Origin of the sequence: Bordetella sp. 02P26C-1, from assembly GCF_009763255.1 — a bacterium.
Taxonomy (GTDB): Bacteria; Pseudomonadota; Gammaproteobacteria; order Burkholderiales; family Burkholderiaceae_B; genus Bordetella_A.
In genome coordinates this window covers 57672-104038 of record NZ_WSJB01000016.1, presented here as the reverse complement: position 1 = coordinate 104038, position 46367 = coordinate 57672, and the positions used below count along the sequence as shown (strand labels likewise).

Here is a 46367-nt window from a genome sequence, read left to right as displayed (position 1 = left end):
CGGCCCCACCGCCTGAACCCGTAAATTCGTGTTCGAGCAGCGAAGGAACGAGACTATACACGAATTTTGAGGCCTGTGGCAAATCGGACGAAAAAACTTCAAAGTTTTTGCCATCGCGGCGATTGAGGGGCGTACGCGAGATATTTTGCAGCGTGTAGAGCCGCTATAGACATGGCAGTTTGCTGGATCGTTGCTCCCTGGGCTGCCTCTGCCTACAGGCCACTCGGCGCCCTCCTCTATATAAGCACTATATAAATAAGAGCCCGTTCGTCTCTTACCTCTCCCCTCTATATAGCGAGAGCCCACGATATAGAGAAGTCACGATAGGGGCCTGGCTACCCCCGTCGGTGATTACTTCTTTAGCCGGTCACTATATTGTTTGCGGAACTTTGCGACTTTCGGCGCGATGACGAATTGGCAGTAACCCTGTTCCGGGTGCAGCGCGAAGTAGTTGCGGTGGTAGTCCTCGGCCGGCCAGAACTTTTCGAGCGGGCGTAGTTGGGTGATGATGGGTTCGGGATAAAGCTGCTGTTCCTCCAGCTCCGCGATGATGGCTTGCGCGGTTTCACGCTGTGCTTGGTCTACCCAGAAGATGGTGGATTCGTACTGAGGGCCCACGTCATTGCCTTGGCGACCCGGGGTGGTGGGGTCGTGTGTGGCAAAGAATACGCGCAACAGATCGGCGTAGCTGAGCGTGGCGGGATCGAATTCCACTCTGGCCACTTCGACATGGCCGGTGTCTTTGCCGCACACCTGTTCATAGCTGGGATTAGCGACGTGGCCGCCGCTGTAGCCAGGCTCGACAGCGAGGACACCGCGCAGGTCGGTGAGCACGGCTTCGACGCACCAGAAGCAGCCGCCGCCGAGGATGGCGACCTGGGTCTGCGGCTGAGATTGGGATTCGGCCATATCGATGACTCCTTGCTTGCGACGGATTTCCGTCGGTCTGAATCTGACGGGTGTGATCTCGGACTAGCCGGACCGATGTCGGGCTAGACGGAGGTAATCTAATTACTCTAACTATATAGGGGTTCGGCGTAGCCGTGACGTCAGGGCCGCGAGGCTGGCAGAGTCAGGATCCATTGCGCGAGTTCGCGCGCCTCTTGTTCGCTGACCTGCCCCTGTGCCGGCATAGGCACGGCGCCCCAGACGCGTTGTCCGCCAGAGCGAATTTTGCCGGCCAGATATTGAACGGCGGCGTCTTTGTCATCGCCGGCGGCGTAGCGCTCGCCTATGCTGCGCAAAGGCGGGCCTACACGTTTAACGTCGACCTGATGACAACCCATGCAGGCCTTGCGCTGGGCCAGGGCCATGCCGGCGGCGGTTTGGTCTGCGTGAACAGCGGACGGGATAAGCGCTGCCGCCCCCCATGCGCACAGAATCGCAGCTTTCCACCAAGTCTTTACCAACATCCTACTACTCTCACCAAATTAAAAGGGTGCACATGTCATGCACCCTTGGACACGACAACCCAATCAGGGTTCAAATGCGTCGGTCACCGCTCCACGACTCGCACTGCTAGCCAGCTTGGCGAACTTTGCCAATACTCCCCGGGTGTAGCGCGGAGAGGGGGCCACCCAAGCCTGGCGACGCGCCTGCATCTCCTCATCGGAGATATTGAGCTGTAAGAGCAGCTTGTGCGCATCGATGGTAACCGAATCGCCTTCCCGTATCAGCGCGATGGGCCCGCCGACGAAGGCCTCCGGTGCGACGTGACCGACGACCATGCCCCAGGTGCCACCTGAAAATCGGCCATCGGTGATCAGACCGACGGTCTCGCCCAGGCCCTGCCCGACCAGCGCGGAGGTGGGCGCTAACATTTCGCGCATGCCGGGGCCGCCCTTGGGACCTTCGTAGCGGATCACGACGACGTCGCCATGTTGAATGCGGCGATCCATGATGGCGGCCATGGCTTCGTCCTCGGAATCGAAGACGCGGGCCGGACCGGTGATCACCGGGTTTCTCAAGCCAGTGATCTTCGCCACACAGCCTTCGGGGGAAAGGTTGCCTTTCAAGATAGCAAGGTGACCCTGGGCGTAGAGCGCGCGATCAATCGGCATGATGACGTCCTGGTCGGCGCGCGGCACGCTGGGCACATCCGCGAGCGTTTCCGCAATCGTCTTGCCGGTGATGGTCATGCAGTCCCCATGCAGCAGGCCCGCGTCGAGCAGGATCTTCATGACTTGGGGAATGCCGCCCGCGCGATGCAAGTCGGTGGCGACGTAGCGGCCGGAAGGCTTCAAGTCGCAGATGACGGGCACGCGGCGGCGAATGCGCTCGAAATCGTCGATGGTCCATTCGACTTCGGCGGCATGGGCGATGGCGAGAAAATGCAGAACGGCGTTGGTGGAGCCTCCGGTAGCCATGATGACTGACACAGCGTTTTCGATGGATTTGCGGGTAATAATGTCGCGCGGGCGCACGCCGCGACGCACGGCGTCGACAAGTACGCGGGCCGACTCGGCGGCGGAGGCGACTTTTTCGTCGTCCTCGTTGGCCATGGTGCTGGAATAAGGCAGGCTCATGCCCAGGGCCTCGAAGGCGGAGCTCATGGTGTTGGCGGTGTACATACCACCACAGGAACCCGAGCCCGGGATCGCGCATTTTTCGATTTGCTTGAATTCGTCTTCGTCCATGCGGCCCATGGTGTATTCGCCAACGGCCTCGAATACGGACACGATGGTCAGGTCTTTGCCCTTGTGGTGGCCCGGTTTGATGGTGCCGCCGTAGACGTAGATACCCGGCACGTTGCTGCGCGCCAGGGCGATCATTCCGCCGGGCATATTTTTGTCGCAGCCACCGATAACCAGCACGCCGTCCATCCATTGGCCCTGCGCGGCGGTCTCGATACAGTCGGCGATGACTTCGCGGGACACGAGCGAATACTTCATGCCTTCGGTGCCCATGGACATGCCATCGGAAATGGTGGGCGTGCCGAACACTTGCGGGTTGGCGCGTGACTCACGGATGGCTTGGATCGCGGCGTCGGCGAGGCGTTGAAGACCGCTATTGCAAGGCGTGATGGTGGAATGGCCGTTGGCCACGCCTATCATGGGATTGTTAAAGTCCGACTCCTGGTAGCCTAGCGCGTAATACATGGCGCGGTTGGGCGCGCGCGCGACGCCTTGGGTGATATGGCGTGAACGGTCGTTATCCGGCATTGTGTGTCTCCGTGTTGCGTATTGATATGAGCCCTGAATGGGCCGGCCTAACACCGGCCATGCCGGTTATTATCGACGCATTCTTTTCTAGCATGGCGGAATATGCTGCACCATCCTGAATTTGACCCAATTGCGCTGAGTATTGGCCCGGTCGCCATCCATTGGTACGGCCTGATGTATCTGGTGGGCTTTGCTCTGGTGTATGTGCTGGGCCGATGGCGTCTGACCCGAGGTCATACTAGCGCGCTCACGCCACGCGACCTGGAAGACTTGATCTTCTATAGTGTTTTAGGGGTAGTCCTAGGCGGGCGCCTGGGCTATGTCTTGTTTTATAAGCTGGATTATTTCCTCGCCCATCCCTTGCATGTCTTCTATCTGTGGGAAGGCGGCATGTCGTTTCACGGCGGACTGATCGGGGTGATCGTCGTCCTGATGCTGTTTGCGCGCAAAAAGGGGCTGTCGTTCTTTACGGTCAGCGATTTCCTGGCGCCCTTGATCCCGCTGGGGTTGGGCGCGGGACGTCTGGGTAACTTTATCAATGGCGAGCTGTGGGGCCGGCCCAGTGACGTGCCTTGGGCGATGGTGTTTCCGCAATCAGGCACGGATGTGGCGCGTCACCCGTCACAGCTGTACGAGCTGGGTCTGGAAGGGATTGTGCTGTTTGCCTTGCTGTGGTGGTTTTCCAGCAAACCCCGGCCGACCGGGCAAGTCAGCGCGCTGTTCTTGATCGGGTATGGCGCTTTTCGCTTTTTGGTGGAATACACACGCGAACCGGACGACTTTCTGGGATTGCTGGCGGCCGGCCTCTCCATGGGCCAGTGGCTATCGCTGCCCATGATCGCCGCCGGCATCGCGTTGTTCTGGTTTAGCGCAAAGAAACCTTCCCGCTGACGGACAACGATACCGTCACATCGTCAGCCTGCAGCGGCACATCGGGTGCGCTGTCCAGGCTGGCTTTGGCCATGGCCTGCATCGGACGCGGGCCTGGCATTGAAACACCGCCCCCACTGAGCTCAAGCTGCTGCAGTTGGTAGCTCTGATAGCCGAAGGCCTGAGCGGCCGCCTCGGCACGGGCCCGAAACGCATCGGCGGCTTGTTTGAGCAATTTCTCTTCGGCGGCTTCTCTGGCCTGACGCGACAAGGTAAAGGCGATCTGGGAGATAGCGACCTTGTCGGAGAGCTTGGAGGCTAGCGCCGAGGCGGCGGCGAAGTCCTGCGATTCGAGGGTGATTTCGCCACGCGCGCGCCAGTTCTGGATTTTGCCTTTGTCGTCGGTATAGGGCCAGACGTTGTAGCCGCCGGTATGGACCTGGACGCCATTGGCGCCGTCGGTGCGTTTGACGGCTTCATCCAGCACCGTACTCAAGGCACTGGTGGCCTGGGCCTGCGATTCGGCGTCGAATTCGGCTGCCAGGGTGATGCGCACGACGTCTTGGGACACTTCCATCGAGGCGGAGGCTTGCAGGCTTAGTTCGGGCGCGGCAGTGGTCCCGGCGGACTGCGCTACAGAGGACGCCTGAGGCGACTGGGCAAAAGCTGACGGCGCGACCGCCATGGAAAGCACCAAGCAGCACATAGCTGCGGCACGGTTCAATGAAGACACGCGAAGAGAGTGCATCATGATAAGCCTATGGGGGGAAGGAACTGAGGCCGGAGCGGACCTGAGCATTTTGCTCAGGTCCCCTGGCATAGATGCCCCGCGTGTGCCGTCTAGGCCGGCATCTCGAACCCTGAGGTTCAAGGTGGTCGCGATCCGTTGAGCTTCGGGTCAGTCTCGAAACTGCAAGACCATCACGCCCGCTCACCATTCACGCAACCGATATGCCGTAAGACATAGGTTCAGAGAATGTATGGCCAAGTCACGAGCACTGCAGGGACAAACTGGAAAATCTTAGACACCTTGCTGCTGGTCGGCCCTGTCGGGGCCGAGGCTACGACGCATGTCAGCCCTGTTGAGGCAGCGCTTCGTCGAGCAAGGAATTCATGTGTTCAATTCTACTCTTGAACTCACCGACCGCCAAACCACCCAGCGGACCGTCGGGCGCTTTCATGGAAAGCAGCTCGCCAGCCACATGCAGCGCGGCCATGACGGCGATGCGTTCGTTGCTGGTGACCTTGCCAGATCCCTGGATGCGCAGCATCAACTGGTCGACATGGCGCACGGCGGCAAGCAGCGCGGGTTTTTCTTCGGTGGAGCAAGCGAGTGAGTAATCGCGCCCCAGAATGGTGACATCAACACGTTCCATCACGGTTGCGCTCCATGGAGTTGTTCAGGCGCCGGCGCACCGGGCAGGCGCGCGAGCACCGAATCGATGCGTTCGCGTGCGGCCACGGTGGCCACGCGCAGACGCTGCAGCTCGGTGTCTTTTACGGTGATCGAACGCAGGAGTTCCGATTCGCGCGCTTGAGCGCGGGCTTCGATAGCTTGCTGTTCGGAGATGGCTCGGGCCAGTTGGGCACGCAGATCGATTTCTGCCTGCCGCGCCTCGGCCAGCAGGTCGTCGACCGCGCCATCATGTTCCTGCAGCTTTGTCTGCAGGGTCTGGATTTCTACCTCGTGCGCCTGACAACGCTGCTCGAGCGTGCGCTGAGCGGCTTGGCTCTGGTCGAGGCTGGTACGCAACATGTCACGCTCGGCCTGAAGGTGCCGGGTGAGTTGCACGAGTTGCCCGATACGGGCAGAGAGGTGATCTAGGTCTTGCAGCATGGGCGCTATCGTAAACCATCCGCGCCTCGATCGGGAGGCCGTACGCATGGTGAGAGAACCGGCAATATCCTGTAGAACTTTTGCCCGTGTAAGCGCCGCTCGTTAGTCGTGGCTCAAACTGGGATAACTGGGGCCAAGACGTTTCCGGAACCTTTCAGCGGCTTTCGCCTGTCTTTCTATTTACTTTCATTTTGCTTTCATTTTTTGGTGATGAGCGGATGAAGTTACAACTTGCAGGCCTTTTCTAGGGAAAACCCCATCGGCATCTCGGGCAAGTTGGGTTTGCATGGCCGGACCCCTTCGCTACCATGCGCGCTGCTTAAAAAAGCACTTCATACGAATCAACCGCAACACAGAAGTGCCGTTTTAGCGCCGTTTACGAAACGGCCTGGCTTTAACCCACATGCTGTAAATAGGAGTAGACCATGCAGCTACGCAATCGGCAGGATTTCTGGTCGGGGGTGATGTTCATCGCCCTTGGACTGGGAGCCTCCTGGCAAGCGACGAACTATCAGATGGGAACCGCGGCCCGCATGGGACCGGGATACTTCCCGTTCGCGCTGGGCATCGTTCTGGCCCTTCTGGGCGCGATCGTGCTTCTGGGGTCCTTGAGCAAGAAGGCCACGGAAACACATGTCGATAAGTTCGACTGGCGTATTACCTTTTTGGTGATCGGATCGGTGGTGCTTTACGCACTGATCTTGAAGCCGCTGGGCGTTTATCTCTCGGTCTTTGTGTTGGTGGTGGTCAGCAGCTTTGCCAGCCATGAGTTCAATCTCAAGGTGGCAGTGGCTAACGGTATCTTCCTGGTGGTGTTCTCGTACCTGGCCTTCATCAAGGGCTTGGGTCTGATTTTCCCGCTGTGGCCGTCGTTTCTGGGCATGAACTAAGGAGTCATCGGCCATGGAATTGTTTGATAATTTGATGCTAGGTTTCTCGGTTGCGTTTACGCCCGAAAACCTGCTGTACGCGCTGCTCGGTTGTATTCTGGGTACGCTGATTGGCGTATTGCCCGGTATCGGCCCCGTGCCGACGATCGCAATGCTGCTGCCGATCACGTACGTGCTGCCCCCGGTGGCCGGCCTGATCATGCTGGCGGGTATTTACTACGGTGCTCAGTACGGCGGCTCGACGACTGCGATCTTGGTGGCGTTGCCTGGGGAAACCTCCGCGGTGGTGACGGTGTTGGACGGTCACCAGATGGCGCGTAACGGCCGTGCGGGTGCCGCACTGGCAATCGCGGCGCTGGGTTCGTTCTTCGCCGGCTGCGTGGCCACGCTGTTGCTGGCTGGCTTTGCGCCTCCGCTGGCGGAAGTCGCCTTCAAGTTCGGTCCTGCTGAATACTTCTCGCTGATGACCCTGGGTCTGGTGGGTGCGGTGGTGCTGGCTTCGGGTTCGCTGCCCAAGGCTATCGCGATGATCATCCTGGGCCTGTTGCTGGGTATGGTGGGTACCGACGTGAACTCGGGTGTGGCCCGCTTTGACTTCGGCATTCCGGAACTGCAAGACGGTATCGACTTCGCTATCGTGGCCATGGGCGTGTTCGGCTTTGCCGAAATCATGACCAACCTGGAGCAGAAGGAAAACCGCGTCGACATTACCGACAAGATCGGCTCGCTTTATCCGAACAAGCAAGAGTTCCGTGAGGCTGCTCCCGCAGTGGTTCGTGGCACGGTGCTGGGTTCGATGCTGGGTATTCTGCCTGGCGGCGGCGCGGTGCTGTCGTCGTTTGCCTCCTACACGCTGGAAAAGAAGATCTCGAAGAACCCCGAGCGCTTTGGCAAGGGCCACCCCGCAGGTTTGGGCGGCCCCGAGTCGGCCAACAACGCCGCGGCACAAACGTCGTTTATCCCGCTGCTGACGCTGGGTATTCCGGGTAACGCCGTGATGGCGCTGATGGTGGGCGCGATGACGATCCACAACATTCAGCCGGGTCCGCAGGTGATGAGCAGCCACCCGGAACTGTTCTGGGGCCTGATCGCCTCGATGTGGATTGGTAACCTGATGCTGGTGGTGTTGAACCTGCCGCTGATTGGCCTGTGGGTCAAGCTGCTGAAGGTGCCCTACCGCATTCTGTTCCCGGCCATTCTGGTGTTCTGCACGATCGGTGTGTACTCGCTGAACTACAACACCTTCGATATCTTCACGACGGCGATCTTTGGTGTGATCGGCTATGTCTGGTCGAAGCTGAAGTGCGAAGGCGCCCCGCTGCTGCTGGGTCTGGTACTGGGACCCATGATGGAAGAAAACTTCCGTCGTGCCCTGCTGCTGTCGCGTGGTGATTTCATGACCTTCGTGGAACGTCCGCTGTCGGCATCGCTGCTGGCGGTTGCGGTCTTCATGGTGGTGCTGGTGGCTCTGCCGTCGATCCGCAAGAAGCGCGAAGAGACCTTCGTCGAAGAAGACTAAAGCGACTGTCATTCCGTCCCTGTGACGGAAGACGCATCCGGATGCCAGGCCCCGCGAGGTGCCTGGCATTTTTCTTTGGAGCGTCCAGAAAATCGGCGTTCGCCACTGCGCGATCGGCGCAGTTGCGGTAACGTTCACACTTTGACATTTGACCTGCACATCCGGAGACACTGTATGGCATCCATCGGCACCAAGGACTACGACAAAATCACCCCGAAAAAAGTCGCCTTTCTTGGCTTGGGCGTCATGGGCTACCCCATGGCCGGGCACCTGGCGAAAGCCGGACACGAGGTGACGGTTTATAACCGCACGGAAGCGAAGGCAAAGGCCTGGGCCGCCGAATTTGGTGGCTCCAGCGCCGCCACGCCGCGAGAGGCGGCGGTAGGCGCGGAAATCGTGTTTGCCTGCGTGGGCAACGACGACGATCTGCGCAGTGTGGTGTTGGGCGAGGACGGTGCGTTCGCGGGCATGTCCGCGGGCGCCGTGTTTGTCGACCACACGACGGCTTCCGCCGACGTGGCGCGCGAGCTGTACGCGAACGGCAAGGAACGTGGTTTGCAGTTCGTCGATGCGCCCGTGTCGGGCGGCCAGGCGGGCGCGGTCAACGGCGTGCTGACCATTATGTGCGGCGGCGAGCCGGCAACGTTTGATCTGGTCAAACCCGTCGCGCAGGCGTATGGCCGTGCGGTGACGCTGGTGGGCGAGCCGGGCGCGGGTCAGCTGGCGAAGATGGTGAATCAGGTCTGCATCGCGGGCATTGTGCAAGGGCTGTCTGAGGCCGTCGCGTTCGGGCAGGCGGCCAATCTGGATATGAAGCTCGTGCTGGATGTGATCAGCAAAGGGGCGGCGCAGAGCTGGCAGATGGAAAACCGGGGCGCCACGATGGTCGATGGCAAGTTCGATTTTGGCTTTGCAGTGGATTGGATGCGCAAGGATCTGAGTCTGGTGCTGGCCGAAGCACGCCATAACGGTGCGCGTTTGCCGCTAACGGCGCTGGTCGATCAGTTCTATGGGGATGTACAGAAAGCGGGTGGCGGACGCTGGGATACGTCGAGTCTGATCACCCGACTGCGCGACTGAGCGACTGAGCGGGCGCGGCCACATACCGCCCCGCCCTGCACTTAAGTCATGGAAGAAAAGTCCGAGCCGGGCAACGGCGTTTTCTGACCTGCCGTGGCGCCGGCGCCCACGCCGGTAGGTAGTGCCATGGGTAGCCAGAGCACGGCACACAGGCCGAGCCCGCCCTGCGCATTGGGCTCGCCATCACGCAGGACGATGTCGCCTGCGTTGCGGCGCGCGTAGGCGCGTGCAATGGCCAAGCCCAGTCCCGATCCCGAGGACACGGACGAGCGGCCTGAGCCCAGCCGGTCGAACCGGGCAAATGCGCGAATGCGAGCCGATACGTCGATGCCTGGGCCGTTGTCGGAGATGGCCACCTCGGCGCGATCACCCACCATCCTGCCGGATACGGTGATGCGCGCCCCCACTGGCGCGTAGTGAATCGCGTTGTGCAACAAGTTGGACAAGGCCTCGTGGATTTCCGCCTCGCTGCCGAAGACGGGCAGCGTGGGGCGGGTCTCCAGGGGTGCACGAGGGTCTCCCCCGCTCGAGGCGCCGATGGTTTGGTCCGCATCATCAGAGGAGCGCGGCGCGAGCAGGTGCAGTTCGTCAGCACTTGTCGTTTCGGCAGAAACCCACCCTAGGTCCTGACGTTTTTCGTGTGACAGCGGCAGATACTGCAGCACGACATTTCGCGCGACCTCATTGAGATCCAACAGCTCGCGTGGCTGCGCCTCCCCCTGGCTGGCATGCGCCAAGGATAAAAGCTGTTCGGTCAAACGGCGAGTGCGCCCCAGTTGCTCCACAATGGCTTGCAGGCCTTCCCGGGCGCGCTGGGGATCCGGTTCGCGCAGGGCGTATTGCGCTTGGGTCAGGATAATGGCAAGCGGGGTGCGCAGCTGATGCGAAGCGTCGGCGAGAAACTGTGCCTGCTCATCAAGGACGCGCCGGTGCCGTTCGATGTGGTAGTTAACGGCATCGACCAGCGGGATCACTTCGCTAGGTACGCGCGAAGCATCCAGGGGCGTCATGTCCGCCGGAGAACGGCTACGAATGTCATTACGCAGCCGATTCAGCGGCCGCAGCGACCAGGTCACGCCCCACCACACCAGAATGGCGACCAGGGCCAGCATTCGGGCATCGCGTAGCAGCTCTTGGCGCTGGGCCGTCTCTTCAGCGTGTAGACGCCGCCCGATGCTTTCGGCAACCAGGACGAGGACTTGACGATGCTGACCGCGATAGTAGAGATCGCGCAGGATAGCGACTACCCGCACAGGATCATCCCGATAGACGCTATTGAAAAACAAAGGCTCGCCGCGCGCCGATGGCCAGACGGGTGGGCGCGGCAGTTCGGGCATACCGGCCAAGGTGCGGCCCGAAGGGGGCACGACGTCGGACCCTTCAGGCTGGGGCGGGATCACTTCCTCGATGCGAAAGTATTTACGCAGCCCGGCCTTGGACTCGAGAATGACTTGGGCATAGACCGGCGTGGTCACGAGCAGTTGGCCATCAGGCGTGAATTCGATGCTGCTTTCGAGTACGCGGGCCGGCTCCAGCAGCGCGCTGTCGTACGCTTCGTTGGTGATGGCGGAAAGCGTGCGGTAATCGTTCCAGCTGTCAATGACGAGCAGCAGGATGATCCCCGGCAAGAGCAGAGTGATCAGCAGCGTGCGGATGCCCAGAGGCAGCCGGAATCGGTCACGCCCCGGCAGTTTCACTGCTGCTGCATTCCAGCATATAGCCTAAGCCGCGAACTGTGACGATGCGTACATCGCTGCCAGCGAGTTTCTTGCGCAGGCGGTGCAAGACGACTTCGATAGCGTCCACGCTGGACTCGCTGTCCTGGGTGAATACTTTCCCGAAAAGTTGGGCCTTGTCGACGGGGTAACCGTTGCGGGTCAACAGGACCACCAACGCGGCGTGCTCGCGCGGCGTCAAGAGCAACAATGCGCCGTCCAAGGTGAAGGCGCGGCTCTCGCCGTCGTAGGATAAGGACCCGCACTGCAGGCGCGGCTGTTGCCGGCCACGGCTGCGTCGAACGAGCGCGGCCACGCGCGCCTCGAGTTCTTCGAGGGCAAAGGGCTTGGTCAGAAAATCGTCCGCACCCAGGTTCAAGCCGCGTACGCGGTCCTGCAGCGCGCCTTGCGCGGTCAACAGCAAGACGGGCGTGCGATCGTCGCGCCCGCGCATGTCCCGCAGCACGACGAGACCATGCTTGTCGGGCAGCCGGAGATCCATGACGATCGCGTCGTATTCGTTGGCGGCCATCAAGGCCTCGGCGCTGCGGGCATCGGGCGCGTGGTCAGGCGTAAAGCCGCTTTGCGCCAATGCCCGAACCAGCCACGAGGCCATTTCGAGCTCGTCTTCAACCAGCAATATGCGCATGGCCGTCAGAGTCGGCAGAGACAGTCTCTGGCACGCGCGCCGGGCCGTGCACGCGCTGTCGCAGATAACGCGTCTCGTGCTGGCGGCGGAACAGAATGCCGGATAGCTCGTTCAGCGCCAGGGTGTAGACCTCGCGCTTGAACTCGATCACCGCGTCCAGCGGCACCCAATATTGGCTCCAACGCCAGGCGTCGAACTCTGGATGCTGCGTTGCACGCAGGCATACGTCGCAGTCGCGCCCGATCAGACGCAACAAGAACCAGATCTGCTTTTGACCTTTATAGTGCCCACGCCACTCCCGCCGGACAAAGTGGTCCGGCACGTTATAGCGCAGCCAATCGCGTGTACGCCCCAAAATACGGACATGTTCAGGCCGTAAGCCTATTTCTTCGTGGAGCTCACGATACATGGCCTGCACGGGGCTTTCCCCGTGCTTGATGCCACCCTGCGGAAACTGCCACGCGTGTTCCCGGATCCGCTTGCCCCAGAAGACCTCGTTTTTACCGTTAACGAGAATAATGCCGACATTGGGACGGTAGCCTTCACGATCAAGCATGGCCACCCCCACCGAATTCAATACAATTACAGTTGATTATACGTACCCGCAGCCACCTTTAACTATGCGCGCATCTACCTATCACATTAATACGCTGAAAGAAGCCCCCTCCGAAGCCGAAGTCGTCAGCCACCAGCTGATGACCCGCGCGGGTATGATCCGCAAACTTGCGGGGGGTATCTACACCTACATGCCGCTGGGCTTGCGGGTGATCCGGAAAATTGAAGCCATCGTGCGCGACGAGATGAACGCCGCTGGCGCCATCGAGCTGTTGATGCCCGTGGTGCAGCCGGCCGAGCTATGGCAGGAATCTGGCCGCTGGGTGCAGTACGGCCCGGAGCTGCTGCGCATGAAGGACCGCCATCAGCGCGATTTCGTCTTGCAGCCGACCTCGGAAGAGGTGATCACCGACATCGCGCGCAATGAAATTCATAGCTATCGTCAGCTGCCGCTGAATTTCTACCATATTCAGACCAAGTTCCGTGACGAGCGCCGCCCCCGATTCGGGCTGATGCGCGGGCGGGAATTCACGATGAAGGACGCCTATTCGTTCGATCGCGACGAGGCGAGCGCGCAGCAGAGCTACGACAAGATGTTCGACGCCTATATGCGGATTTTCGCCCGTCTGGGGCTGGAATTTCGCGCGGTGGCGGCCGACACGGGCTCGATTGGCGGCACGCGCAGCCACGAATTCCAGGTGATTGCCGATACGGGCGAAGATCTGTTGGTTTACAACCCCGAGACGCAATACGCCGCCAATATCGAATTGGCCGAGGCGCCCTGCCTGCTGGCCGAGCGCGCGGCGGCGTCCGAGGCGCTGACGCTCACCCCGACGCCCGGTGCGGCCAAGTGCGAAGACGTGGCCGAGATGCTGGGCCTGCCGCTGGAACGCACGGTGAAATCGCTGGTGTTGGCGACCGAACCGGAACCGGGCAAGGTTCAGATCTGGCTCTTGATGCTGCGCGGCGATCATGAACTGAACGAAGTTAAAGCGGGCAAGGTGCCGGGTCTGGACGGGTTCCGTTTTGCCTCGGAAACCGAGATCGTCGAGCATTTTGGCTGCAAGCCGGGCTATCTGGGCCCGGTCGCCACCGCTAAGCCGGTACGTGTCGTGGCCGACCTGACGGTTGCCAACATGTCCGATTTTGTCTGCGGCGCCAATCAAGAGGGTCACCACTACACCGGCGCCAACTGGGGCCGCGATATGCCGGAACCGGAATTGGTCGTGGATCTGCGCAATGTGGTCGCGGGCGACCGCTCGCCGGACGGCGTGGGGACGCTGGCCATTCAGCGCGGCATCGAGGTGGGCCACGTGTTTTTCCTCGGCACCAAGTATTCAGAAGCGCTCAAGGCCACGTTCCTGGACGAAACCGGCAAGCCGGCCACGCTGCAAATGGGCTGCTACGGTATTGGCATCACCCGTATCGCGGGCGCGGCCATCGAGCAGAACCATGATGGCCGTGGGATTGTGTGGCCACGGGCGATCGCGCCGTTCGAGGTCGTGATTTGCCCGGTGGGCTGGGGCAAAAGTGAAACCGTTCGCAACGAAGCCGTAAAACTCTATGACGAGCTGAAGGCCCGCGGCGTGGATGTGATTCTGGATGATCGTGACGCCCGTCCCGGTGTGATGTTCGCGGAATGGGAGCTGATCGGTGTGCCGCTACGTGTAACAGTTGGAGAACGCGGCCTGAAAGAGGGTGTGGTGGAATTGCAGGCCCGGCGTGAAAGCGAAGCGGCCAAGATTTCCGTCGAATCCGCCCTGACTCAGGTGCTGGACAAGCTGGAAACGCTGTAGACTGCCGGGCCGACTACCAGGCACGCCCAACCGAGCGACTTGTCATTGTGATTGAATCGAAGTCCAACGAGGCGACCCTCCAGATCCGTGTCTATTACGAGGACACAGATGCGGGTGGGGTCGTCTTTTACGCGAACTATCTGAAGTTCTTCGAGCGCGCGCGCACGGAGTGGTTGCGCGAGCTGGACGTGCAGCAATCCGCGCTCGTCGAAACTGAAGCACGCATGTTTGTCGTGCATTCGTTGGACATGTCGTACCGCAAGCCCGCGCGACTGGATGACCTGATCACCATACGCAGCCGTATCACGCAGCTTGGCCGCGCCTCGATCCATTTCGAGCAGCGCGCCGAACGCGATGGGGAACTGTTAGCGCATGGCAATATTCAAATCTGCTGTGTCGATGCGATGAATTTGCGTCCGAAAGCCCTGCCCGCTGTCGTACGCGAGAAACTGGAACCTATTCAGGAATAACTCATGCAAGTCTCCAACGACATGTCGTTGATTTCGCTGGTCACCCAGGCCAGCATCCCCGTCCAGCTCATCATGTTGCTGCTGCTGGGCATTTCCATCATGTCCTGGACATATATCTTCGCCAAGCGAATGGCGCTCAAGCGCGCGCATGCGCAGACGCGCCGTTTCGAAGATGATTTCTGGTCGGGTGGCGACCTGTCGATGTTGCAGCAGGCTGTCGCCAGCCGCCGCGACGAGCATGGGGCGCTGGCGCGTATCTTCGACGCGGGGATGACGGAGTTTCTGAAAGCGCGCCGCACGCAAGGCGGTGATGTCAATGCGATCCTGGACGGCCCGCGCCGCGCGATGCGCGCGGCCTACCAGCGTGAGATGGATGCGCTGGAATCGCACTTGAACTTCCTGGCTTCGGCAGGCTCGGTGAGCCCGTACATCGGCCTGTTGGGTACGGTGTGGGGCATCATGCACGCCTTTATCGGTCTGTCGAATATGCAGCAGGCAACGTTGGCGTCGGTGGCGCCGGGTATTGCCGAAGCGCTGATCGCCACGGCGATCGGCCTGTTCGCGGCCATCCCCGCTGTCGTAGCCTACAACCGCTATACGCACGATATCGACCGGCTGTCGATCCGGTTTGACAGCTTTGTCGATGAGTTTCTGAATATCCTTCAACGCCAGGTGCGCTAATGCCGTCATTACGCTCGCACGGCCGCGCGGGCCGCAATATGAAGGCCGACATCAACGTCGTGCCCTACATTGACGTGATGCTGGTGCTGCTGGTGATTTTTATGGTCACCGCGCCCTTGATCACCCCGGGCCTGATCAATCTACCCTCGGTGGGCCAGGCCTCGGAAGTGCCCGCTACGCCGCTCGAAGTCCAGATTTCGGAAGACGGCCAGGTGGCTTTGCGCATGCGTGAGGCCGGCGCCACTTTGCAGGACATTCCTCGCGACCAACTGATCAGCCAGGTGCGTCAGCGCATCACCGCGGAGACACCGGTGGTGATTGCCGCCGACGGCAAGGTGCCGTACGAAACCGTGGTCAAGGTAATGGACGAGCTGCGCAGCAATGGCGTCACGCGCCTGGGTCTGCTGGTCGATCAAAGCGGTGGCGCCAACCAGACGACGACCACGACCGCGCCTACTGCGACCAAGCCGGCCGGCGGGCGATAACGCGTCGCCACGCGCCGCTTTGCAACGTTTATGAGTCGACCAATTATTCAACATAACAGCGCCGCGCCAAGTTCGCCCGCTGCGCAAGACAACCGCAAAGCATTGGGCCTGGCTATTCTGGCCCATTTGCTGCTGCTGGTTGCTCTGATCTTCGGCGTCAGCTGGCACACGGAGAACCCGGGGCCGGTACAAGTCGAGCTTTGGGCCGATGGCGTCACACCCGATGCGCGCCCGCCCGAGGAGCAACCGGACGAGCCGGATACTAAACCCGAGCCGCAACCGGAGCCCGAACCCGAGGCCGAGCCTGAGCCGACGCCGCCACCTCCTCCGGCGCCGGAGCCTGAACCGCAACCAGAGCCACCGCCACAGGCTCCCCCTCCCCCTACCGCGCAACCCGAGCCCCAGCCCGATCCCGAGATCGCGCTGGCCGAGGCCCGTAAAAAGCGCGAGGAGGAAGAAAAAGCTCGTCTGGCCGCTGAAGCCGCCAAGGAGAAAGCGCGCTTGGAAGAAGCGCGCAAGCTGGCAGAGCTGAAGGAGAAACAACGCCTGGAACAAGAGCGCAAAGAGGCTGAAGCTGCCGCAGCGCGCAAGGCTGCGGCAGAGAAAGCGGCAGCCGAGAAGGCGGCTGCAGAAAAAGCCGCTGCCGAGAAAAAAGCGGCCGCTGAGAAGGCTGCGGCTGAAAAGGCGGCTGCCGAAAAAGCTGCTGCGGAAAAAGCCGCCGCCGAGAAGAAGGCCGCGGCAGAAAAAGCGGCTGCCGAGAAGGCCGCCGCTGAGAAGAAGGCCGCAGCAGAGAAGGCCGCTGCGGAAAAAGCAGCGGCAGAGAAGAAGGCGGCCGCGGAAAAGGCCGCTGCCGAGAAGAAAGCGGCTGCGGAGAAGGCTGCCGCCGCCAAGAAGGCTGCCGCCGACAAGGCCTTGCGCGACGCCATGCGCGGCGACGTGCTGGGCGCGGCCGGGATTCCCGGCGGCACGGCCGACCGCAATCAACAAGGCGGCGGGCGCGATAGCGGTTATGGCGCCAAGGTCCGCAGTTGCGTTCGACCCGGCGTGGTGTTTGATCCGCCACCCCGTTCGGGCAGTGCGAACCCAACGGCGCAATACCGGGTACAGTTGAGTTCAGATGGAAAGGTTACAGGACTGAATCTGACGGGATCGTCGGGTAATGCTGTCTTCGACCGCGCGGTTGAAAACGGTATCCGTCGCTGCAACCCGTTCCCCAAACCGTCGGCCGGCGCGTACCCGTCCGTAATTGACGTTATATATCGCATGTATGACTGACAGGAGATTGATGATAATGACACCCGCCTACAGCCGCCCCGCGCGATCGGGGCTAGTGCGTGCGTACTGCATGCTTTTCACTCTGCTGACGGCCATCGCCCTGCTGGTTTGGCAGCCTGCTCATGCGCAACTGCGCGTTGATATCTCGGGTACCGGAGCCACCCAGTACCCGGTCGCGATCGCGGATTTCGCAGGCGATGATGAACAGGGCCGCGCGCTGGCCGATGTCATCCGCGCCGATTTGACGCGCACGGGTCAATTCCGCCTGATTAACGCGGCAGGCGCCGGATTGAACGTGGACTCGCAGGTGAACTACGACGATTGGCGCAACCGTGGCGCCGACTTCCTGGCCTACGGCAGCATCACGCGTGGTCCTGATGGTCGTTACGACGTGCGCTATCGCCTGGGCGACACGATTAAGAAAGGCCAGCTCGATGGCGTGGCGTTCTCCGGCACCGAAAAAGAACTGCGCCGTATCGCGCACCAGATCGCTGATCGGATCTATGAAAAGATCACGGGCGTGCGTGGTGTGTTCTCTACCCGTATCGCCTACGTGCTCAAGCGCGGCAATACGTATGAGCTGCAAGTCGCCGACGCCGATGGTCAGAACCCGCAAGTCGCGCTGCGTTCGCGCGAACCGGTGATCTCGCCGTCCTGGTCGCCCGATGGCAGCAAGCTCGCGTACGTGAGCTTTGAATCCGGCAAACCTGTCGTGTATGTCCATACGTTAGCTACCAGCGCTCGCGTACCGGTTGCGAACTTCAAAGGCAATAACAGCGCACCGGCCTGGTCGCCTGATGGCAGCAAGCTCGCCGTGGCCCTGACGCGCGATGGACTGTCGCAAATTTACATCGTTAGCGCCGACGGAAGCTCAAATGCGCGCCGTTTAACGCGTTCCCCGGGCATTGATACAGAACCGGTATTTACGCCGGATGGCCGCAGTATTATCTTTACGTCTGACCGCAGCGGTGGACCACAGATTTATCAAACAAGCCTAGACGGAGGCGACGCCCGTCGCCTGACATTTAACGGTAGTTACAACATATCACCCCGAATTTCCCCCGACGGATCCACGCTGCTGTACGTTTCCAGACGCGACGGTGCGTTTCGCATCGCCTCACTTGATCTTGCCACGGGCAACGAAACTCTTCTGACTGATGGTCGCGACGATCAGTCACCAAGCTTTGCGCCCAACGGCAAACAAATCCTTTACGCCGCGGTCCAGAATGGCCGCAGTGTATTGGCCGGTGTATCCAGTGATGGTCGAGTGCGCCAAACGCTGTCCGTATTGAACGGCGAAATACGTGAACCCACGTGGGGACCTTTTACCCGCTAAAACGCGAATGACCCTTCTTTGCAAAGGAAACATCATGAAGATGCGCATTGCTAAAAGCTTTACCATCGCTGCTATGGCTGCCGCGTTGGCCGCTTGCAGCTCGGTTCCCCTGGATGACCAGTCGGCTGGCGCCGGCTCGTCGGGCTCCGGCATGGGCGGCTCGGCCTCTGGCGAGATCCTCGATCCGTTCAACCCCCAGAGCATCCTGGCGCAACAGCGCTCTGTGTATTTTGATTTCGACAGCTATTCGGTGCCTGAGCAGTACCGTGGCCTGGTGGAAACCCACGCCCGTTACCTCGCTTCGAACCCGCAACAGCGCGTCCAGATCCAAGGCAACACCGACGAACGCGGCGGTGCGGAATACAATCTGGCCTTGGGCCAACGTCGTGCTGACGCCGTGCGTCGCATGATGACGCTCTTGGGCGCCACCGACGCGCAGATCGAAACGATCAGCTTCGGTAAGGAAAAACCCCGTGCCACGGGTTCCTCCGAAGCCGATTTCGCGGAAAACCGCCGCGCTGATATCGAATATCAGCGTTAAGCGATTCGCGCATTAGCTCTGCCGCGCGTCGGGACGGTCCAAGCGGCCGTCCCGACGTTTTTGTTTTCTAACTCTGGAAATTTCTATGCGCGCTAATGTCCCGTCCTTGCGTATTCTGGTTGTCACCGCCGCCGTGCTTGCCGCGACGCTTACCGCGCCGGCACATGCTTTTTCCGACGATGAGGCCCGCCGAGCCATTCTGGATTTGCGCGAACAGCTCAAGCGACAGAGCGATTTGAACGCTCGCGCACGCCTGCAACTGGCTGACCAAATGCAAGCCTTGCAACAAGAAATTACCCAATTGCGCGAGCAATTGGAGCTGGTGTCGCGTCAGCAGCCCAGTGGGGCGGCCGCGCAAGGCGCATCGAATCCGCAGGGCGTGACGGCAAACGATCCGAGCGAGCAGGCTGCCTACGACGGTGCCATCGATCAGTTCCGTCAAGGCGAATACAAAGAGGCTTCGGAATCGTTGGCCGCGTTTTTGGCGCTGTATCCCAACAGCCCGCTGGCGCCGACCGCCCGCTTTTACCTGGGCAGCAGCCGTTACGCGATCAAGGACTATAAAGGCGCTATTGAAGAGTTGACCCGCCTGGTTCAGCAGACCCCGAACGATCCGCGCGCGCCTGACGCGTTGCTGGTGATGGCGGGCAGCCAGATCGAGTTGAACAACCGCGCTGGCGCCAAGGCGTCGCTGGAGCGCATCGTCAAGACTTACCCGAATAGTCAGGCAGCCGAGACGGCAAAGAATCGTCTGCAGCTGCTGCAGTAAGCGTTGGCCCAGGCGGGGGCTTGATGCTTTCCCGCCCTCGCCGCCCGGCGCACTTTAGCGCCCGGCGACCGCCACCAAGATCCCGACTCCAATGACAATCAGCGCGATGCCCAAGAGCTCGCGCCGACTCGACGTATGGGCGAAGATGCGACGCGACAGTATTTGAGCAAACAGCACTTCGACGAGCCCCAAGGTTCTTACATTGGCGGCAGCGGTCAGGGCGAAGCCCAGAAACCATCCTTGCGAAGCACACGCTCCCAGCAAGCCACCCCAGATCGACGCGCGCCATGCCGCCATACAAGCAATCAACAGCGCGCGGTTAAAGAGCAGCATCCATACGATCAGGATCAGACTCTGTATGCCCAAGGACCACACCAGGGTCCAGGTGGATTGAAGAAAGAATCCGCCGCCATCCAAGACCAGTATCGCGCCGCGAAAGCCGATCGCCGACAAGGCGAAGAAAGCGCCCGAGACCAACCCGAACAAAGCGGGACGCAGGCTGCCTTTTCCGGTGGCCGAAGCGCCCTTGCTGGACATCAGCACCACGCCTAGCGTCGCCAACACAATCGCCAAAACCCCCGTCAGTGACAATGGGTCGCCCAGCACGGCGAAGCCGAATATGGCGACCTGAATCGGCTCGGTTTTGGTCCAGGCGGTCACCACCACAAACGACCGCTCGCGCATGGCCGCCAGCATCAACGCCGTGGCGGCAATTTGCGCCACCGCACCGCCAATCACGAACGCGAGAAATTCGCTGTTGATGCCGGGCAGCGGACCACCGTCAATCGAATAGACCACAGCCAGAAACAGCAGCGCGAACGGAAAGCCGAACAGGAATCGAACCTGGGTGGCGCCCAGCGTGCCGAGCGTTTCGGTCAGACTCCGCTGAACGGCGTTGCGCCCGGCCTGCGCGGCAGCGGCGGCCAACGTGGCGGGAATCCACAGCCACGTCCAATCCATCGCGGCGCCGCTCACGTGGCGCTGCCCGGTTGCAACGCGATGTCGGCTACGGGCGCGTCGGTCATGGCCGCAAGCTGTTGCGGGCTAAGCCGAAAGACCGCATGCGGATGGCCGGCAGCCGCCCATAGCACGTCGTATTGGAATAAATCCTGATCCAGCAAGGTCACGGGCCGGGTGGCGTGACCGATGGGACACACCCCGCCGATGGCGAAGCCGGTTTTTTCGCGCACGAAACGAGCATCGGCTTTGCCCAGGTCGCCGACAATGGCGGCGACTTTGGTCTCATCGACGCGATTGACGCCGCTGGTCACGACCAAAACGGGCGCGCCATCGGAGAGTCGGCGAAAGATAATGGATTTAGTGATCTGACCGACCACGCATCCCAAGCCCTCCGCGGCCTGCGCCGAGGTGCGACCGCTTTGCGGCAAGATCACGATGGGATGCTCATGTCCCAGCGTCTCGAGAAGCTGGGCGATACGTTGAGCTGATTCGGGTAACGCTGCGAGAGACTCCGCTGACATGACAGGCAATTCCGATTGGTCGTACAAAGGGTCGTTCGTGGATCGATCAAGGAGTTCGAGTGTAGCAGCGACTGTGCGGGCCACGCAGCGCTAGAATCACAGGCTGTCGTTTCCTGATCCTTGACATGCGCGCCGAACCCAAGCTTTCCCTGCAAACCGCACACATTAACGATTACGCCATGACGTATGCCGAAGCCGGACAAGGCACGCCCTTGATTCTGGTGCATGGCTCGCTCTGTGACTGCCGGTATTGGAAGGCGCAACTCGGGGGTTTGGGAAAGCATTTCCGGGTGTTGGCCCCGAGTTTGCGTCATTATTGGCCACAGCAATGGGACGGTGGGACGTTCTCCATCGACCAACACGTGGATGATCTGCTCGAGTTCATCGACATCGTGGGAGAAGGCGCCGCGCATGTGGTGGGTCACTCGCGCGGGGCACGCATCGCACTGGAGGCGGCATTGCGCGAGCCGCGTCGCGTACGCACATTGACCTTGGCCGACCCGGGCCGTCTGGCACCCGTGCCCACCTCGGACGAGCGCGGGGGGTTCAGGCAACGTGCATTGAAGTTGGTTGACGAAGGCCGGGTCGATGATGGCCTGGCGCTATTTGTCGATACCGTCTCGGGACAAGATACCTGGCGCCGCATGGTGCCGTGGTTTCAGGAGATGGTGCGGGACAACGCTTCGACCTTGCGCGCGCAGGCGTCGGAAATGTTAAAGCCCCTGCCCCGGGAACGCGTGGAAAAACTGGCCATGCCGTTGCTCTTGATCGGCGGTGCACTGAGCCCGGAACCGTATCCGGAAGTCGTACAGATGCTGTCGCAATGGCTGCCTTCGGCCCAAAAGGAAATCATCGCCGGTTCCTCGCATGGCATGAACCTGGGCAATCCTCGGGCCTTCAACAGCGCGATCGAACGGTTTTTGCTCTAGGCGTCGCGGCGAGCCTGCTCACAGGCTCAGCCACGGCATTACGCCTTGCCTTAGCTGTTGTCTTCTTTGACGCGATAAACCAGCACGGCGCAGGTTGCCAGCGACAAGACCTTGGCCGTCACGCTTCCCAAGAGGAGACGAGACAGACCGCTGCGGCCGTGACTGCCAATGAAGATCAGGTCGCAGCCATTGTCGATCGCGGCTTGCACCACACCTTCGGCCACATTGAAATTCGATACGGCGCTCGATTCGGCCTTCACGCCCGCGGTATCGGCACGGTCCAAGACCTGCTTCAGATACTTTTCGGACTGCTCTGCCGCGGCCTGGTCGTAATCTTCGTCGGTGATGGCGTAAGCCGCAGCCATGCCGTCGAACCCGATCGTCGCGGAAAACGGCTGGGTGACGTGCAAAGCCACAACCTCTGCATCGATCGAACGCGCGAACGTGATACCCGCGTTGGCGGCCTGTGCCGACAGCGGCGAACCGTCGGTGGGAATCAGGATTTTCTTGAACATCTTGCCTGCTCCTGGTTGCATATTAGGAACAAGCATCCTACCGGAAAAACCCTGCGCCCACAGCGCGGGCGCAGGCGGTTTGTTAGAGGAAAATCAAAGAGATTTATTTCTTCGGTTTTTCTTCCTTGACGCGGTAGACCAATACCGCGCAAGTGGCGAGCGACAGGACTTTTGCCGTGACACTGCCCAGCAGCAACCGCGACAAGCCGCTGCGTCCGTGACTGCCGATAAAAATCAGATCGCAGCCATTCTCGCTGGCGGCCTGCACGATACCGTCGGCGACATTGAAATTGGACACGGCACGCGACTCGGCCTTGATGCCGGCTGTGTCGGCGCGCGCCATCACGTGCTTGAGATATTTCTCGGCCTGCTGCGCCGACGCCTTGTCGTAATCTTCGTCCGTGATGGCATAGGCGGCGGCCATGCCATCGAAGCCGATAGTCGCCGCAAAGGGCTGGGTCACGTGCAGTGCGACGACCTGTGCCTGAATAGACCGGGCAAAACAGATGCCCGCATTGGCAGCTTGCGCCGACAGCGGGGAGCCGTCGGTGGGGATCAGGATCTTTTTAAACATTTCCCGCCTCCTGTCTGCTAGATGGGAAATGCATGCTACCGGAAAAAACCGGCAGCAACAGTCAGGGCTTTCCGCAGTATCCCGCGCGATCAGGAGAGCTGCTGAGAGGCGACAAACAGGTTCGTGCAGCGCGTACCGGTGCGGCAATAGGCCAATACGGGAGCCGGCAAGGTCTGGAGCAGTTCAGCGAAACGCGCGACATCATCGGCGGTCATGGCGCTGCCGACCACGGGCTGATATTCGACGTGCAAGCCGGCCTCGCGGGCGGCCGCCGATACGTCGGCGGCGGTGGGCTGATCCGGGCCACCCTCGAAATCGGGACGGTTGATGATGACGCTCTTATAGCCGGCCGCGGCTACGGCGGGCATGTCGGCGGCCGAAAGCTGGGGTGCGACAGCGAATAGCTCGGTCAAGGGGCGAATCGGAAGGTCGGACATAACAGTTCCTCGAGATGAAATAGGACAATCAAAGCCGGTTATAGACAATAGTCAGTATAGACTTGCGGCACCCCGCCATGCAGTTGCGTCATTGAGCCAGTACCCGTTTCAACATGGTCCAGATGGCGGGCATATCGACCATCGCGACGGAAAAGCGCAGCATGCTGGAGGTGGCCTGGGAAGGTGAAAACAGGGTGCCGGGCGCGAGTAGCAGACCATGTGGCGCGGCAAGCCGGGCCAGCGCCTCGGAGTCGCGGCCACAATCGGCCCAGACGAACATCCCGGCCTGCGGCACGTGCGGGATCGTGAAGCCGAGCCGGCTGAGTTGATCAACGCATTGTTCACGCGCGGTATTGACCCGGGCGCGGACGCGCTCGATATGCTTGCGGTATTGCCCCTCGACCAGGATGCGGTGGACGACGCGTTCACCCAGCTCGGGGGTGGTCAGGCCGCCCAGCATTTTGAGATCCACCAAGTGACTGAGCACCGGTTCCGGCGCGGCGATGTAACCGACGCGAAGACTGGCGGCAAGCATCTTGGAAAAGCCGCCGGCGAGAATGACGCGATTGAGCCGATCCAGCGCGGCAAGTTTGACGGCGCCGCCGGGGTGCAAGTCGCCATAGGTGTCATCCTCGACGACCCAGAAATCATGTCGCTCGGCGATACGCAAAATGTTGTAGGCCGCCCCGGCAGACAGCGTATGGCCGGTGGGATTGTGTACCGTCGGGTTGATGATGAACAGGCGCGGTTTATGCAGCGCGGCGAGCCTGTCGAGTTCGGCGAGATCCGGCCCGTCGGGTCCGCGCGGCACACCAAAGATGCGCGCGCCGAAGGCCGCCAGTCGGCCAAAGATAAGAAACCAGGCCGGGTCCTCGACCAGCACCGCATCGCCGGGTTGAACCAGATGGTGGGCAATCAGATCCAGGCCGTGCGTGACGCCGTTGGTGGTCACCAGGTGCCGGTCGGGGTGCGCGGGTATGCCCTCGGCCTGTAGCTGCGATGCCAGCTGTTGGCGCAGCGGCGCGTAGCCTTGCGGCGAGCCATAGGCCATGAACTGGCCGCGTACCGAGCGTCCCACGGCGCGCACCGCGGCCGAGACCATATCGGGATTCATCCAGTCTGCCGGCAAGAGCCCGGCCCCGCCCTGCATGGACGACTGCGTGGGTTCACGAAACATATTGCGCACGAGCCATGTGACATCGATGCGCGACGGAGGAAGGGCTTGCGCTTTACCGGCCTGTTCCGCCACCAGCGGATCACGACGGGCCGCGACGAAAAATCCCGCCCCTCGGCGTGACTGCACCAGACCGCGGGCAACTAGCCGGTCGTAGGCTTCCACAACGGTAAAGCGGCTGACACCCGCCTCTTGCGCCATGACCCGTATCGAGGGCAGACGCGTGCCCGGGCGTAGCCCCTGGTCATCAATCCGCCGCGCAAGGTTATCGGCCAACTGAGCGACCAGCGTCGCGTCGCCCTGCCGCACGGGCTGCCAGGAGATGGAAGTTTGGAGGTTGGCTGTCATGGTGTTTTGACCGGGCCAGTGCAGAGAACGTTCTGTAAAAGTGTACCGGTACTGTACTGCAGGGTTTACGTAGAGTGAGCGAATTCCCAGTCGCTTGCAATCCCTACCCCTCAGGAGTCTGAGCCATGTTGTCCCGATCCGCCCCTTGTCCCGCCCCCACGTTGTCGCCGCCCACTGCCTGGCAAGGCTACGGCTATGGACTGCTGGGCGTACTGATTTTTTCGCTCACGCTGCCTATGACGCGCGTCGCGGTCACCGAGATGTCGCCCTGGCTGATCAGTCTGGGGCGGGCGTGGCTGGCGGCCGTGCCGGCCATACTGATGCTGGTGCTCACGCGCAGCCGCCGGCCCACGCGCGAGGAATGGCCGGCAGTCATTCTCGCCGCGCTCGGTGTCGTGATCGGATGGCCGTTGACCTCAACCTTCGCCCTGACCACGGTGTCCTCGTCGCACGGGGCGGTGTTCAATGGATTGCTGCCTTTGTGCACTGCGATGTTCGCGGCGTGGCGCAGCGGCGAACGGCCACCACGCGCGTTCTGGGCCTGGGCGGGGGCAGGAGCGGTGCTCGTGATGGTTTACGGGCTGCAACAAGGCGCCGGCCGGTTTCAGGCGGGCGATGTGTGGCTGCTGGTGGCGGTGGTGCTGGGCGGCATGGGGTATGCTGAAGGCGCGCGTGCCTCGCGCACGCTGGGCGGCGCGCGTACGATTTGCTGGGCGTTGGCGATCAGCGCGCCAATTTTGACGGTACCTGTGATGCTGCTGCTGCGCGATGCGGCTGCCACGACCGGCTGGCCGGGAATGCCGGTGATCGGGGCGTTCGCGTATCTGGCGTTTGGCTCCATGTTTCTGGGCTTTTTCGCCTGGTATCGCGGCCTGGCGATCGGCGGCATCGCCCGGGTGGGACAGGTTCAATTGCTGCAACCGTTTTTGACCGTGCTGGCCGCGGCGACCTTGTTTCACGAGTCCGTGGAGCCCTCGGCGTTTGTGTTTGCGGTGGCGGTCATCCTGGTCATCGCGGGGGGACGGCGCGCCATGTTGAACTCTGCGCGGTAGAACGTGTCGATAATTAGGTGGAGGGCGTAGCCCTCAGTCGGTACGATGCGCCCCGCCGCCACCTTAAGCGCGTGGAAATCCGGTTTCCCTGCGCCCTACTCTGTCCCATTCACTCCGCACACTCTGCCCGCCCATGCTCCTGCCGCGCTTATTAACCTTTCGACGCCTGATTGTCGGCAGTGTGCTGGCGGCGGCGAGCGTCGTCGGTTGTACGCAGCTCGATGCCTGGCAGCGGCAGGCCATTTTCTCTGTCGAATCCGAGTCCCAGCGCTGGTGGAGCGAGCCGCCGGACGGCACGGAATCGTTCGAACTGGAGATTGCCGACGGCGAGCGCGTACACGCCTGGTATTGGCAGCATCCCAACCCGGAGGCACCGACCGTACTGTATTTGCATGGCGCGCGCTGGAATCTGAATGGCAGCGCCTTTCGCATGTCCGGCTGGACGCGAATGGGCTATTCCGTGCTCGCCATCGACTATCGCGGTTTTGGGCAATCGACGCCGCGCTTGCCTTCAGAGGAGTCCGCGGTCGAGGACGCTGCGGCGGCACTACGCGAGCTTGCCCGCCGTCAACCCGATCCGTCCAGACGCTTTGTCTACGGCCATAGCCTGGGTGGAGCGATTGCGATCAATCTGGCCGCGCGACCCGACATGCCGGAGTTTGCGGGCCTGATTGTGGAATCGAGTTTTACCAGCGTTGCCGCCATGCTGCGCACATTGAGATGGGGCAAGCTCCCCGGTGCGAGCCTGCTGGTGACGCAGCCGTTTGCCTCGGTGGAAAAGTTGGCGACGCTAAGCACCCCGATGCTGTTTTTACATGGCACGGCCGACCGGGTCGTGCCGCACACCATGAGCGATGAGCTCTTCGCCGCGGCGGTCAAGGTGCCGGAAAATCTGAAACGCGTCGTCAAAATCGAGGGCGCTTCGCATTCGGGTGCGATTCGCAGTGGCGAGGTCTACGAGAGCGCCGTTCGCGACTTTATTCAGGATGCGACTCGTGCCTATGCGAATGCGGCTGCCGTTCATCGGCCGGCACCCCCAGCGGGATAGGCACAGTCAGGGCCGCCGCGCGTTCAGTGTGCGCCTGAATCAGTCGAAGCATCCGCCTGCCGCCAACGGCTGGTTGAACCCAGATGGATGCCGAAAAGGTCCAATGCCCGACCCACGCTTTGCGTGACCGTCTGATCGAGGGTTTGATGCCCGTGATAAAACGCCGGCACGGGCGGCATGATGATGGCGCCGTTGCGCGTGGCCTGGGCCATCAGATCGATATGACCGGCATGCAGCGGCGTTTCGCGCAACAGCAGCACCACGCGGCGTCGCTCTTTCAGACAGACGTCGGCGGCCCGTGTGACCAGCTCATCGTTGTAGCAATTGGCGATGCCGCTCAGCGTCTTGATCGAGCACGGTGCCACCAGCATGCCGGACGTGATGAAAGAGCCCGAGGAAATGGCCGCACCGATGTCTTTATGGCTGTAGACCTCGTCCGCCAATTCGCGGACGGCTTCCAGCCGGTAGTCGGTTTCCTCGGCAATCGTGCGCGCGCCGGAGGACGTCACAATCAGATGAGTGCGGACGTCACTGACAGGCTGCAGGAGTTCGAGCGCTCGAATGCCGTAGATGGCGCCCGATGCGCCGGTGATGGCGATGATCAGATTTTTCATGAAAAACAGCCTGTCGCTGCAGCAGCTATGACGTTCACAGCATTCCTTTCTTCGATATCGGCAGGCCGACCGCCATAGTACTGCACCACATGCAACAGATTGGTGGCCGCTGTCTCGCTGGCATCAGCTGACGCGTTGTGGCCCAGACAATGAGCGAGCTGCCCTAACTGCGCCAACTCTACCAGCTCGGCTGCGATTTCCACGCTTTGCACCTTGGCACGCAAAGCATCGGTGTGATCATTGGGTGCGGGCGCAGGGCCGGTTTTCAAACGACGCCTGACGGCACGCAAGGGCAGCACGATCTCGCGGTGCCACTGCCTGATTTGAATGGCGGCTTCTTCGATATCTTGCGGCCGCATTGACCGTGCCAACCGGACACCCATCCAAGCGGCGAACAATAAGACATTGACGTCTAGCTGGACACGCTCCTGCAGGGTCAGACAAGCCTCCGACACGCCTTCACATCCATACAGCGCGATGGCATCCGAGGGTAAATCAAGCGGGATATCAGGCACCCGGCCTCTCCACGTGACGTTTATCTGCAAATGTAATGAAGACACGGCATGGGCCGCGGGCATGAATCCGCCGATCCGGAAAATGCATCGTGTCGCATTCGTTCAAACACCACCAGACATCTCTGCACATGGCGGTTTGCCCACTCTCGACTTTACCAAGAAAGGAAGAAGCAAACTCACGAGGCAGAGGCCTGTACGCTCGCGCCGTCCGCTTGGGGCCCGTCTCGGCCCACGACCAGCGCAAGCCCCGCCGTGACTCATTGGCCAAGCCCCCGGGCGGGTATATTGAGCGCCAAAAAACAAAAGGCCTAGCGAATTACGCTAAGCCTTTTGTTCTTTGGGTATCCTGGTGGGTGGTACAAGGTTCGAACTTGTGACCCCTGCCGTGTGAAGGCAGTGCTCTACCACTGAGCTAACCACCCAAAGAAGCGGAATTCTAGCACACGAAGTTTCAGCGTGCAAGCTATGCTTCGGCGGTGGCTTCAGCCGGTATTTCGAGCGAGCGCCAGACGCAGGCGCCGCCTACGGCCTTGTCGAGCGCGGCCAGATATTCGTCATGGGCCGTGAGTTCGTCGCCGCTGGCACGTAGCACGGGCAGGACGGAGCCGTCGAAAGCCTGCAGCGACACGCCGGCAGCCCCGCTGCCCGAGGTGTCGTCGACCTCGATCAGCAAGGCGTCCTGGCCGCGCGTCATGGCCAGCCACACCTCGGCCAGCAGTTGCGAGTCCAGCAACGCGCCGTGCAGCGTGCGATGGGCGTTGGAGATGCCCAAGCGGTCGCACAGCGCGTCCAGCGAATTGCGCTTGCCCGGATATAGCGTACGCGCGTGCAGCAGCGAGTCGGTGATCGTGGCACAGTGCTCCGACAGCGTGCCCGCGCCAATGCGCGCCAACTCAGCGTTGAAGAATTTCACATCGAACGCGGCGTTATGGGCGATGAGCTCGGCGCCACGGATAAAGTCGAGGAATTCCTGTGCGATTTCCGGGAATCGCGGCTTATCAGCCAGGAACTCGGTCGTCAGCCCGTGTACGGCAAGTGCTTCGGGATCGCTGTCGCGATCGGGATTCAGGTACAGGTGAAGGTTATTGCCCGTGACGACGCGATTGACGACTTCAACGCAGCCGATTTCGATAATGCGATGGCCCTGCGCGGGGTCAAGTCCGGTTGTTTCAGTATCAAAAATGATTTGGCGCATGAGGGCAGATTCGTAACGGATGGTATGCGTGGAAGATCCGTGGCACGGCGCGCGCCACAATCGCTAAGCGGCTATGTCCGTGCGCTGGCCAACCGCGGCTGGTCCGGTCTGGAGAGACAGCGGCGGTGACGGCAGCGGCGCACCGTATGATTCATAACGGATCGACCAGGAAAGACAGTAGTGTACCTAGCCTGGCGCCATCCTGCCTGTCGCACCACGTCGCCGAAGAGCGCCCCTAGCAACAGCCTTTTTCAACGGACACACGCCGTCACGCCGCGTGGCGGCGACGGCTTCTACTATGACCAGTGAAAGGTGAGGGGTTTTCCCCGCTCACCATCTCGCAGGAGGTCACCATGAGCCCTACCCCATTAGATAACCCGATTGCCAGCCCCAAGGGCGATCAGCGCCGCTCCGCCGCCGAGGAGGAAATGCTCGGCACGGGCAAAATGCCCATGCCGGAGGACACGCCGGTCGTCGCGGGGCAACCGCGTGATGGCCGTGTGCTCACGGAACCCGGCAATCCCGGCATTATCACGCCGGAGGACGATGAACTGGTGAACACGCCCAGCGACGAGTCTAAGCCGTAGGTTCGCACGGGCACCCGCGCATCGAACCGGCGCCTGCATGGCCCTGCGGGCCAGGGAATACCCATGTCAGCGGCCCAACGGCCGGAACACTATCCCGGTGCATTTCCCATAACACTACGAGACCGAGGGCCTACTGAGCCCTCGCGAAAACTACACGTGAGAGGTGTCGACGGTTTGCTGTGGCTTGCGTACTTTGGCGATCAGGGTGTAGGCGACAGGGACCACAAACAGGGTCAGCACCGTCCCCAACATCAGCCCACCCACTAGCACCCAGCCGATCTGCTGACGCGACTCGGCGCCCGCACCCGATGAGACTGCCAGCGGCAGCGTGCCCAGAACCATGGCGCCCGTCGTCATCAAAATCGGACGCAAGCGCATCACGCTCGCCTCTACCACGGCCTCGAACAGCTCGTGACCCTCATCGCGCAACTGATTGGCGAATTCGACGATCAGAATGCCGTGCTTGGTGATGAGGCCCACCAGGGTGATGAGCCCGATCTGGCTATAGATCGATAACGTCCCACCACTGAGCCATAGAGCCAGCAACGCCCCCGTCATCGACAACGGCACGGACAGCATGATGATGAACGGATTGCGCCAGCTCTCGAATTGCGCCGCCATCACCAGATAAATGAACGCCAGGGCCATGGCGAAAACCAGGTAGATACTGCCCGAGGAGTCGCGGAACTCGCGCGACTGACCGTCCAAATCCGTCTGAATCGTGGGCGGCAAGACCTCGCGCGCAACCTGCTGCATATGCTCGAGCACTTCGCCCAGCGCATAACCCGGCGCCACTGCGGCCTCGACCTTGACGGCGCGCAGGCGGTTGAAGTGATTCAGCGACTGCGGCGACACGCTTTCGTGTACCGACAGCAGGTTATCCAGCTGCACCATCGAGTTGTCCCGGGTCCGCACGTAGATGCCGGAGATATCAGTCGGGTTGCTGCGATCACGCGGTTGCACCTGAACGATCACGTCGTACTGTTCGCCCTCGTCCTTATAGCGAGTGACCTGACGGCCGCCCAGCATGGATTCCAGGGTGCGTCCCACCACATCGACCCCCGCGCCCACGTCCGCCATCTTGTCGCGATCGACCTGTACGCGCAGCTCGGGGGTGTTCAGGCGTAGGTCAGAGTCCAGGTTCACCAGACCGGGGTAGTCGCGCAGCGCGTCCATGTAGATGTTCACCAGCCGCGAAAGCTCGGGATACGAGGACTGGCTCATGATGACGAACTCAATGGGCTTGGAGCGCGCTGACTGGCCCAAGGATGGTGGATTGCTCGGGAAGGCTTTCACGCCCGGGATCGCGGCGAATTTCGGCTGCAGTTCGCGAGCGATATCTTGTTGTTTGCGATCGCGCTCTTCCCAGGGTTTGAGCCGCAGGATCGCCGTGCCGTCGGTCACGGTCGGAAACCCGATCGAGACTTGATAGGAGCCCGCGTCGTCGATCTTGGCGTAGTGTTCCTCGATCTCTTTCATGCTATCGAGCATGTAGTTGACCGTCGAACCCTCTGGCGAGGACACGATGCCGAAGATCACGCCACGATCCTCGATCGGCGCGAGTTCGCTTTTGACCACCGAGAACAGCACGCCGCTGGCACCCGCGAATAACAGCCCCACCACCACGATGACCGCGCGGTGCTTGAGTGACCAGCGCAAGGCGCGCCGGTAGCCATTACCCATGCCGTTGAGCCAGCCTTCGATGAGGTTGTAGAACCGATTATGGCGGGGCTCGTGACGCAGCAGGATGGAACACATCATGGGCGTGAGCGTCAACGCCACGAAGCCGGACACGAGCACGGCGCCCGCCAGGGTCAAGGCGAACTCGATAAAGAGTTTGCCCGTACGGCCAGTGGCGAATGCCAGCGGTGCATACACCGTGACCAGCGTGAGGGTCATCGCCACGACGGCAAAGCCGATTTCCTTGGACCCCTGCAGCGCCGCCTGCCGTGGCGGCATGCCGTCCTCGATGTGCCGATAGATGTTTTCAAGCACCACGATGGCATCGTCCACCACCAGACCAATAGCCAGCACCATGGCCAGCAGAGTCAGCGTATTGACCGAGAATCCAAACATGTACATCAACGCGCACGCGCCGATGAGCGAGACGGGGATGGTAACAATAGGGATGACGCTGGCGCGCAGGTTGCGCAGGAAGAAGAAAATCACCAGCACGACGAGAACAATCGCCTCGACGATGGTCTGCAAGACGGAATTGATGGAGCGCTCGATAAACGTCGACGTGTCGTACGCGATGTTGAGCTTCATCCCTTCTGGCAGCGTTTCGTTTAATCGTTCGACCTCGGCGCGCACGGCCTGCGACAGATCCAGCGGGTTGGCCGTGGACTGGCGGGTCAGGCCGATGTTGATGGCTGGCCTGCCATTAAAGCGGGAAAGAATCCGGTCGTCGGCCGCGCCGATCTCGACCTTGGCGACATCGCGGATACGCACGGGATAGCCCTGCACATTGGCCACCACGACATTGCCGAACTGTTCGGGAGTTTGCAGGTCGGTCGACGACACCACGGTGAATTCCCGGTCGCGCGACTCGATGCGGCCGGCCGGGATTTCGACGTTCTGGCTTTTCAGCGCATTCTCGACGTCCTGCACGGTGAGGTTATAGCCGGCGAGCTTGGCGCGATCGACGAAGATGCGCATGGAGGGTAATCGTTCGCCGTAGACGCGGACTTCTGCCGCGCCCGGCAACACCGACAACCGCGTCTTGATATAGCGGTTGATATAGTCAGAGGTCTCGATCACCGAAAGGGAGCCCGACTCCACCGCGATGAAAATGATCGGGGTGGCATCGGCCTCGACCTTGCCGATGATGGGCTCGTCGATTTCATCGGGCAGGAACCGCCGCGCACGCGAGACTTTGTCGCGCACTTCGGCCGCGGCGGCATCGGGATCGCGCGATAAATCGAATTTGACGTTGATCTGGCTGCGCTCGGTGCGGCTGCGCGAGGTCATGACGTTCACGCCCTCGATGCCGGCCAGTTGATCCTCCAGCGGCTTGGTCACCTGCGACTCGACCACCTCGGGCGAAGCGCCCTTGTAGGTGGTGTTGACCGAGACGATCGGCTCGTCGATGTTGGGATACTCCCGAACCGACAGGCGGGAATACGAGATCAAGCCGATGAGCACGATGATGAGCGAGAGCACCGATGCGAACACCGGCCGTTTGATACAGACCTCGGACAAAACCATGATTATTTCGCCGCTTGCGGGTTAGCCTGCTCCACTGCCGACGCATCGCGCGCGATTCGGACCGGCGCGCCATCAGCGAGTCGCTGGAATCCGGCGATCACGACTTTGTCGCCCGCTGACACGCCGGTCAGGATTTCGACTTGACCATCGCGACGCTCGCCCAGGGTGACTTCGGTTCGGTGCGCACGGCCGTCTTTGACGAGGTAGACGTACTGAGCTTGCCCGGACGGTGCCAAGGCTGCCTCGGGAACCGCGAGCACTTCGTCCGTGCCGAACAAGAGCTGCACGCGCGCAAACATGCCGGGCCGCAGCAAGGCATCGCTGTTGGGTACCACGGCGCGGATGAGAATCGAGCGTCCGCCCGATTCCACGAGCGGGCTGACGGCATAGACCTCGCCCTCTCGCTGCATACCGGGCAAGGCGTCGAGCCGCAGGTTCAGCGCTTGGCCGACGCGGATCTGGTTGAAGTACATCTCGGGCACCCGGAAATCGACCTTGAGCGGATGGATGGCCTCGATCGGCACCAGGTCCTGGCCCTGTCCGACGTAATCGCCGACCGACACATTGCGCAGGCCGACCACGCCAGCGAAGGGCGCGCGTAGCACCATTTTGTCGAAACGTGCCTGCGCGAGTGCGACGGCGGCCTGCTGGATTTTGAGATTGCTGGCTGACTCGTCGCGCGCTTGCTGACTGACAAAGCCCCGGCCTTGCAGATCCACGGCGCGACGGTAGTGTGTCTGGGCCAGCGCGAGGTTGGCGCGCGCCTGGTCGAGTTCGGCGCGCGCGACGGCGTCATCCAGACGGAACAAGACCTGGCCTTCTTCGACCGGCTGGCCTTCCTTGAAGTCGATGGCCTGGATGCGCCCTGCCACTTCCGGACGCAACACCACGGACTCATCCGAGCGCAAGCTGCCGACCGCGGCAATGCCGCGAGCGAGTTGCATGGGCTTGACCTCCGCGACCTCGACACGAACCGTCTCGGCGGGCTTGGCCGGTGCCGGGGCGGATGCAGCGGCCGGGGCGGCCGCGACCTGACCGGCGGGTGCTGGCCACCATCGCGCGCCCACAAAACCTAGCGCCACACCCGCGGCGAGCCCGACCGCGATAGCGGTCAGCATTACAGCTTTCTTCATGCGCAATTAATCAGAGCTTGAGCCAGTGGCGCCTTGATGTCCAAGGCCCGCTGTTGGTGAACAATTCGGTGAGGTGGCACTTTAGCACCCACGGTTTACACCTAGGCACAAATTTGTCCTAGTAGTTCCATCGGATGGCGAGGAATCCGGGTAATCCCCGATCTCGAGCCTGATTTCCCGGGGGGGTGTTATCGGCATGGGGGCCGTCGAACGGCTCAGTTGCAGCGCCGGATTGCGTCGGCCTGTCGTGACTCGCCCGGCACGCAAAGCGTTTCAGCTGGCCTTGCGCAAGCTCTCTACACCCATATTGGCCAGCGCGTCGGCGCGCTCATTGCCAGGGTCGCCCGCATGCCCGCGCACCCAGCGCCATTGCACTTGGTGACGCCCCACTTGTTCGTCCAGCGCCTGCCAGAGTTCGGCATTTTTCACGGGCTTTTTGTCCGCGGTGAGCCAGCCCCGCCGCTTCCAGTTGACGAGCCATTCCGTCATGCCTTTCATGACATATTGGGAATCCGTGTGGATGATCACCTCGCACGGACGTTTGAGCGCGCGCAGGCCTTCGATCACGGCGAGCAGCTCCATGCGGTTATTGGTCGTGCCGGCTTCTCCGCCATGCATGGTTTTTTCGTGCGAACCGGCGCGCATGAGTACGCCCCAGCCACCCGGGCCCGGATTCCCTTTACAGGCGCCGTCTGTCCACATTTCGACCTGTGGGCGATTATCTTGATGATTTTGCATGAATCCTACTGTTGAATCAGACCGAGCGCGAGCATGGCGTCTCGTTCAGAGTTTGTCAGGACCGGGTTGGCGGTTCACGACCACGGGCGCAACACGTGCGCGTCGCCGGCGCTTTTTGGATTTCCAGGGCGCGCCGACCAGACGCATCCCGGCCACGCGCTTGACCGCACACACGACGTAGACCGCGCCGCCGAACGCCCACCAGCGGCCTCCGTGGGCTTCCATGAAGCTCCAGCGTTGCAACCATTTTTCGGTGCGACACGCCGGCGCGTAACAGCCGAAACGGCCCGGCTCGACATCGAAGGACATCAGCTTGAGCCAGTCCTTTAAGCGTGGCAAGGATACCTGAGATGAAAACGGGCGCGGCAGCCAGGGCTCCATGCCTGGAGTGGCGTTACGCGCGCCCCACAGGCTCCATGGATTGAATCCGGACACCACCAGGCGGCCTTCTGGGACTAGCACGCGCTCGGCTTCGCGCAGCACGGCATGCGGCGCATCGGTGCATTCGAAGGCGTGCGGCAAGACGAGCAGATCGACGCTCTGCGTCTCGAAGGGCAGCGCGTCCGGCTGCGCCACTACGCAGCCCTGCCAGAGCGCTTTCTGCGAGTCCGAGGGCATCTGCGCGCCGACCCAGCCTTTAAAGGGCATGCGATTGTCATGCAACAGATTGAAGTCGGCCAAACCGACTTGCCAGGCGTAATAGCCAAAGACATCCGCGACAATCTTGTCGAACTGCTCGCGCTCCCACGCCAGGACATATTGCCCCGGGGGTGTCTGAAACCACTCGGCTAGTTCTACAATCGGCGGAATTTCCTCGGTCACGGCGACGTCCTCATATGATGCAAAACTTACCCGCGACGGATGGTGACGGCACGCTGCTGCCCCTACCCGCCTTCTCCGATAACTATATCTGGGCGATTGTGCGCGGCAATGATGCCGTGGTGGTGGATCCGGGTCAGGCCGGCCCGGTGCTCGAATACCTGGCGCAGCGCGGACTGCAACTGCGCGCCATTCTACTCACCCATCATCACAACGACCATGTCGGCGGGGTGTTGGAACTGATCGCGCAGAGCCAGGCCACGGTCTATGGTCCAGCCAGTGAACACTTGCCGCATTGCGATGTGCGGCTGGCAGAGGGTGATCGCGTCAGCTTGCCCCAGGTGGGGCTGGAGCTAAAAGTTCTGGATGTTCCCGGGCATACCGCCGGACACATCGCGTATTTCGGCCAGATCCAGGGACTCGATTCTCCCGTGTTATTCTGCGGGGATACCCTATTTGCCGGGGGTTGCGGGCGACTTTTTGAAGGCACACCCGCACAAATGCACGCCTCTCTGGCAAAATTCACACCCTTACCCGCCGATACGCAGGTCTGCTGTGCGCACGAGTACACGTTGTCCAACTTGCGTTGGGCCTTGGCAGTCGAGCCTGCCAACGTGGCTTTGCAACAGTGGTATCAGCGGGCCCAGCAGTGTCGCGAGCAAGGCCGTCCCACCGTGCCCACCACCATGGCGCTAGAGCTGGAAACCAATCCGTTCTTGCGCACCGATGTCGGCGCTGTCGTTCAAGCCGCCGCTCGGCAAGCTGGGCATGCGTTGGATACGCCGGTAGCCGCGTTCGCCGCGTTGCGTGAATGGAAAAACGACTTCAAGTGACAATGACCCGATGAATTTGCTACGACTTCTGCTACCTGTTGTTCTCGCCATCCTGGCCGGCTGCGCCGGCACCCAGCGCAATCCGGCGACAACGGCGACCTCGCCCGACAACAAGCAACAGTACGTCGCAGCCGATACGTCCCGTACCGTCGACCTGACCAGCCCGCCCAGGGACGCCTGGGACCGCATCCGCCGCGGTTTCGCCATCCCCAATCTGAATACCCAGCTTGCCGAGGAATGGACCGCGTATTACGCCGCCCATCCGGAATCGGTGCAACGCATGGCCGAGCGCGCTGGCAAGTATCTGTATTTCATCGTCGAAGAAATCAACCGCCGTGGTCTGCCGACCGAGCTGGCGCTATTGCCCTTCGTCGAGAGCGCGTACAACCCGACCGCGTTATCCCGTTCGCAAGCTTCGGGCCTATGGCAGTTTGTGCCGGCGACGGGACAGTATTTCAACCTCAAGCAGGACTGGTGGCGCGACGAGCGGCGCGATCCGATTGCCTCGACCTACGCGGCCTTGGATTATCTGGAAAAGCTTTTTGAAATGCAGGGCGACTGGTATTTGGCCCTTGCGTCTTACAACTGGGGCGAAGGCTCCGTGCAGCGCGCCGTGGCCAAGAACGAAGCGGCCGGGCTACCGACGGACTATCTGTCGCTGAATATGCCTGAGGAAACACGTAACTACGTGCCCAAGCTCCAGGCCATCAAGAATATCATCTCCAACCCGAAAAAATACGCGGTGGCACTGCCCCATGTCGGAAATTCGCCGTACTTCGCCATGGTGCGCAAAACGCGCGATATCGACCTGGAGCTGGCGGCTCGTCTGGCGGAAATGCCGCTGGAGGAATTCAAGGCGCTGAATCCGTCGTATAACCGGCCGGTCATCCGGGCCGAGCACCAACCGACGCTGCTGCTGCCGGCCGATCGGGTGGAAAAATTCAACGCCAATCTGCAAGCCTACAAAGGCGATTTGACCAGCTGGAAGGTCTATCAGCCGCGCCGTGGCGAATCGTATGCCGCGATCGCGAAGCGCTTTGGCGTGACAGAGACGGCGCTGCGCAGCGCCAACGGCGTGGGCCAGCGCACCAAGGTCGCCAGCGGATCGGCCCTGCTGATTCCGGCCGCCCCGCAGGGAGGCGTTCAGCTGGCCTCGCTGGAGACGCCGGTGGGCGCGATGCCCAAGGCTACGCGGGCCGGGCGTGCGACGCCGACCAAACGGCCCAATGTGCGCAACCACAAGGTCCGCTCGGGCGACACCCTCACGAGCCTGGCCCGACAATATGGCACCTCGGTTGATGCGCTCAAGGCCTTGAACAACCTCAAGAGCAGCAAGCTCAAAGTCGGCGCGCAGTTGCGCGTGCCGGGCACTGGGACGCGCGGCTAAGCGTTACGCTTAAAATAGCGGCCTTTCCGTACGGAACTCTAAGGACACGACTCATGGGCTTTCTCGCCGGCAAACGCATCCTCGTCACCGGGGTGCTTTCCAACCGTTCCATCGCCTATGGCATCGCCCAGGCCTGCCATCAGCAAGGCGCAGAACTGGCTTTCACCTATGTGGGTGAGCGCTTCAAGGACCGCGTGGGCGAATTCGCCGCTCAGTTCGGCAGTGACATCGTGCTGCCCTGCGATGTGGCCGAAGATAGCCAGATCGAAGCCACGATCACCGAGCTCGGCAAACGCTGGGACGGTCTGGACGGGCTGGTGCACTCCATCGGTTTCGCCCCTCGCGAAGCCATCGCGGGCGATTTTCTCGATGGCTTGTCGCGCGAGGGGTTTCGCATTGCGCACGACATCTCGGCGTATAGCTTCCCGGCCCTGGCCAAGGCAGCGCTGCCCTTGATGGAAGGCCGTAAAGCCTCGGTGCTGACGCTGACCTACCTGGGCGCCGAACGCGTAGTGCCGAACTACAACACGATGGGCTTGGCCAAGGCCTCGCTGGAAGCCAGCGTGCGCTATCTGGCTTCGGCGCTTGGCCCGCGCGGCATCCGCGCCAACGGCATTTCCGCAGGGCCCATCAAGACGCTGGCCGCCAGCGGTATCAAGGATTTCTCGTCGATCCTGAAGTTCGTCGAAGCGCACGCCCCCTTGCGCCGCAACGTCACGATCGAGGAAGTCGGCAATGTCGCGGCCTTCCTGCTGTCGGATCTGGCCGCGGGCGTAACGGGCGAGATCACGCACGTGGACGCAGGCTTTTCGACGGTGACCCCGGGCATGGAATAAGCCTGTCGGCATTGCACACAAGTGGCAGCCATCTGAACGGCACGCCGAGGGTTGGATGACCGTCCAACTTTCGGAGAGCAGTCAGATGGCTGCCTTTTCTCTTTCAAGCCGTCACACACGCCCACAATATCGCTGTCGGGAAACTGAACTTCGCCAGCAAGCGCCGGTCTGACGAGTTCGTGCCAGTCTCAAGGAGAGCCAGATGAGCGCCCGCCAGTTACTCGAACAACTTTTGCAATCCGGCCAAAGCCTCGCTCGCGACGCGAGTACGCGCGTGCAGTCGGCGACCTCCGACGGTAAAGCGTCGCCTTTCCTGGCTGGCCTGGGCAGCGGCGCGCTGGGCGCGGGTGCACTAAGTCTGCTGTTGGGCAACAAAAAGGTACGCAAGGTCGGCGGCAAAGTTGCCATGTATGGCGGCCTGGCAGCGTTGGGCGCCCTGGCCTATCGCGCTTATGGCGACTGGCAAAAACAACAAGCTGGGACCCCCGGGGGCCACGCCCCCGCCGCTGACGCCCCCGTCACGCCCGAGGCGTTCGCCCGTCTGCCTGCACCGCAGCTCGAACAGCACAGCACGGCCGTACTCACGGCAATGGTAGCGGCCGCCAAGGCCGATGGCCACATCGGGCCAGAAGAGAAACAATTACTCGAGACCGAGTTCGCCAAGCTTTCCAGCGATGCGAACGACCGCCAGTGGCTCGAATCGGAGCTGGCCCGCCCGCTGGATCCCGCCGCGATCGCCGCCGCCGCGAAAAGCCCCGAGATGGCCGCCGAGATGTATCTCGCAAGCCTGCTCGTGGTCGACGAGGAGAGCTTTATGGAACGCGCCTATCTGGATGAACTCGCGCGCCAATTGCAGTTGGCGCCCGATCTCAAAGCCCGGTTGGAAGCTCAGGTCAAAGCGCTAACCTGACCCGGTAGTCGCGCGGGCCGCATCGTCGCCTGCCCGGCGGCCAGCCGCAATGGGAATCGTGCGCCGCTGCGGTTGGCCGTTGAATAAAGCGAGCCGATACTAGAAAGTCCCCGGATACGCGCCGCCATCGGCCAGCACGTTTTGCCCGGTGATATACCCCGCCTGCACGCTGCACAGAAACGCGCAGATCGCGCCGAACTCTTCGGCATTACCCAAGCGCCGCGCCGGGATGGTCGCCGTGCGCGCATCGCGGACCGTCTCGACATTCTTGCCCGTTTTCGACGCGGTCAGCGCGATGTTCGAGCGCAAGCGGTCGGTATCGAATGAACCGGGCAGCAGGTTGTTGATGGTCACGCCCTTTGCCGCGATGCCGCTGCGGGCCACGCCAGCGACAAAGCCGGTCAAACCGCTACGCGCGCCATTGGATAACCCCAGGATATCGATGGGTGCCTTCACGGCGCTGGAGGTGATGTTCACGATGCGACCGAAACCCCGCTCTGCCATGCTGTCCACGGTCGCCTTGATGAGCTCGATCGGTGTCAGCATGTTGGCGTCCACCGCCTTGATCCATTGATCGCGGTCCCAGTCACGAAAATCGCCTGGCGGCGGGCCGCCGGCATTGGTGACGACAATGTCGTAGTCGCGGCACTCGGAGAATACGGCTTCGCGGCCTTGCTGCGTGGTGATATCCACGGCCACCGCCTTCACGAACGAATCGGGATTGGCGCGTTCCTGCAAAAGCTGAGCCCGCGCCGACTCCAGTGCCTCGGCGCCCCGGGCGACAATGACGACGTTGACGCCTTCACGCACCAACGCCAGCGCGCACCCATAGCCCAGGCCTTTGCTCGCTCCCCCTACCAAGGCCGTCTTGCCTGCGATTCCCAGGTCCATACTCACTCCTTTTTATGGAAACGGGCCGCCGTTGACGACGGCCGCGGATTTGAATTCTTTATTCAAGCATTAAAAATAGCACTGTCCAGCACAACGCGGTGTCGCGGCGCATGAACCACGGCGGTGCACTTAAGCTTCGATCATACCGATCGCGGCTGCTTATTTCTTTGCGGCTAGGGATCGATGTGCCACGTGCCTGCTCGCCGTCCAAAATCCGATACAGAGCACGGCGCTGCCAACCATGCCGCTGGCGAGCAACAGCGCGCTCTCGAACAGCAAGGGCGCGATGACGCCCGATACCGTGGCGAAAATCGTCATTTGGGCCGCGCTTTGCAAGGACGACGCCAAGCCGCGCATATGCGGAAAGATGCCAAGCACCATGACGGTCATACTCGGCAGCGCCATGGACATCCCCAGCGCGTAAACAAATATCGGCATTACTGCCCAGGGCACGGTGGCCTGCCAAAAGCTGTTGTAGACCAGGTTGAACAACGCGCCACAGGCCATCACGATCAACCCACACCGGATCATCGCGCCGGCCGGGACACGCCCCGCCAACTTGGAATTCAGCATGGAGCCGCCCACCATCCCGAGAATGAAGGGGATAAACAGCCAGCCGAATGCCGTCTCCGGCAGCTGCAGTATGCCCATGATGAAACGGGCCGCCGAAGCGATATACAGCGCAAAGCCGGAGAACGCAAAGCCCACGCCTAATACGGCTAAGAGAAATTGCGGATGACGCAAGGCCTGCAGATAGTTGCGAAATATCGGTCCCAGGCGCAACGGCTGACGCGCCTCGGGCGGCAGGCTTTCGGGCAAATGACGCCAGCAAACGGCGAGCAGCACCACGGTCAAGACGACCAACAGGATAAAAGTTGACCGCCACCCGGCATACGCATCCAGATAGCCTCCAACCACTGGGGCGAGGGCCGGCGCGAGGCTAAAGACCATCGTGATATTCGCGAATAGCCGCTGTGCATCGGCCCCACTGAACCGGTCACGCACCAGTGCCTGGCCGACCACTCGTCCGGCTCCGGCCGAGCAACCTTGCAGCACGCGAAAGAACAACAGCCAGCCGAATGACGGTGCGAACGCCGAGCCGATCGAGCCGATGCCAAATAGCACGAGCGAGAGGATGATGATGGGGCGGCGACCGAAACTGTCGGACAAGGTGCCCCAAAACAGACTCATGACCGCGAACCCAATCAGATACAGGCTAAGCGTTTGCTGCACCATCGACGGACTCGCCGAAAACTCGTTGCCGATGCTGATGAAGGAAGGCAGATAGGCGTCAGTCGCAAAGGGCCCCAACATCGCCAGACAGGCGAGAATGACGGTCAAGATTCGCAGAGAAGTCATCGATCCATTATGAAGAAAGACTGCCGCGGCCGATGGTGAAGCGCATTATGCCCAGGTGGTCACAGGCGTTCGGCAATATCAGTGGGAGACACGCCCGGAGCGGGCGAGGACACGGCGATTGTAAAGGGATGCAGCTTAAAGCCAGCTGTGAGGCTTGGATGGTGCGACGTCAATAACAGCGCCCCGCGCACCGCGAATCGACATCGGTGCGCCATGCCCTGTCCTACATCTTTTCGAGCCAGACAATGGGAGTGACGATGGATACCATGACCTGGATCGCGAGATAACCGAAAAAAGCGCCCACTCCGCCGTAGAACCCGGCCACAATAGCCGTAAACAGCGTAAAGACAGCACCAGTTACCAGACGCGCCAGCGTCAGCCAACCCGAACCCCCGGAGCGGCGCCCGTTATATTCCGCCACTCCCACACACCACGTCACGATCATCGAGATCAGGACGAGCAGACGCGCGGGATTCTCCAGCAGCCACGACCCTACTTCCACTAGCTGACTAACCATGCCTAGACCCTTGTTGAGTGGGCGGCCATTGTACAAGTCGTCATGCGCGCCGCTTGATTGGCGTGCCTTTGCGGCATAACGGTTTTAAGGTTTAATAGCCCCCTCGTGTAACGGATGTTACGCAACGTCGACGCATCTCAGCCTTATGTTGAGGCCCCGACGATGCAGGAATCACCAGAATGGGAGGTTGTTTGGGTCGCATCACTGACTGGCTTCGCGGCACGGGAGCCAAGCCAACGGGTAAATCGGCGCCAGCCGCGCCCCTTCGCCCCGCGGAGCCGCCCGCATCTGACGATTCACCCGCCTCTCCCCGCGACAGAACGCCACAGGCGCAGCCTGCACGGCAGCCGAGTGAAGTCCAGTCAACGTTGCTGCGTCAGCTCGCGGCCCGTCGCAAACAGACCGATACACCTGCGACCCATACGCCTCCTCCGCCGCTGACCGCGCCGTCTACCACCGAAACCGACAGCTCGCCCGCCGTGACCGTCGCTGCGCCGGGTTCGCCACGCGCCGTCTCCGAGCACCTGATGGCGCGGCTGCGCCGCAATGCATTGCCAGGGTTAAGCCGGGCGCCCGACGACCCTGCATCAGTACACGACACCAACGAACCGATGGATCCCAATACGCAAGACGTGTGGGAATTTTTCGTTATGCCGGTCGCGCAGCAAATTCAGGAACGCCTGAGCGTTAACGCGCTGCTGCCGGTATTCATCGTCGAAAACCCGTTTCCGCATTACGCGAAGAACTTGCGCAACGCGCTGGCCAACCTGTGCCCGGCATTAAACACCTATCAGCTCGACACGCGCGTGTCGTCCAATTTCCAGGATCTGGTGATCCGCATGGCCGAACAGCGCGCGTTCGGCATGATTCTGTTCTGCACATCGCGCAATCAACTGCCGCGCGAGTTCCGCTCGCTGGTGCGTAGCGATGGCTATCTCAGTATTCCAATGATGAATGCTGAGCGTTTGATCGAGTATGCAAAGAGCCGATATCCCGATGTGGATGTCAGTGCGGTGTCATCGGCCTGGGCCAGCGCAATCGGGCCACAAGAACTGTTATGCGTCAATACGCTGTCTGATCAAAACGACTGGCTTGCGGGCCTGCGCCAGTTGGGCGATCAGCGCATACAGGTGCAGTCGGCGGGCGCGTCCGTACGCCTGGACGATCTGCATGGTGTCGAATCGGCAAAGCGCTGGGCGCGTCAGCTCTTTAACGATGTACAGCTCGCCATGCGCAGCAAGATCAAATGGAAGGAAGTCGATCGCGGTGCCTTGTTCGCCGGACCGCCGGGCACGGGCAAGACAACGCTGGCGCGCGCTATTGCGCTCGAATGCGGTATCGCGTTTACCTCGGTCGCACCCGTCAAGGACTGGATGGTGGGCAACGGTCTTGATGAGTGCATTCAGCTGATGTCGGCAACGTTTGCCGCGGCTCGTCAGCAAGCACCCAGCATCCTGTTCATCGATGAAATCGACAGCCTGGGCAACCGCGAGAAGTTCTCCGGACAAAACGAATCGTGGAATACGGCATTCTTGAATGCGGTGCTCAGCGAACTCGATGGCTTTGACGACCGCGATCAGGTCATCGTGATTGGCGCGACGAACCATGCGGATAATGTGGACGCGGCGCTCAAGCGCGCGGGCCGGCTGGATCGGGTCATTCCCATCAGTCGTCCCGACGTGCCTGCTTTGAAGGCGATCTATCTCGCCAAGCTGCGTCCTTATGCTTATGAGATCTCATCGGAAGACCTGGAGCGATGCGCCGGTCTTTCGCTGGGATTGACCGGCGCCGATGTGGAACTGCTGGTACGCGGCGCACGTCGTCGTGCGCGCATGGACGGCAACCGCGCGATCACGGTCGATGATATTCAAGACGAAATCTTTAGCATTCCACCTCAAGCCGCACGTAAGCCCCTGCATGGCCCGCAGCTCGCGCGCACGGCCTATCACGAGGCAGGCCATGCGTTATTGGGATTGTTGATTCCCAGCTTGCGGGAACACGTGCAAATCGCCTCGGTCGTCTCGGACGATCAGGGCGCGTTGGGCTTTGTGGGCATCAAGAGCGCCGACCGCAATCTGACGCGCAGCGAATTGCTCGATCGAATCTGCGTCACGCTGGCCGGACGTGCGGCCGAGGCGATTATGTTCGGCGAGGACGAAGTCAGCACCGGTGCCGGCGGCTACACATCGACGAATGATCTGGCCGGCGCGCGCCGGCTCGCCGAAGCCGCACTTGGGGTTTACGGATTCAGTACATCCCACCCCAACTGGCACACGAGCTCTCCGGATGAGTCCGAGGCGCAAGCCTTGATCGCCGATCAATATGCGCGCGCCAAATCCATGTTGGAATCGCAACGCGATGTGCTGGTTGCGATCAGTGAACGGCTGCAGGCTGACCATGTGCTGGATCGCGAAGCGCTATTGACCTTCATCGAATCCCAGTCGTCATGAGCGATCATCTCAAGACAGAAGCGCAGGCCGTCGCTCAGTGGCTGGCGACCTTGGAAGCGTGGTATGCGGAGGTCGCGTCCAATAGCCATTATCAGGAACGCGTCTATTGCTACTTTGAAACGGGTGCGAACGCGGGGCAGATGGACTTTGCCGTGGCTTTGTCGCCTACGCCAGCCGATGTGGCCGCACAGCCTGCCGAGCCAGCCGCCGCGACACCGCCGCCCGAGACACGAGAGAACCGGTCTAAACCCACGCGAGCGGCATCTCTGGTGAATAACCGGCCGGCGGTAGCGAACCTGCTGCCTTCGCGGGCCGCCGCCCGTGGCCGGGTGGTGGTGCGTCGCCCCGCGCGAACGGATCTGAACGCGCCGACTTCGCCTGAGAGCCACAAATCCATTGCGCCGACTCCTGCGCGGGTCACCAGAGAAACGCAGCATCCAGGACTCAACGATTTCAAAAGCGCGGATTCCTACAACAGTTTCAACATCGATAACAACCTCGCCGGATACTCCTTCAAGATTGCCAGCAGTTCGGCGTTGAACGAAGACCTCTTGAAGTTGCTGATACTGTCTGCGCCGCCCAAAGAGACCAATGACTGCGTATCCTTAGTGGCCAGTTTGTCGCGCGACATCTTGAGTTCTGACCCGTGCTTTTGCACCGAGGGCGCGCGCTATGGAATCCTGCTACGCGCCGCCTTGATCGCCAAAATCACGGGCAGCAAGGCCAATCTCGCGCTATATATCAACCGGTTGGAAGACCTGCGCGCTCTGTTCGGTCAGGTAGGCGTGCTGCCGCTATCGACCACGCAACGCGCCTACCTGACGCGCGCGTTATGGCGGCTACTGGACGAAGTACGTGAGGCAGCGCCCGTGATCCCGGCGGAGATGCAAAACTTGCCCGGAGAACTTCGGCGCAGACTCAGCGAAGGTAACCGCTCGCCTGCGCGCGATCTGGGCGACCTCCTGTGGTATCGCTGGAATTTCACTTTGCCCGTGTGGATCAGCAAACATATCGCTGCCCTCACCCGCTGCGGGCACACGCTGGCCTTTGGTGCATTCGCGGCATTGCTGCTGCTGTCATTGCACCCGGGACTGGACTTTACCCCAGGCATGCTGGCGCCTTGGCTAGCAGGGCTGACGCACTGGCGTACGCACTTTCTGCCGGATGGCGCGACATTGGCCATCGCTTT

Annotated in this window: 47 protein-coding genes, 1 tRNA gene and 1 other RNA gene (1 of these 49 only partly in view); 22 read left to right on the top strand and 27 right to left on the bottom strand. The window is 61.4% G+C overall.

What is annotated here, in order from left to right:
- Positions 1 to 351: 351 nt before the first annotated feature.
- The 3 genes from msrA to ilvD all read right to left on the bottom strand — a co-directional run bounded on the left by msrA (position 352) and on the right by ilvD (position 3161).
- Entirely contained in the window at positions 352 to 909 is a 558-nt protein-coding gene (gene msrA, locus GOQ28_RS09465; RefSeq protein WP_160352040.1) for a peptide-methionine (S)-S-oxide reductase MsrA, read from the bottom strand.
- Between the two features lie 140 nt (positions 910 to 1049).
- Positions 1050 to 1412, bottom strand: coding sequence for a c-type cytochrome (locus GOQ28_RS09460; RefSeq protein WP_160352041.1), 363 nt, complete (start codon positions 1410 to 1412; stop codon positions 1050 to 1052).
- A gap of 63 nt (positions 1413 to 1475) precedes the next feature.
- Positions 1476 to 3161, bottom strand: a complete 1686-nt coding sequence (ilvD, locus tag GOQ28_RS09455; RefSeq protein ID WP_160356276.1) for a dihydroxy-acid dehydratase — start codon at positions 3159 to 3161, stop codon at positions 1476 to 1478.
- Between the two features lie 102 nt (positions 3162 to 3263).
- Here ilvD and lgt point away from each other — a divergent pair, with 102 nt between their 5' ends.
- Positions 3264 to 4052 (top strand): prolipoprotein diacylglyceryl transferase, encoded by a 789-nt coding sequence (lgt, locus tag GOQ28_RS09450; RefSeq protein ID WP_160356275.1) that lies wholly within the window; start codon positions 3264 to 3266, stop codon positions 4050 to 4052.
- On the opposite strand, the gene GOQ28_RS09445 is transcribed toward lgt, so the two are convergent.
- The 4 genes from GOQ28_RS09445 to GOQ28_RS09430 all read right to left on the bottom strand — a co-directional run bounded on the left by GOQ28_RS09445 (position 4027) and on the right by GOQ28_RS09430 (position 5868).
- The gene (locus GOQ28_RS09445; protein ID WP_442862093.1) at positions 4027 to 4779 is read right to left on the bottom strand and encodes an SIMPL domain-containing protein; all 753 of its coding nucleotides are present in this window, start codon (positions 4777 to 4779) and stop codon (positions 4027 to 4029) included. The genes lgt and GOQ28_RS09445 overlap by 26 nt on opposite strands.
- Before the next feature lie 72 nt (positions 4780 to 4851).
- Positions 4852 to 5041, bottom strand: a non-coding RNA gene (gene ssrS / locus GOQ28_RS09440) — 6S RNA.
- A 63-nt stretch (positions 5042 to 5104) separates the two neighbouring features.
- Positions 5105 to 5407 carry a cell division protein ZapA gene (locus GOQ28_RS09435; protein WP_160352055.1) on the bottom strand — a complete coding sequence of 101 codons (303 nt, stop codon included), beginning with the start codon at positions 5405 to 5407 and terminating at the stop codon, positions 5105 to 5107.
- Positions 5407 to 5868: a hypothetical protein gene (locus GOQ28_RS09430; protein ID WP_160356273.1), complete on the bottom strand. Its 462-nt coding sequence runs from the start codon at positions 5866 to 5868 to the stop codon at positions 5407 to 5409. Before GOQ28_RS09430 ends, GOQ28_RS09435 begins: the two co-directional genes overlap by 1 nt.
- Before the next feature lie 425 nt (positions 5869 to 6293).
- On the opposite strand from GOQ28_RS09430, the gene GOQ28_RS09425 reads away from it, so the two are divergent.
- From GOQ28_RS09425 to GOQ28_RS09415, 3 genes are all read left to right on the top strand, one after another.
- Positions 6294 to 6758, top strand: coding sequence for a tripartite tricarboxylate transporter TctB family protein (locus tag GOQ28_RS09425; protein ID WP_160356272.1), 465 nt, complete (start codon positions 6294 to 6296; stop codon positions 6756 to 6758).
- 13 nt (positions 6759 to 6771) lie between these two features.
- Positions 6772 to 8277 carry a tripartite tricarboxylate transporter permease gene (locus tag GOQ28_RS09420; RefSeq protein WP_160352047.1) on the top strand — a complete coding sequence of 502 codons (1506 nt, stop codon included), beginning with the start codon at positions 6772 to 6774 and terminating at the stop codon, positions 8275 to 8277.
- A gap of 174 nt (positions 8278 to 8451) precedes the next feature.
- Positions 8452 to 9357 carry an NAD(P)-dependent oxidoreductase gene (locus GOQ28_RS09415; protein ID WP_160356271.1) on the top strand — a complete coding sequence of 302 codons (906 nt, stop codon included), beginning with the start codon at positions 8452 to 8454 and terminating at the stop codon, positions 9355 to 9357.
- Positions 9358 to 9398: 41 nt separating this feature from the next.
- Here GOQ28_RS09415 and GOQ28_RS09410 read toward each other — a convergent pair whose 3' ends face one another.
- From GOQ28_RS09410 to GOQ28_RS09400, 3 genes are read right to left on the bottom strand one after another with little or no spacing between them, the layout of a single operon-like run.
- The gene (locus GOQ28_RS09410; protein WP_160356282.1) at positions 9399 to 11018 is read right to left on the bottom strand and encodes a sensor histidine kinase; all 1620 of its coding nucleotides are present in this window, start codon (positions 11016 to 11018) and stop codon (positions 9399 to 9401) included.
- Between the two features lie 16 nt (positions 11019 to 11034).
- Positions 11035 to 11721 carry a response regulator gene (locus tag GOQ28_RS09405; protein ID WP_160352049.1) on the bottom strand — a complete coding sequence of 229 codons (687 nt, stop codon included), beginning with the start codon at positions 11719 to 11721 and terminating at the stop codon, positions 11035 to 11037.
- Positions 11702 to 12277, bottom strand: coding sequence for an RNA pyrophosphohydrolase (locus GOQ28_RS09400; RefSeq protein WP_160352050.1), 576 nt, complete (start codon positions 12275 to 12277; stop codon positions 11702 to 11704). Before GOQ28_RS09400 ends, GOQ28_RS09405 begins: the two co-directional genes overlap by 20 nt.
- Before the next feature lie 64 nt (positions 12278 to 12341).
- Here GOQ28_RS09400 and GOQ28_RS09395 point away from each other — a divergent pair, with 64 nt between their 5' ends.
- The 8 genes from GOQ28_RS09395 to ybgF all read left to right on the top strand — a co-directional run bounded on the left by GOQ28_RS09395 (position 12342) and on the right by ybgF (position 19629).
- A complete protein-coding gene (locus tag GOQ28_RS09395) occupies positions 12342 to 14072 on the top strand; it encodes a proline--tRNA ligase (RefSeq protein ID WP_160352051.1) in 1731 nt (576 codons plus the stop codon).
- Between the two features lie 47 nt (positions 14073 to 14119).
- Positions 14120 to 14542, top strand: coding sequence for a tol-pal system-associated acyl-CoA thioesterase (gene ybgC / locus GOQ28_RS09390; RefSeq protein WP_160352052.1), 423 nt, complete (start codon positions 14120 to 14122; stop codon positions 14540 to 14542).
- Between the two features lie 3 nt (positions 14543 to 14545).
- The gene (tolQ, locus tag GOQ28_RS09385) at positions 14546 to 15223 is read left to right on the top strand and encodes a protein TolQ (RefSeq protein WP_160352053.1); all 678 of its coding nucleotides are present in this window, start codon (positions 14546 to 14548) and stop codon (positions 15221 to 15223) included.
- The gene (tolR, locus tag GOQ28_RS09380) at positions 15223 to 15708 is read left to right on the top strand and encodes a protein TolR (protein ID WP_160356270.1); all 486 of its coding nucleotides are present in this window, start codon (positions 15223 to 15225) and stop codon (positions 15706 to 15708) included. Before tolQ ends, tolR begins: the two co-directional genes overlap by 1 nt.
- Positions 15709 to 15738: 30 nt before the next feature.
- The gene (gene tolA / locus GOQ28_RS09375) at positions 15739 to 16983 is read left to right on the top strand and encodes a cell envelope integrity protein TolA (RefSeq protein WP_160356269.1); all 1245 of its coding nucleotides are present in this window, start codon (positions 15739 to 15741) and stop codon (positions 16981 to 16983) included.
- Positions 16984 to 16999: 16 nt separating this feature from the next.
- On the top strand, positions 17000 to 18319 hold the full coding sequence (gene tolB, locus GOQ28_RS09370; protein ID WP_160349132.1) for a Tol-Pal system beta propeller repeat protein TolB: 1320 nt from the start codon (positions 17000 to 17002) through the stop codon (positions 18317 to 18319).
- A 34-nt stretch (positions 18320 to 18353) separates the two neighbouring features.
- Entirely contained in the window at positions 18354 to 18860 is a 507-nt protein-coding gene (pal, locus tag GOQ28_RS09365; protein ID WP_160349131.1) for a peptidoglycan-associated lipoprotein Pal, read from the top strand.
- An 85-nt stretch (positions 18861 to 18945) separates the two neighbouring features.
- On the top strand, positions 18946 to 19629 hold the full coding sequence (ybgF, locus tag GOQ28_RS09360; protein WP_160356268.1) for a tol-pal system protein YbgF: 684 nt from the start codon (positions 18946 to 18948) through the stop codon (positions 19627 to 19629).
- A gap of 54 nt (positions 19630 to 19683) precedes the next feature.
- On the opposite strand, the gene GOQ28_RS09355 is transcribed toward ybgF, so the two are convergent.
- Both GOQ28_RS09355 and GOQ28_RS09350 read right to left on the bottom strand, forming a co-directional pair.
- A complete protein-coding gene (locus GOQ28_RS09355; RefSeq protein WP_336603761.1) occupies positions 19684 to 20604 on the bottom strand; it encodes a DMT family transporter in 921 nt (306 codons plus the stop codon).
- Entirely contained in the window at positions 20601 to 21110 is a 510-nt protein-coding gene (locus GOQ28_RS09350; RefSeq protein ID WP_160356267.1) for a YbaK/EbsC family protein, read from the bottom strand. The genes GOQ28_RS09355 and GOQ28_RS09350 overlap by 4 nt, the downstream gene beginning before the upstream one ends.
- A gap of 125 nt (positions 21111 to 21235) precedes the next feature.
- Between GOQ28_RS09350 and GOQ28_RS09345 the strand changes: the two genes are divergently transcribed.
- On the top strand, positions 21236 to 22039 hold the full coding sequence (locus tag GOQ28_RS09345; RefSeq protein WP_160349128.1) for an alpha/beta fold hydrolase: 804 nt from the start codon (positions 21236 to 21238) through the stop codon (positions 22037 to 22039).
- A 50-nt stretch (positions 22040 to 22089) separates the two neighbouring features.
- On the opposite strand, the gene GOQ28_RS09340 is transcribed toward GOQ28_RS09345, so the two are convergent.
- From GOQ28_RS09340 to GOQ28_RS09325, 4 genes are all read right to left on the bottom strand, one after another.
- Positions 22090 to 22554, bottom strand: coding sequence for a universal stress protein (locus GOQ28_RS09340; RefSeq protein WP_160349127.1), 465 nt, complete (start codon positions 22552 to 22554; stop codon positions 22090 to 22092).
- A gap of 103 nt (positions 22555 to 22657) precedes the next feature.
- Positions 22658 to 23128 (bottom strand): universal stress protein, encoded by a 471-nt coding sequence (locus tag GOQ28_RS09335; RefSeq protein WP_160349126.1) that lies wholly within the window; start codon positions 23126 to 23128, stop codon positions 22658 to 22660.
- Between the two features lie 89 nt (positions 23129 to 23217).
- Positions 23218 to 23565 carry a TIGR01244 family sulfur transferase gene (locus tag GOQ28_RS09330; RefSeq protein ID WP_160349125.1) on the bottom strand — a complete coding sequence of 116 codons (348 nt, stop codon included), beginning with the start codon at positions 23563 to 23565 and terminating at the stop codon, positions 23218 to 23220.
- Positions 23566 to 23653: 88 nt separating this feature from the next.
- The gene (locus tag GOQ28_RS09325) at positions 23654 to 25048 is read right to left on the bottom strand and encodes an aminotransferase-like domain-containing protein (protein WP_336603762.1); all 1395 of its coding nucleotides are present in this window, start codon (positions 25046 to 25048) and stop codon (positions 23654 to 23656) included.
- Positions 25049 to 25212: 164 nt separating this feature from the next.
- Here GOQ28_RS09325 and GOQ28_RS09320 point away from each other — a divergent pair, with 164 nt between their 5' ends.
- Positions 25213 to 26139, top strand: a complete 927-nt coding sequence (locus tag GOQ28_RS09320) for a DMT family transporter (RefSeq protein ID WP_160356265.1) — start codon at positions 25213 to 25215, stop codon at positions 26137 to 26139.
- A 133-nt stretch (positions 26140 to 26272) separates the two neighbouring features.
- Positions 26273 to 27187, top strand: a complete 915-nt coding sequence (locus GOQ28_RS09315; protein WP_160356264.1) for an alpha/beta hydrolase — start codon at positions 26273 to 26275, stop codon at positions 27185 to 27187.
- 23 nt (positions 27188 to 27210) lie between these two features.
- On the opposite strand, the gene GOQ28_RS09310 is transcribed toward GOQ28_RS09315, so the two are convergent.
- From GOQ28_RS09310 to dnaQ, 4 genes are all read right to left on the bottom strand, one after another.
- Entirely contained in the window at positions 27211 to 27801 is a 591-nt protein-coding gene (locus GOQ28_RS09310) for a UbiX family flavin prenyltransferase (RefSeq protein ID WP_160356263.1), read from the bottom strand.
- Positions 27798 to 28316, bottom strand: coding sequence for a TIGR02444 family protein (locus GOQ28_RS09305; protein WP_160349121.1), 519 nt, complete (start codon positions 28314 to 28316; stop codon positions 27798 to 27800). The genes GOQ28_RS09310 and GOQ28_RS09305 overlap by 4 nt, the downstream gene beginning before the upstream one ends.
- Positions 28317 to 28663: 347 nt before the next feature.
- Positions 28664 to 28738, bottom strand: a tRNA-Val gene (locus GOQ28_RS09300).
- Between the two features lie 41 nt (positions 28739 to 28779).
- Positions 28780 to 29511, bottom strand: a complete 732-nt coding sequence (gene dnaQ / locus GOQ28_RS09295; RefSeq protein WP_160356262.1) for a DNA polymerase III subunit epsilon — start codon at positions 29509 to 29511, stop codon at positions 28780 to 28782.
- Between the two features lie 353 nt (positions 29512 to 29864).
- Between dnaQ and GOQ28_RS18525 the strand changes: the two genes are divergently transcribed.
- Positions 29865 to 30098, top strand: a complete 234-nt coding sequence (locus tag GOQ28_RS18525; RefSeq protein WP_202109685.1) for a hypothetical protein — start codon at positions 29865 to 29867, stop codon at positions 30096 to 30098.
- 150 nt (positions 30099 to 30248) lie between these two features.
- Here GOQ28_RS18525 and GOQ28_RS09290 read toward each other — a convergent pair whose 3' ends face one another.
- The 4 genes from GOQ28_RS09290 to GOQ28_RS09275 all read right to left on the bottom strand — a co-directional run bounded on the left by GOQ28_RS09290 (position 30249) and on the right by GOQ28_RS09275 (position 35998).
- The gene (locus tag GOQ28_RS09290; protein WP_160356261.1) at positions 30249 to 33305 is read right to left on the bottom strand and encodes an efflux RND transporter permease subunit; all 3057 of its coding nucleotides are present in this window, start codon (positions 33303 to 33305) and stop codon (positions 30249 to 30251) included.
- A gap of 2 nt (positions 33306 to 33307) precedes the next feature.
- Entirely contained in the window at positions 33308 to 34438 is a 1131-nt protein-coding gene (locus GOQ28_RS09285; RefSeq protein ID WP_160356260.1) for an efflux RND transporter periplasmic adaptor subunit, read from the bottom strand.
- 273 nt (positions 34439 to 34711) lie between these two features.
- On the bottom strand, positions 34712 to 35176 hold the full coding sequence (gene rnhA / locus GOQ28_RS09280; protein WP_160350942.1) for a ribonuclease HI: 465 nt from the start codon (positions 35174 to 35176) through the stop codon (positions 34712 to 34714).
- A 45-nt stretch (positions 35177 to 35221) separates the two neighbouring features.
- Positions 35222 to 35998 (bottom strand): methyltransferase domain-containing protein, encoded by a 777-nt coding sequence (locus tag GOQ28_RS09275; protein WP_160356259.1) that lies wholly within the window; start codon positions 35996 to 35998, stop codon positions 35222 to 35224.
- 17 nt (positions 35999 to 36015) lie between these two features.
- Between GOQ28_RS09275 and gloB the strand changes: the two genes are divergently transcribed.
- The 4 genes from gloB to GOQ28_RS09255 all read left to right on the top strand — a co-directional run bounded on the left by gloB (position 36016) and on the right by GOQ28_RS09255 (position 39961).
- Positions 36016 to 36828, top strand: coding sequence for a hydroxyacylglutathione hydrolase (gloB, locus tag GOQ28_RS09270; RefSeq protein ID WP_202109683.1), 813 nt, complete (start codon positions 36016 to 36018; stop codon positions 36826 to 36828).
- Positions 36829 to 36838: 10 nt separating this feature from the next.
- Positions 36839 to 38215, top strand: a complete 1377-nt coding sequence (locus GOQ28_RS09265) for a transglycosylase SLT domain-containing protein (RefSeq protein ID WP_160356257.1) — start codon at positions 36839 to 36841, stop codon at positions 38213 to 38215.
- Between the two features lie 53 nt (positions 38216 to 38268).
- Positions 38269 to 39051, top strand: coding sequence for an enoyl-ACP reductase FabI (gene fabI / locus GOQ28_RS09260; RefSeq protein WP_160350946.1), 783 nt, complete (start codon positions 38269 to 38271; stop codon positions 39049 to 39051).
- Positions 39052 to 39253: 202 nt separating this feature from the next.
- Positions 39254 to 39961 carry a tellurite resistance TerB family protein gene (locus tag GOQ28_RS09255; RefSeq protein ID WP_160356256.1) on the top strand — a complete coding sequence of 236 codons (708 nt, stop codon included), beginning with the start codon at positions 39254 to 39256 and terminating at the stop codon, positions 39959 to 39961.
- A gap of 99 nt (positions 39962 to 40060) precedes the next feature.
- Here the strand turns inward: GOQ28_RS09255 and GOQ28_RS09250 are convergent, their stop codons facing one another.
- From GOQ28_RS09250 to GOQ28_RS09240, 3 genes are all read right to left on the bottom strand, one after another.
- Positions 40061 to 40852, bottom strand: coding sequence for an SDR family oxidoreductase (locus tag GOQ28_RS09250; RefSeq protein ID WP_160356255.1), 792 nt, complete (start codon positions 40850 to 40852; stop codon positions 40061 to 40063).
- A gap of 159 nt (positions 40853 to 41011) precedes the next feature.
- A complete protein-coding gene (locus GOQ28_RS09245) occupies positions 41012 to 42211 on the bottom strand; it encodes a multidrug effflux MFS transporter (protein WP_160356254.1) in 1200 nt (399 codons plus the stop codon).
- A 223-nt stretch (positions 42212 to 42434) separates the two neighbouring features.
- Positions 42435 to 42728 (bottom strand): hypothetical protein, encoded by a 294-nt coding sequence (locus GOQ28_RS09240; RefSeq protein ID WP_160356253.1) that lies wholly within the window; start codon positions 42726 to 42728, stop codon positions 42435 to 42437.
- A 368-nt stretch (positions 42729 to 43096) separates the two neighbouring features.
- On the opposite strand from GOQ28_RS09240, the gene GOQ28_RS09235 reads away from it, so the two are divergent.
- Both GOQ28_RS09235 and GOQ28_RS09230 read left to right on the top strand, forming a co-directional pair.
- The gene (locus GOQ28_RS09235; RefSeq protein ID WP_160356252.1) at positions 43097 to 45178 is read left to right on the top strand and encodes an AAA family ATPase; all 2082 of its coding nucleotides are present in this window, start codon (positions 43097 to 43099) and stop codon (positions 45176 to 45178) included.
- Positions 45175 to 46367, top strand: the 5' portion of a protein-coding gene (locus tag GOQ28_RS09230; protein ID WP_160356251.1) for a hypothetical protein. It continues 691 nt past the right edge of the window; the window shows 1193 of its 1884 coding nt (coding positions 1-1193); it begins with the start codon at positions 45175 to 45177; its stop codon lies off the right edge, out of view. The genes GOQ28_RS09235 and GOQ28_RS09230 overlap by 4 nt, the downstream gene beginning before the upstream one ends.

Coding starts and splice junctions, on each gene's coding strand:
- msrA (WP_160352040.1), bottom strand. CDS start 909: ATGGCCGAATCCCAATCTCAGCCGCAGACCCAGGTCGCCATCCTCGGC.
- GOQ28_RS09460 (WP_160352041.1), bottom strand. CDS start 1,412: ATGTTGGTAAAGACTTGGTGGAAAGCTGCGATTCTGTGCGCATGGGGG.
- ilvD (WP_160356276.1), bottom strand. CDS start 3,161: ATGCCGGATAACGACCGTTCACGCCATATCACCCAAGGCGTCGCGCGC.
- lgt (WP_160356275.1), top strand. CDS start 3,264: ATGCTGCACCATCCTGAATTTGACCCAATTGCGCTGAGTATTGGCCCG.
- GOQ28_RS09445 (WP_442862093.1), bottom strand. CDS start 4,779: ATGCACTCTCTTCGCGTGTCTTCATTGAACCGTGCCGCAGCTATGTGC.
- GOQ28_RS09435 (WP_160352055.1), bottom strand. CDS start 5,407: ATGGAACGTGTTGATGTCACCATTCTGGGGCGCGATTACTCACTCGCT.
- GOQ28_RS09430 (WP_160356273.1), bottom strand. CDS start 5,868: ATGCTGCAAGACCTAGATCACCTCTCTGCCCGTATCGGGCAACTCGTG.
- GOQ28_RS09425 (WP_160356272.1), top strand. CDS start 6,294: ATGCAGCTACGCAATCGGCAGGATTTCTGGTCGGGGGTGATGTTCATC.
- GOQ28_RS09420 (WP_160352047.1), top strand. CDS start 6,772: ATGGAATTGTTTGATAATTTGATGCTAGGTTTCTCGGTTGCGTTTACG.
- GOQ28_RS09415 (WP_160356271.1), top strand. CDS start 8,452: ATGGCATCCATCGGCACCAAGGACTACGACAAAATCACCCCGAAAAAA.
- GOQ28_RS09405 (WP_160352049.1), bottom strand. CDS start 11,721: ATGCGCATATTGCTGGTTGAAGACGAGCTCGAAATGGCCTCGTGGCTG.
- GOQ28_RS09400 (WP_160352050.1), bottom strand. CDS start 12,277: ATGCTTGATCGTGAAGGCTACCGTCCCAATGTCGGCATTATTCTCGTT.
- GOQ28_RS09395 (WP_160352051.1), top strand. CDS start 12,342: ATGCGCGCATCTACCTATCACATTAATACGCTGAAAGAAGCCCCCTCC.
- tolQ (WP_160352053.1), top strand. CDS start 14,546: ATGCAAGTCTCCAACGACATGTCGTTGATTTCGCTGGTCACCCAGGCC.
- tolR (WP_160356270.1), top strand. CDS start 15,223: ATGCCGTCATTACGCTCGCACGGCCGCGCGGGCCGCAATATGAAGGCC.
- tolA (WP_160356269.1), top strand. CDS start 15,739: ATGAGTCGACCAATTATTCAACATAACAGCGCCGCGCCAAGTTCGCCC.
- tolB (WP_160349132.1), top strand. CDS start 17,000: ATGACACCCGCCTACAGCCGCCCCGCGCGATCGGGGCTAGTGCGTGCG.
- pal (WP_160349131.1), top strand. CDS start 18,354: ATGAAGATGCGCATTGCTAAAAGCTTTACCATCGCTGCTATGGCTGCC.
- ybgF (WP_160356268.1), top strand. CDS start 18,946: ATGCGCGCTAATGTCCCGTCCTTGCGTATTCTGGTTGTCACCGCCGCC.
- GOQ28_RS09350 (WP_160356267.1), bottom strand. CDS start 21,110: ATGTCAGCGGAGTCTCTCGCAGCGTTACCCGAATCAGCTCAACGTATC.
- GOQ28_RS09345 (WP_160349128.1), top strand. CDS start 21,236: ATGCGCGCCGAACCCAAGCTTTCCCTGCAAACCGCACACATTAACGAT.
- GOQ28_RS09340 (WP_160349127.1), bottom strand. CDS start 22,554: ATGTTCAAGAAAATCCTGATTCCCACCGACGGTTCGCCGCTGTCGGCA.
- GOQ28_RS09335 (WP_160349126.1), bottom strand. CDS start 23,128: ATGTTTAAAAAGATCCTGATCCCCACCGACGGCTCCCCGCTGTCGGCG.
- GOQ28_RS09330 (WP_160349125.1), bottom strand. CDS start 23,565: ATGTCCGACCTTCCGATTCGCCCCTTGACCGAGCTATTCGCTGTCGCA.
- GOQ28_RS09320 (WP_160356265.1), top strand. CDS start 25,213: ATGTTGTCCCGATCCGCCCCTTGTCCCGCCCCCACGTTGTCGCCGCCC.
- GOQ28_RS09315 (WP_160356264.1), top strand. CDS start 26,273: ATGCTCCTGCCGCGCTTATTAACCTTTCGACGCCTGATTGTCGGCAGT.
- GOQ28_RS09310 (WP_160356263.1), bottom strand. CDS start 27,801: ATGAAAAATCTGATCATCGCCATCACCGGCGCATCGGGCGCCATCTAC.
- dnaQ (WP_160356262.1), bottom strand. CDS start 29,511: ATGCGCCAAATCATTTTTGATACTGAAACAACCGGACTTGACCCCGCG.
- GOQ28_RS18525 (WP_202109685.1), top strand. CDS start 29,865: ATGAGCCCTACCCCATTAGATAACCCGATTGCCAGCCCCAAGGGCGAT.
- GOQ28_RS09290 (WP_160356261.1), bottom strand. CDS start 33,305: ATGGTTTTGTCCGAGGTCTGTATCAAACGGCCGGTGTTCGCATCGGTG.
- GOQ28_RS09285 (WP_160356260.1), bottom strand. CDS start 34,438: ATGAAGAAAGCTGTAATGCTGACCGCTATCGCGGTCGGGCTCGCCGCG.
- rnhA (WP_160350942.1), bottom strand. CDS start 35,176: ATGCAAAATCATCAAGATAATCGCCCACAGGTCGAAATGTGGACAGAC.
- gloB (WP_202109683.1), top strand. CDS start 36,016: ATGCAAAACTTACCCGCGACGGATGGTGACGGCACGCTGCTGCCCCTA.
- GOQ28_RS09265 (WP_160356257.1), top strand. CDS start 36,839: ATGAATTTGCTACGACTTCTGCTACCTGTTGTTCTCGCCATCCTGGCC.
- fabI (WP_160350946.1), top strand. CDS start 38,269: ATGGGCTTTCTCGCCGGCAAACGCATCCTCGTCACCGGGGTGCTTTCC.
- GOQ28_RS09255 (WP_160356256.1), top strand. CDS start 39,254: ATGAGCGCCCGCCAGTTACTCGAACAACTTTTGCAATCCGGCCAAAGC.
- GOQ28_RS09250 (WP_160356255.1), bottom strand. CDS start 40,852: ATGGACCTGGGAATCGCAGGCAAGACGGCCTTGGTAGGGGGAGCGAGC.
- GOQ28_RS09245 (WP_160356254.1), bottom strand. CDS start 42,211: ATGACTTCTCTGCGAATCTTGACCGTCATTCTCGCCTGTCTGGCGATG.
- GOQ28_RS09240 (WP_160356253.1), bottom strand. CDS start 42,728: ATGGTTAGTCAGCTAGTGGAAGTAGGGTCGTGGCTGCTGGAGAATCCC.